The following is a 42,431-nucleotide window of genomic DNA, read 5'->3' on the forward strand; positions in this document are numbered from 1 at the left end:
TCGTGTTCATCAGATGGCTCCACAGCCACCAGAGTGTCGGTCATGATGCGACCTTCCTGCCCCCGACACACCGAGGGCGGTAAGGCCACTTACACCGTTCTCACGACAGTCCCTCCGCAAGCTCCGGCCGCTCCTCAGGGAGCAGGTGGTGAGGCGCTCGCTACACGCGTGAACGGTGGGTGGCGAGCCGGGGCGCGGCGGGCGAACTACAGTGAGTTGGTGCGATCGGCCGGACGAAGGGTAGTGGTGTGACGCGGGTGGCTTGTTGGCTCGGCGTCCTGGTCGCCGTCTTGGTCGTCGTGACCGGATGCGTGGACAACGAGGCGCGGGAGCGCGCCGGTCAGGTCGTGCCGATCGACGTCGACGTCGCGACGGTGCCGGAGATCGCCGCGCTGGTCCCACCGGAGATCGCGCGCACCGGACGCCTGATCGTCGGGGTCAACATCCCGTACCAGCCGAATGAGTTCAAGGACGCATCGGGAAAGATCATCGGCTACGACGTCGACCTGATGAACGCCGTCGGCAAGGTGCTCGGACTCGTTCCTGATTACAAGGAGTCCCAGTTCGACACCATCATCCCCTCGGTGCAGGCCGGGACCTACCAGCTGGGGATGTCGTCGTTCACCGACACCCTCGAGCGCGAGAAGCAGGTCGACTTCGTGACCTACTACAGCGCGGGCGTGCAGTGGGCGCAGGCAAGCGACAACGACGACGAGATCGACCCCGACAACGCCTGCGGCCTCCGGGTCGCGGTGCAGACCACCACCTACGAGGACACCGACGAGGTTCCCGCCAAGAGCGCGGCGTGCGTCGCTGCGGGCAAACCGGCGATCGACAAGGTCCGGTTCGACAGCCAGGACGAGGCCGTCAACGCACTGATCCTGGGTCGGGTGGACGCGATGTCGGCCGACTCGCCGGTCACGGCCTACGCGATCAAACGCACCGACGACCGTCTGAAGCCCGCCGGCGGGGTCTTCGACTCCGCGCCGTACGGGTGGCCGGTGCGGAAGGGCTCACCGCTCGCGCCCGCACTGCAGCGGGCCGTGCAGTACCTGATGGACAACGGACAGTACGAAGAGATCGCGGCCAACTGGGGCCTCGAGGAGGGCATGATCGATGTCTCCGTCATCAACGGCGCGGTGAGCTGACATGACGTCACCGCACAGCACCGCCGCGTCACCGCCGGGCGAACCCGAACCGATCGAGGCGGTTCCGCTCCGTCGTCCCGGACAGTGGGTCGCGGCGGTGACCATCATCGTGTTGGGCGCACTGTTCGTCTACGGTGCCGCCACCAACGAGGCCTACAGCTGGGGCACGTACGGCAACTATCTCTTCGACTCGCGAATCCTGTCGGGGGTCGGTTACACGCTCGCTTTGACCCTGCTGTCGATGACCATCGCCATCGTGCTCGGCGTCGTCCTCGCGATCATGCGGTTGAGCCCGAACCCGGTGTTGCGCGGCACATCTTGGGTGTATCTGTGGATCTTCCGCGGCACCCCCGTGTATGTGCAGCTGGTCTTCTGGGGCCTGTTCCCGGCGATCTACAAGCAGATCGACCTCGGCATACCGTTCGTGCACCAGTTCGTGTCGCTCGACATCCAGACGCTCAACGCCGCGTTCCTCTTCGCGGTCATCGGACTCGGCCTGAACGAGGCCGCGTACATGGCCGAGATCGTCCGCGCGGGTGTGTCCTCGGTCGGTGAGGGGCAGACCGAGGCGTCGGTGGCACTGGGTATGTCGTGGGCGCAGACCATGCGACGAACGGTGCTGCCCCAGGCCATGCGGGTGATCATCCCGCCCACCGGCAACGAGCTGATCAGCATGCTCAAGACCACGAGCCTGGTGGCGGCGGTGCCGCTCACCCTCGACCTCTACGGACGACAGCGGGACATCTCGGGCGTGATCTTCGAGCCGATCCCGCTGCTTCTCGTCGCGTCCACGTGGTACCTCGTCATCACCAGTGTCCTGATGGTGGGCCAGTACTACGTGGAGCGCTACTACGCGAAGGGCGCGACCCGGCAGCTCACGGCGCGGCAACTCAAGACGATGGCCGACGGCGCGGCCACGGCGCCCGGCGGCGCCGCCGGGCCGGCAGGGGGAGAGAAGGCATGAGTCCCGCAGAAGACACGGCCGCACCGGCCGCCGGCGGATCGCCGCCGCCGATGGTGGTGGCCGACCGGGTCTGCAAGAGCTTCGGTTCGGTCCAGGTCCTCAAGGGGATCTCGCTGGAGGTGGCGCGCGGCGAGGTGCTGTGTCTCATCGGTCCGTCGGGATCGGGGAAGTCCACGTTTCTCCGCTGTGTGAACCACCTCGAAGTCGTCAACGCCGGCCGGCTCTACGTCGACGGTGATCTGATCGGCTACCGGGAACGCAACGGCAAGCTCCACGAGATGAGTGCCAAGGACGCGGCGACCCAGCGACGCGACATCGGCATGGTGTTCCAGCATTTCAATCTGTTCCCGCACCGCACGGCCCTCGAGAACGTGATCGAGGCGCCGATGCAGGTGAAGCGTCAGTCGCGTTCGGAGGCGGTCGACAAAGCCCGCTACCTGCTGGACCGGGTCGGCCTGTCCGACCGGGCCGACGCCTATCCGGCCCAGCTGTCGGGTGGCCAGCAGCAGCGTGTCGCCATCGCGCGTGCGCTCGCGATGGACCCCAAACTCATGTTGTTCGACGAACCCACCTCGGCGCTCGACCCCGAACTCGTCGGCGATGTACTGAAGGTGATGCGTGAGCTGGCTGCGTCGGGCATGACCATGCTGGTCGTCACGCACGAGATGGGTTTTGCCCGGGAGGTCGCCGACCAGCTCGTGTTCATGGACGGCGGCGTCGTCGTGGAGAAGGGGAACCCTCGTCAGGTCCTCGCCGATCCGAGAGAACAGCGCACCCGGGAGTTCTTGTCGAAGCTGCTGTGAGCGCCGCTAGTCGGGCTTGTGGCTGCAGAAGATGGCTGTTCCCGGGAAGTAGCTGCCGCGCAACGGGCTCCATTGCCCCCAGGTGCGGTCGAAACCGTCCGGCCACTCGGGTTCGATGATGTCGTCGAGAACGAACCCGGCGGCCCGGAGTTCGCGAACACGGTCACCGATGGTGCGGTGGTGCTCGACGTAGGTCAACGTTCCGTCGGCATCGGTCTCGGTGTACGGCGTGCGGTTGAAATAGGGGATCCGTACGGTCAGGCCCTCCGGCCCGGGATCGTCGAGGAACATCCAGCGCATCGGGTGGTTGACGGCGAAAACCCAACGCCCCCCGGGTTTCAGGACCCGTGCGACCTCGCTCATCACGCCGGCCGAGTCGGCGACGAACGGTACAGCGCCGAAGGCCGAACACGCGGCGTCGAACGACGCGGACGCGAAGGGCAGGGTCTCGGCGGTCGCCTGGACGAGCGGGACACGCACGCCTTCCGCCGCCATCGCGTCGAGTCCGATGCCCAGCATCCGCCGCGACAGGTCGACGCCGACTGCGCGCGCGCCGTGCGCGGCCAGCCATCGGGCGCAGGGCGCCGAACCGCAGCCGATCTCGAGGATGTCCTGGTCCTCGATGTCCCCCAGGAGCCGAACATCGGCCTCGCGTAGACCCTCCGGACACCACACGAAATCTCCGCCCGCGGCATGGGCACCGAGGAAGTCGCCGTGCTCGACGTGATAGTTCTCCGCGTCGTGATCCCACCACCACCGGCTGGCACGGTCACTGGTCGCGGAGTCGACCTCGCCGAGGATCCTCGGGGGACGGCTCGACCCCGGGCCGTTCGATGTGGTTTGTTCGGATTCCGCCTGGTTGGGGGACATCCTGCGATGATAAGGCCATGGTCTGTCTCACTCTGCTGGGTCCGGTGGACACACCGGATGACGCGGGTGTGTCCCGACCGCAGTTCGGCACCCCTCGCCTCCGCTGTCTGCTCGCCGCCCTGGCATTGCGCGCGAATGCGGTGGCCGATGTGGACTGGCTGACCGACATCCTGTGGGCCGACGCGCCGCCGGCCACCCCGGAGTCGGCCCTGCACAACCTCGTCTTCCGACTACGAACCACCTTGCGGCGACGTCAGGTCGACGGCCGTCTGCGAGTCGTCACGACCGCGCCCGGGTACACGCTCCTCGTCGATCGGACCGATGTCGACGCACTGCTCTTCGACGACACCGTGGCACGGGCCGTCGCCGTCGTGGATGTGGAGCCCCAGCTGGCTGTCGATCTGCTCGACCAGGCCGAGAGTCTGTGGCATGGAACGCCATACGGCGAGTTCGCCGACTGTGCCTGGGCGCAGCCGGAGGTCGGGGCGCTCCTCGAACGGCGTGTCCTGGCCGCGGAGACAGCTGCCGATGCCCTGGTCACCCTCGGCCGTCCGGAAGACGCCTATGTCCGGTTGCTGCCCTTCGCCGATGATCATCCCTATCGCGAGGGGCTCCACCTCAGGGTCATGGCGGCGTTGTGGCGGACGGATCGCGCGGCCGAGGCGCTCGATGCCTACCAACGGTTGCATCGACGCCTCGCGGAGGACCTCGGCACGGACCCGGCCCCGTCGGTCCGCGAACTGCATGCCCGCATCCTCGACGGGGCCCCGCCGCCGCGCCGCGTCCGCGGGGATCGGCGGCCGGCCGGAACAGGCGCGGTACCACATACCGAAATCGGCGCGGCGAGCCATGATTCGGGCCAGCTGATAGGCCGGGATGCCGACCTGACGGGCCTGACGGCAACCGTGCGGGGACGCGGGGTCTTCACGGTCCTCGGCCCCGGTGGTGTCGGCAAGACGGCGCTTGTCCGGCACCATGTCCGGTCGGCGAGTGACCGTCCCGTCTGGTTCGCCGAACTGGCAGCGGTCGCGAGCCGCGACGCGGTGGTGCACCTGGTGGCTTCGGCGACGGGCCTGTCGATGCGTCGCGATGTCGCGGCCCTGGACGCACTCACCGGCGCGCTGACCGGTCGACGCGGACTGCTCGTGCTCGACAATTGTGAGCACGTCCTCGAGGCAGCGGTCGAACTCGTTGTCGCGCTGCAGGATCGGTGCCCAGATGTCACGGTGCTCGCGACCTCGCGGGTGCCGCTGGGAATTGCCGCCGAACAGATCATCTCCCTTGATCCACTTCCGGTGCCGGACGTGGATGCGGCGCCCGCCGCCATCGAGTCGTCGGATGCCGTCCGGCTGTTCTGTGTCCGTGCCCGGGCACGCGATCCACGCTTCGAGCTGAACGAAGCAACGGCGCCGGCGATCGCGGAGATCTGCCGACGGCTCGACGGCCTGCCGCTCGGCGTCGAGCTCGCGGCGACGAAGGCGCGCGCGATACCGCCGGCAGTGCTCGTCGACCGACTGCACTGGCGTTTCCGGGTCCTGCGCGGTCCGCGCGGGATCGCGCCCCGGCACCGGAGCCTGCACGCACTCGTCGACTGGTCCTATGGACTGCTGAGCGACTCGGCGCGTGGTCTGTTCGACGTCCTCAGCATCTTCCCCTCCCGGTTCGGACTCGACGATGCGGAGTTCCTGGCCGCGGCGACGGGAGTGCTGGACCGCGAAGACGTGGCCGATGCGATGGCCGAACTGGTCGACGCGTGCATGGTGTCGGTCGATCCGGGGGGCTACCTCCTCTTGGAGACGTTGCGTGCCTTCGGTATCGATGCACTGGCGAGTCGGGACGCCCTCGACGGTGCGCGGTGTGCGCACACCGCGTGGGTCGCGGATTGGCTCGGTCCGTTGGGGTGCGAGGTCTACGGTCGCGGACACCTCGACGCCGCGCGCCTGATCGATGAACGGCTCGATGACGTGCGGCAGGCGATCGACCATGCGAGTGTTCACGATCCCGCTCTCGCCGACACGATCCTGCAGGGGTCGATCCCCTTCCTCGAACTGACCATGAGTCCGGAGGTCACCGCATGGGCGCGGATGCTCATCGACCGTCACGACGACTCGTCGCTCGGGTCCGCGGTGTGGGCGGTGTCGGCCGGCGGTGCCCGCTTCGATGGCGACCTGCCGACCGCGCGGCGGTGCACGCGCCGGGGCCTCGACGCCGGCCCAGACCCGTCGGTCCGCGTCTACCTCCACATGATGCTCGTGGACATCGGCCTGTTTCAGGGGGATCTCGACACTGCGCTCGACGACGCGCGGACGTTCCGCGAACTCGCACTGGCGGCCGGGATGCCGGGGGCGGCGCACATGGCCGACATCAGTGCACTGCTCATCCGCGCCTACCGCGGCGAGGACGCGTACCCGGCTGCGCGGTCCCTCGAGATCGCCTGTGCCACAGCGGGTGAAGACGTTGTCGCGGCCTGGTGTCGCTACGTGTCCGGCGAGTGTCTGCTCGACGCCGATCCCGGGCGGGCGCGGCAACTCCTCGAGGGTGCCATCGAGTCCGCGCGCCGGCACGGTGACCGGTATCTGCTCGGGGTGGCGATGGCGTCGCGGGCGTCGATCGAGGCCCGTTCCGGCGCAACCGACGCCGCCGCCCGGTCGTACGTGGAGGTGCTCGAGCATTTTCGGCAAGCGGGAAACTGGACGAATCAGTGGGTGACCCTGCGCTCGGTGATCGACGTCCTGGTCGATCTCGGGCGGTGCGAACAGGCCGCTCTGATCCTCGGTGCCACCCGGCGAGCACACGAGGTGGCCGGGTCCGATCCGTTCGGGAACGACGTCGGGCGACTTGGTTCCGTCGAGAATCGAATCCGAGCCGCGCTGGGCGAGGCGGTGACGGACGATCTCGTCGCGACCGGTGCCGCCACGGCTCCGTCCGATGTCGTCGACGTCGCCGTCACCTCGTTGCGGGCCGGGCGCGCACCGGCGGGGTCAGGTCGTCAGCTCGTAGAAGCGGAAGAAGCTGAAGTCCTCGATGGGTAGGACCGTCACGCCCGCGTAACCCGCGTCGTGCGCGTACCGACGCAGCGTCGACGGTCGGAACACCGTGCCGGTGGCCGCGGACGGTGGTGAACTCATCGAGTCCGGCAGACACACCAGCAACGAGAACCCGTACATGATCTTGTCGAGATCGTCTGCGGGACCGTCGAACTCGTCGGATACGGCTTCGTCCATGACGATCAGCGAAGCTCCGGGCGCCAGTGCGCGCCGGACCGCGGCGAGGACCTCGACCGGCCGCGGCATGTCGTGTAGGCACTCGAACGCGAAGGCGGCGTCGAACGGGCCGTGCGCCGCGGCCTCGTCGCCGTCGGCGACGAGGAACGTCACGCGGTCGGTGACACCCGCCGCCTCGGCATGCGCACGGGCCATCCGTACCGACGCCTCGTCGACGTCGAGCCCGATGAAGGTGGCCTCCGGGTAGGCCCGCGCGAGTGCGATGGTCGAGTGGCCCGCTCCGAACCCGACGTCGGCGATCCGCGCCCCGGGCCGGGACAACCGCTCGTGCAGGGCTTCGACACCCGCCAGCGCGGGCGCGAGGCGTGCGTCGAACCAGGGCCGGTTGAGATCGGCCTGGCACTCTCGCGCGTCGGCGCCCAGGGTTTCCCAGCTCACGCCCCCACCGTTCCGGTAGGCATCGAGCAACTCCGGCAGATGGCGTGCCGACGCTGCGAACATGCGGGGGAGGGCGCCGAGGTACGACAGGCTGGTGGTGTCGGTGAGTACCTCGGCGACGCCCGGCGAGATCGCGAAGGTGTGCGGCCGGGTGGTCAGGTCCGCGTCGAGAATGCCGAAGGCGCTCTGCATCTCCAGCCATTCCCGGGCATAGCGTGCGTTGGTGTCGGTTCGTTCGGCCAACCCGTCGGCGGTGAGGGGTCCCGATTCGGCCAGGCATCGGTACCACCCGAGGCGCTCGCCGAGGTACACGCTCATGGTCTCGGCGGTGGCGAGCGTCGAACCGAAGAGTCGTTCGGCGAACTCGTCGGCGCTCGGTGCTGGTCGGTCGGTGGAGGATCTCAGTGTTTCGGTCATGCCCAGATCATCGGGCCGTGGGCTCTCAAGTCACTCTCATCGTGATCTCGGAGTTCTTCACCCGGTGCCGGTGGGACGCGCTCGTCGCCGTGGCGACGACGTGGGTCACAACCTTCGACGACCCCGGGTCCGAAGACCCTGCTTGGGTAACCTGAGCGCCGTGGGCGACCAGACTTGCCGATGCGGTCACGACCGATCGGCTCACGAGCACTACCGGACGGGTACGGATTGCGCGCTCTGCGGCGAGCGGTCCTGCCCGCGGTTCCGTCCGGACTCCCGGCTTCGTCGGCTACTCGGCGCGTTGCCGGGCCGACGGGGGAACGGCGGCTCCTCCGTCTGACTCCGCAGCGCGATCAGCAGGCCCGCCCCGCGAGCACGACGTCGGTTCCCGCATCTGGGTCCCAGCGTCGCAGTGCGGTGAACTCGCCGACGATCTCGGCGCGTATGTCGAGGATGTCGAAGGCGCGGACGAGCTGTTCGGCGTCCATCCGCCGCGCGAGGGTGACGTGCGGGGTCCACTGCCCGGGAGTGGTGTGCGCGAACGGCATTCGGCGACCATCGGTCGAGGCTGTCGCCGTGTCGGCCGGCTCGGGGTCGACGAACTCGGCGGACAGCCGCGAGACCTGGGCGTGGACCGACAGTAGTTCGCTCGACGGCACCACGAGCCGCGCGAGCGTGGATCGTCGGCCACCGCCGAAGACGATCGGAGCGCCGAGCCGCATGCCCACCGGCAGACGCATGGCGACCGCGGCCAGTGCCGCATCGGCGTTCCCGTCGATCCGGGACGCGGCCACCAGCGTCACGTGTGGCCGATTCGTCGGCGACGCGACGCGACCCTGATGGGGGAGTCCGGCTGCGGCGAGGGCGTCCCATTCGGCCCGAACCTGCTGGTCGGACGAGTCGTCGAGGAGGAGTTCGAGTGAGTGCGCCACGTGGGGATCGTCTCATTTTCCGCCGGGCCGCACGTCCTGGCGGCCTCGTGCGACGAGCCATTTGCCCAGCACAATGCCGCTGGAGTAGGCTTCTACACGCGCGTGTGCCCGATGACGCGCGGTTCGCACCTGCCCTGACCGGTGACAGGCCGGTCCAGGTGGTGTCGATCAACAGAGCTTTGCAGAATCGTACCTACTACACACCTGTCCGGAGCAACTCAACATATGTCGTCCCCCACGATCACCTCGCCGCAAGTAGCCGTCAATGACATCGGCACTGCCGAGGACTTTCTCGCCGCCATCGACTCCACGATCAAGTACTTCAACGATGGCGACATCGTGGAAGGCACCATCGTCAAGGTCGATCGGGACGAGGTTCTGCTCGACATCGGTTACAAGACCGAAGGCGTCATCCCTTCTCGCGAACTGTCGATCAAGCACGACGTCGACCCCAATGAGGTCGTCAACGTCGGTGACGAGGTCGAAGCCCTGGTCCTCACCAAGGAGGACAAAGAAGGCCGTCTGATCCTCTCCAAGAAGCGTGCGCAGTACGAGCGGGCTTGGGGCACCATCGAGGAGCTCAAGGAGAAGGACGAGGCCGTCAAGGGCACCGTCATCGAGGTCGTCAAGGGCGGCCTGATCCTGGACATCGGCCTGCGCGGCTTCCTCCCGGCATCGCTCGTGGAGATGCGCCGCGTCCGCGATCTGCAGCCGTACATCGGCAAGGAGATCGAGGCCAAGATCATCGAACTCGACAAGAACCGCAACAACGTGGTCCTGTCGCGTCGCGCATGGCTCGAGCAGACCCAGTCCGAGGTCCGCAGCGAGTTCCTGCACCAGCTGCAGAAGGGCCAGGTCCGCAAGGGCGTCGTGTCCTCGATCGTCAACTTCGGTGCGTTCGTCGATCTCGGCGGCGTCGACGGTCTGGTTCACGTCTCGGAGCTGTCCTGGAAGCACATCGATCACCCGTCCGAGGTCGTCGCCGTCGGCGACGAGGTCACCGTCGAGGTCCTCGACGTCGATCTGGACCGCGAGCGTGTGTCGCTGTCGCTCAAGGCAACTCAGGAAGATCCCTGGCGCCAGTTCGCCCGCACCCACGCCATCGGCCAGATCGTGCCGGGCAAGGTCACCAAGCTGGTGCCGTTCGGTGCGTTCGTCCGGGTCGACGAGGGCATCGAGGGTCTGGTCCACATCTCCGAGCTGGCCGAGCGCCACGTCGAGGTGCCGGATCAGGTCGTCGCCGTCGGTGACGACGCGATGGTCAAGGTCATCGACATCGACCTGGAGCGTCGTCGGATCTCGCTGAGCCTGAAGCAGGCCAACGAGGACTACACCGAGGAGTTCGACCCCTCGAAGTACGGCATGGCCGACAGCTACGACGAGCAGGGCAACTACATCTTCCCCGAGGGCTTCGACGCCGAGACCAACGAGTGGCTCGAAGGCTTCGAGAAGCAGCGTGAGGCATGGGAGGCCCGGTACGCCGAGGCCGAGCGTCGCCACAAGATGCACACCGCCCAGATGGAGAAGTTCGCCGCTGCTGCCGCAGAGGCCGCCAACGCCCCGACCGACTACTCGTCGGCGTCGGAGAGCCGCGGCGGATCGTCGTCGAGCAGCAGCTCGACCGGCGGATCGTCGGCCGGCGGTTCGCTGGCCAGCGACGAGCAGCTCGCCGCACTGCGTGAGAAGCTGTCGGGCAACGCCTGACACGCCTCGCTCACCGAGCACCATGAAGAAGCCCTCCCGGGAAAACCGGGAGGGCTTCTCTCGTTCTCACACTCGGCGGTCAGTCGGGCGGCCCGGTCCGACGCCCCGCACTCCAATAATCGCGGGCGTCGAAGGTCGTCAGAGCCGCCCACCGCAGCGGCATCCGGCTCGGTGGTCCATCCGGGTGTTCCGCGCCACCGGCAACTCCGCTGAGCCGTGCCTCGAAGTCGCGTAGGCGGAGGGCCAGCGAGGGCTCTCGATCGACGGCCGCGGCGAGGGCGTAAAGCGTGGCGAGGATGTGCAGGCACCGGTCGCCGCGGGCGCGGCAGGAGCAGTCGGCGACCTCGAGAACCGGTGACGACCACGACGCCGCTTCGATGAGGCGACGATGCATGTCGTCGGTCGGTTCGGTGGACTCGCCGAGCACCTCCCGCAGCGTCGTCGCGGTGGCCGGGGACATGGCATCGAACTCGAGGTGTGCCATCGACGCCTCGCCGCCACGCTGCACCAGACCGCTGACCGAACGTCCGTCGACGGTGAGCGTGACGCCGCCGTTGCGGGCGACACTGCGGGCTCGTGGCGCCGAGGCGTTGGGGCCACGCGCCGAGATCGGCTCGGCGAGCCGGACGATCTCGGCGCCCCAGCGGGTGAACCCGAATTCGGCAGGAGTGCTGGTCATCGCGCCTCCCGGTGACGCCGCAGGATGTCCATCAACCGCTCGTCGTCGAGGCCGGTCAGCTCGGTGAGAGCGGACGTGTCGTCCGCGTGCGCGCCGAGCGCGGACTTGCGCCGGTGCAGGCGATCGATGTGCTCTTCGAGGGATGTGGCCGAGGTGAGGGTGGTGATCGTGACGGGACGTTCCTGGCCGATTCGGTGCACGCGGTCGGACGCCTGGGCCTCGACCGCCGGGTTCCACCAGCGGTCGAAGTGGATGACGTCGCAGGCGCGCGTGAGGGTGAGTCCGACGCCGCCGGCTTTGAGGCTCATGACCATCAGCCCGGGGCCATCGCCCGACTGGAAGGCGGCGACGAGTTCGTCGCGACGGCTCGCCGAGAGACCGCCGTGGAAGAACGGTGCGTCGACCGCCAGTTGTTCGGCGAAGTGCCGGACGAGCAGTTCACCGGTTTCCCGGTACTGGGTGAAGACGAGCGTGGGGGAGCCGGTACGCAGGTTGTCACCGAGGATCTCTGTGCACACGTCGAGCTTGCCCGAGCGTCCCGCGAGCACCCGGGTGTCGCCGGTGACGAGGCCGGGATGGTTGCAGATCTGCTTGAGCCGGGTGAGTGTGGCGAGAATCCGTCCGTGTCGTTCGAATCCGTCGCCGAAGCCGGTGTCTTCCACGCGCGCGAGGTGAGCGTCGTAGAGCTGCGCCTGTTCGTCGGTCAGATCGACGAGCACCGGATTGGCGATCTTCGGCGGCAGCGCCGACGCCACGCGGGACTTGGTGCGCGCCAACATCACCGGCGCGACCGCCACCCGAAGTCGTCGCAGCGCGCCGGCGTCGCCGTCGTCGACGGCTTTGGTGAAGCGCCGCCGGAACACCGCCCGGTGAGGAAACAGTGCGGGCGCGACGACCCGGAGAATCGCCCAGAGGTCGTCGAGACTGTTCTCGATGGGAGTGCCGGTCAACGCGACGTGAGCCCGGGCGCCGACGGTGCGCGCCGCGCGCGACACCTGGGTGCGCGGGTTCTTCAGGGCCTGCGCCTCGTCGAACACGGCTGTGGCCCAGTCGAATCGACGGACATCGGCGATGCTCAGTCGCAATCTCGCGTAGGAGATCACGGTGATCGAAGCGGGCCCGTCCGGCGCATGCTCGAGGGGGCCGGTGTACACGTTCAGATCGGGCGCGAAGCGGGCCACCTCGTGACTCCAATTGGTCACGAGGCTGGTCGGGCAGACGACCAGCTGTGGTCCCTCGTTCGCCCGAAGCGTCAGCAGTCCGATCGCCTGGACGGTCTTGCCCAGTCCCATCTCGTCGGCCAGCACGGCACCGCCGGTGACCTCCGCGGTCCGGGCCAGCCAGGCGACACCGCGAATCTGATACGGCCGCAGATGGGCTCGCACAGTGTCTCGCAGTATGTCCTCGGCGGCGAGACACTCCAGCAGCGCTGTACGGGCGAAGTCCGCAGTCGTCATCGCCGTCCCGGTGGGATCGATCTCGGCGTGTGCGGCGAGCGGCAGCGGTGTCGCGGAGTCGCCGGCGAGTGTGCGTCGCCACGCTTCGACCGACTCCGCGACTCGGCTCGGATCACCCTGGTCGCACGCGGCCAGGAGCGCCGGGGGGTCGACGAGTTCGCATCGGACGTCGCGAACGACGAGGTCGCGGCCGTCAGGGACCGCGAGGCGGCAGCTGTCCGATAGGTTCCCGGCGTCGGACTGGTGGGAAGACCAGAGCGCGAACTGATGCAGGTCCGGCAGATACGTGGCCTGAGTGGGCAGCGGACACTCCTCTTGGTACGGTGTACGGAGTTGTTACTCGGTACACCGTACGGGAAAGGCGTCATAGTGTCGACCTCAGATGATGCACGCACGCTGGTCCGACTGCTCTGGCGAGCCGAGGCCGGAGACGTCGGCCCGCGGCGGGGGCCGCGGCAGCGGGTATCGGTCGACGACATCGTGACGGCGGCGATCGACCTCGCGGACGAGCGCGGGCTCGCTGCGGTCTCGATGCGCGCCCTGGCCGCCGAACTGGGCGTCGGGCCGATGAGTCTGTACACCTATGTGCCGACGCGTGATGTGCTGGTGGCGCTCATGATCGATCACGTGACGGCACGGACTCCGATGCCCGGGCCGGCGCCGACCGTCGTCGAGTCCCTGGCGGAAGTCGCGCGCGCACTGCGTGCCGAGTGTCTCGACCACCCATGGCTGCTGGCGGCCTCGCCGTGGCGCCAGGTGCTGGGCCCGCACCGTCTGGCCCGGTACGAGCGGCAGCTCGAATTGCTCGAGTCGACCGACATCTCGGATGTGCAGCGAGACCACATCATCGCACTGCTCGGTGCCTTCGTGGCCGGCAACGCCCGCGAGGCGGTCGGGGAGCGGACGGCCGCCGAGGAGTCCGGGATGAGCGACGCGCGATGGTGGGAGATCGTCGGTCCTGAACTCGCGGCGGTCATCCCCGATGGTGCGTACCCCCTGTCGGATCGGGTCGGCAGTGCGGTCGGAGAGATCCATCAGGCGCCCGGCGCCCCCGACGACGCCTTCGAATTCGGACTCGCCCGCGTGCTCGACGGGTTGCGGCCGTTGCTGTCCTGATGCCGGGGTGTTCGTGAGGAGCGGCTGTTGCGGGCCACCACCATCCCATGCGTTGTTGACAATGATTTTCATATCCATGTTCACTGTTCGGGTGTTTGCACAACGGACAAAACTGACCCGCTCTCTCGCGTTTCTCACCGCCGCGTCGTTCGCGCTCGTCGCCTGCGGGAGCGAGGATTCGAGCGAATCCGCGCCCGCCTCCAGCTCGGCCGCGGCCGTCGAGCAGCAGAGCGCCACGCCGCGCCTCGCGCTCAGCTACGACGGCGGCATCCTGGTCCTCGACGCAGAGTCGTTGGAACAGGTCGCCGACCTCCCGATCGACGGCTTCATCCGGCTCAACAGCGCCGACAACGGCCGCAACGTGTTCGTCTCGGAGTCGGACGGGTTCCGGGTTCTCGACATGGGTACCTGGACGCGTCAACACGGCGACCATGGTCACTACTACACGACGACACCGGCCCTCACCGACATGACGTTCGGCGGTGAAGAGCCGGGACACGTTGTGCCACACGACTCCCGGATCGCCCTGTTCACCGACGGCACGGGCCAGGTCGACATCGTCGAGCCCGCCGAGCTCCTGCGCGGGAACCCGGCGTCGACCTCGTTCACACTTCCCGAGCCGCACCACGGGGTCGCGGTGTTCCGTGAGGACGGCACGGTCGTCGTCACCGTCGGAAACGAGGACTCGCGCAGCGGGATTGCAATTCTCGACCCCGAGCGCAAGGAGATCGTGCGCAACGACCAGTGCCCGGGCGTGCACGGTGAGGCCGCCGGCGCCGACGGAGTCCTCGCTTTCGGTTGCGAGGACGGACTGCTCATCGTGAACGGGAACGACATCCGCAAGGTCGAGAGCCCCGACGAGTACGGCCGCATCGGCAACCAGGCCGGCAGCGAGGAGTCTCCGATCATCCTCGGCGACTACAAGTCCGATCCGGACGCCGAACTCGAACGGCCGACCCGGTTCTCGCTCACCGACACCCGCACCGGTCAGCTCCGGCTCGTCGACCTCGGCACCTCCTACAGCTTCCGGTCCATCGAGCGCGGTCCCGGCGGGTCCGCCGTGATCCTGGGAACCGACGGTGCCCTACACGTCTTCGACGCCGACACGGCGGCCAAGACCGCCACGATCCCCGCCATCGGCGCGTGGACCGAACCCGACGAGTGGCAGTCCCCGATGCCGAACGTCGTGGTGCAGGAGGGCATCGCCTACGTCAGCGACCCGGCGGCCAAGAAGATCGTCGCCGTCGATCTGAACAAGAACGAGAAGGTCGGCGAGGCGGACCTGCCGCACGAGACCATCGAACTGGCGGCCGTCACCGGCTGATCCATCAACCCGAGGAGACCTCGTCTCGACGTCGTGACCCGCTGAGGGTCATCGCGCGAGACGGGGTCTCTCGTGTTCGGCGGGGCCCTTCCTACGTGTCGCAGACGGAATTTGTCACACTGGTGGGCGTGATCAGGCTTGGGCTGACCGGTGGCATCGGGGCCGGCAAATCGACTGTGGCAAAGACGTTCGTCGAGCGGGGCGCGTACATCATCGACGCGGACAAGGTCGCCCGGGAGGTGGTCGAGCCGGGATCCGAGGGTCTGGCTGCGCTCGTCGAGGCGTTCGGTCCGGACATCCTGGCCGCCGACGGGAATCTCGATCGTCCGGCTCTCGCGGCGAAGGCCTTCGTCGACGACGAGTCGCGGCTGACGCTCAACGGCATCACCCACCCGCTCATCGGGGCGCGGACACAGGCCATGCTCGACGCCGCACCGGCCGACGCAATTGTGGTGCAGGACATCCCGCTGCTGGTCGAGAACCACACGGCGCCGTTCTTCCATCTGGTCGTGATCGTGTTCGCCGAGGCCGACGTGCGGTTGCACCGGCTGACGACCATGCGGGGTGTCGCCGAGGCCGATGCCCGTGCCCGCATCGCCGCACAGGCGACCGACGAGCAGCGTCGTGCCGTGGCCGACGTATGGCTGGACAACTCGGGCGCCCCCGAGGAACTGGCGGCATCGGCCGCCCGGGTCTGGGACGAGCGCCTCGTGCCGCTCGAGTTGAACGTCCGCGAGCGTCGCGTCGCCGAGTCGGTGCCCGGACTCGTGGCAGCAGAACCGAATCCCAATGGTCCGTCCGCGCGTCTGGTGAACCGATTGTGGGCGCTCGCCGGCGAACTGGCCACCGCGGTCGACATCGTCAACCCGGCGACGGTCGAGTTGCGGGTGACCGCACGTGACGCCGGCGCCGCGGAGGGCTTGGCGGATCGTCTCGCCGACGGTGGATTCGCACCGGCCGGACCGGATCAGTACGGGTCCTGTGACCCGGGGCGGCCGGCCACGGTGCGGGTCGTCACACGCTGACCGGCGGTTGGCCCAAAAACTGACTACAAACGTTACCAAAATCGGCACATGCTGCCCCGTCCGCTGCTAACTTGTGAGTCGCACGCCCCCGCGGTGGGGGTGGTCGCTGAGGACGAAGCCCAGGAGTGGAGCACAGCATGGTCGGTCGGGGAAGTCGGAGTCGCGCGCGGATTGCCAGTGGCGCAATAACTTTCGGTGCAGTTGCGTGCGCAAGCGTGGCGCTGGCCGCGCCGGCGGAGGCGGCGTTGCAGGGCATCGCGGTGGACACTCTTCCGGGTTACGGCTCGTCGGCCAACGGCTCGTTCAACTACGGAGTGTACGGCGCGGGATGTTCCTACACACTGTCGGTACTCGTCAGCGATCCGCGTTCGGCGAAGTCGAACCTGAAGGTCACGCTGGTGGGCGCCGGGCGCACGGTCACGATCTACGACCAGAAGCCCACGAGTGTCGAGATCCGGCCCAACTGGCGACCGTCGACCCCGGGCCGCTACCTGCTGAAGGCGACCCTCGACGGAGTCGAGAAGTCGAGGGCGGTCACGGTGGGCACCGGCGTCCAGCTCCCGGACTTCATCCGAAACGGATCCTGCTTCGTGCTGCCGACGTACTGATCTACCGGGCCTCGCCGTGGCGGCGGTGGTCGTGGTCGCGAAAGGCCACCGCACCACCCGCCGCGGCGTCGAGCCAGGCCTGTATGTCGTTGCCGTGTTCCGCCGCGCCGACTAGTGCACGCGTGGCGATCTCGACGGCTTCGACGCACTGCGCGGTGTCGAGAAGTCCCTCACGGTGGGCCTCGAGCAGCTCGTCGGTGTCGAGCAGCAGGGGAGGGGTGCCCGGCACGTCGACGAGATCGAGGTACCAGTCCTCGGCATGCCACCGGCCGTCGTCGTCGGGGCCGGCGAACCGGCCGACATCCAGGTACAGGCGCTGCCCTTCGCGGTAGCCGCCTTGGTAGTGGAAGATGTTGGCGCGCAACCCCAAAGCGGGTAGCAGCCATGACTCCAGGTGGTCGAATCTGGGGTGCCCGGGAGCGTGGCGCGACATGTACAGCCCGAAGTCGGTGACGCGATACTCCTCGACCTCCCGGACGAATCCCTTGTTGTCGGTGTTCGTCATCGCCGGGACGTCGAAGACCTCGCGTTTGGGCGGGTGTAGCGGGTGCGGTGCTGACCCGGGGTCGGCGGTGCGCCCGCCATCGCTCGTCATGCTTTGAATCTAGCCAGCCTCACCGACGATCTCAGGGTGAAAGCCCGAGTTCTCACCGATGCGTCCGACCGCCGGTCCGCGGGATGGTCGGAACATGAGGACTTTCGTCGCCGAACGGGGCCGTGCTGTGGCCCGCGAACGAATCACAGCGCGGCCGACCGTCAAGCGCGCACGGCACGTGCTGCTGTGGATACACGTGCTCTCGTCCGTCTGTTGGATGAGCCAGGCGCTCGCGATGGCGGTTCTGATGCTGAATCCCGGGGACGGGGGCGCGGTCGCCGCGCACGTCCTCGACACCACGGTCCTGGTGGTCTCGGCCAATGTGTCCGCGATGTCGGGATTCCTGTTGTCCGCCACGACGCCGTGGGGCTTCTTCCTCCACTGGTGGGTCCTCGTGAAGTTCGCGATCACGGTGAGCCAGCTCGTCGTCGGGATCGCGGTGCTCTCACCAGCTCTCGACTCGGCGGCGCGCGCCCGCGAAGTCGCGTCGGCCGGCCTGCTCGCGTCGACGGTCCTGATGGCCACGTTGATCGCGTTCCAGGGCTGGCTGTCGATCGCGAAACCGTGGTCGCGCGTGCCGCGCCGGACCCGCGGCAAGGCGCCGGTTCCGGGCCCGGTGGTCCGGGTCGCGGCGCCCGTCGCGCTCCTCGCCGACGTCGGAGTGTTCGTCGTCGTCGGCCAGCCGATCCCGCTGTGCTCGGCGGTCGTGCTCGTCGCCGCGCTCGTCGGACGCCGGTCCGCGGGAACATCGCTGTCATAGGTCGCGTTTACCCTGGCACTATGGCTTTTGCAGCAGAACGCCCCGTCATCGCGCACTCGGAGTTCCGGCCGGTCGGCGAGATCGAGCGGACCGATGCCCGCCTGCAGGTCGTCAGCGAGTACGAACCGGCCGGCGACCAGCCCGCCGCCATCGAAGACCTCACCCGCCGGATCAAGGCCGGGGAGAAGGACATCGTCCTCCTCGGCGCGACCGGCACCGGAAAGTCGGCGACCACGGCCTGGCTCATCGAGCAGGTCCAGCGCCCGACGCTCGTGATGGCGCCGAACAAGACGCTCGCGGCGCAGCTCGCGAACGAACTGCGCGAGATGCTGCCCAACAACGCCGTCGAGTACTTCGTCTCGTACTACGACTACTACCAACCAGAGGCGTACATCGCGCAGACCGACACCTACATCGAGAAGGACTCGTCGATCAACGACGACGTCGAGCGCCTACGTCACTCGGCGACGTCGAGCCTGCTGTCGCGACGCGACGTGGTCGTCGTCGCCTCGGTGTCCTGCATCTACGGCCTCGGTACGCCGCAGTCCTATCTCGACCGGTCCGTCGAGATCGAGGTCGGTCAGGAGATCGATCGCGACGCCCTGCTGCGTCTGCTCGTCGACGTCCAGTACACGCGCAACGACATGTCGTTCACCCGCGGCAGCTTCCGGGTACGCGGGGACACGGTCGAGATCATCCCGTCCTACGAGGAACTGGCTGTGCGCATCGAGTTCTTCGGCGACGAGGTCGAGTCGCTGTACTTCCTGCATCCGCTGACCGGTGACGTCGTGCGCCAGGTCGACTCGCTGCGCATCTTCCCGGCCACCCATTACGTCGCCGGGCCCGAGCGCATGGAGAAGGCGATGGCGAGCATCGAGCGCGAGCTCGAGGAGCGACTCGCCGAGCTGGAGGGCAAGGGCAAGCTGCTGGAGGCCCAGCGTCTGCGCATGCGCACCACCTATGACCTGGAGATGATGCGTCAGGTCGGGTTCTGCTCGGGCATCGAGAACTACTCGCGCCACATCGACGGGCGAGCCGCGGGGAGCGCGCCGGCCACGCTCATCGACTACTTCCCGGACGACTTCCTCCTCGTCATCGACGAGTCGCACGTGACGGTGCCCCAGATCGGCGGCATGTACGAGGGCGACATGTCGCGCAAGCGCAACCTCGTCGAGTACGGATTCCGGTTGCCTTCGGCGGTCGACAACCGACCGCTCACATGGGACGAGTTCGTCGACCGCATCGGACAGACCGTCTATCTGTCCGCGACTCCCGGGCCGTACGAACTGGGCCAGTCCAACGGCGAGTTCGTCGAACAGGTGATCCGTCCGACGGGACTCGTGGACCCGCAGGTCGTGGTGAAACCCACCAAGGGCCAGATCGACGATCTGGTCCATGAAATCCGTGAGCGAACCGATCGCGACGAGCGCGTCCTGGTGACCACCCTGACCAAGAAGATGGCCGAGGATCTCACCGATTACCTGCTCGAACTCGGTATCCGCGTCCGGTACCTGCACTCGGAGGTCGACACCCTGCGTCGTGTCGAACTGCTCCGCCAGCTGCGGTCCGGTGATTACGACGTTCTGGTCGGCATCAACCTGCTCCGCGAGGGTCTCGACCTGCCCGAGGTCTCGCTCGTCGCGATTCTCGACGCCGACAAGGAGGGCTTCCTGCGGAGCACCACGTCGCTCATCCAGACGATCGGTCGCGCGGCCCGCAACGTGTCCGGCGAGGTCCACATGTATGCGGACAAGATCACCGATTCGATGCGCAACGCCATCGACGAGACCGAGCGGCGTCGCGAGAAGCAGATCGCGTACAACAAGGCGAACGGCATCGATCCGAAGCCGCTGCGCAAGAAGATCGCCGACATCCTGGACCAGGTCTACAAGGAAGCCGAGGACGAGGCCGTGGCGGTCGGCGGTTCCGGACGCAACTCCAGCCGCGGACGCCGCGCACAGGGTGAGGTGTCGAAGGCCGGTAGTTCGGGGGTCATCGAGAAGCGTGACGTGTCGATGATGCCCCGCGCCGAGCTCGCCGACCTCGTGTCCCAACTCACCGACCAGATGATGAGTGCCGCTCGGGATCTGCAGTTCGAACTCGCCGGACGACTCCGCGACGAGATCGCCGACCTGAAGAAGGAGATGCGAGGGATGGACGCGGCCGGGATCAAGTGACGTCTGTTCGGGGTGGCAGCGTCGGGTTCACGATGTGCCGATCACCACGAACGGGGGACAGACGTGCCCGTGGCACACTAATGTCCCCGTGCAGGACCCCTGCATTGTGGGTACACGCGATGACGCCTCGCTGATGGGCAGCGAGGCGAATTCATGTCGAGAGGTTGGGATGAGCTCTTACGAAACCGTCGTCGTCGGAACGGACGGCTCCGAGTCGTCGATGAAGGCTGTGGAGCGTGCGGGTGCACTCGCGGGCGACGCTCAGTTGGTGATCGCGTGCGCGTACTTCCCGAACGAGCGCGGAGCCGGCGACGCCGCGGATGTCCTGAAAGACGAGGCGTACCAGGTCACCGGATCGACGCCGACCGAGGAGATCCTGCGAACCGCGAAGGAACGGGCCACCAAGGCCGGTGCGTCGAACGTGGTGCAGCGCCCGGTCAAGGGTGCTCCGGTCGACGCGCTCCTGCAGTTGGTGAGCGACGTCAAGGCCGATCTTCTCGTCGTGGGCAATCGCGGCCTGAATTCGATCGCCGGGCGGCTCCTCGGATCGGTCCCCGCCGATGTGGCCCGCAAGTCGGCGTGCGACGTGCTGATCGTCCACACCACCGGATAGTCGGCGAAGGGTTTCCCACCGGTGCGTTCGCACCGATGGGGTCCCGCTCAGATGTCCCCGTCTCCGCGGACGGCCGGAAATGCTCCGGCACGTCCGAGGAGTGCGGGGACATTCTTGTCGAGGGCCCGGCCCAGCCACGCGGCGGCGTCGATCAGCCCCTGCATGTCGACACCCGTGCTGACCTCGGACCGATCGAGTGCGTAGACGAGATCCTCGGACGCGATGTTGCCGGTCGCCGCGGGAGCGAACGGACACCCACCGAATCCGCCGACACTGGCGTCGATGGCGCCGGCCCCCGAATCGAGCGCGGTGAGAGCATTCGCGTAACCGGTGTTCCGCGTGTTGTGGAAATGCCAGCGCTGTGGAATACCGGGCGCACGCTCCGCCGTGCGGGCGGCGAGATCGCGGACCTGCGCCGGAACCCCGACGCCGATCGTGTCGGCGAGAGCGATCTCGTCCGGGGCGGCCTGATCGGTCAACCGCGCCACGATGTCGGAGATCCGGCGAGGGTCGACCTCGCCCGTGAACGGGCAGCCGAACGCGACCGCGATGGTCACCGTCGTCGCGAGGCCGGCCGCGCGCGCGTCGCGCACCACATCGACGGCCGCCGAAATGGTGTCCTCGACGCTGCAGCCCTGATTACGGTGGCTGAACGCCTCGGTGGCCACGACGACCGCGTTCACCTCGTCGACCGCGGAGGCGAGAGCGCGGTCGAGACCACGACGATTCAGGACGAGACCGATATAGGAGACACCGTCCACGCGGGGCACCCCGGCCATGACCTCCTCGGCGCCGGCCATCTGCGGTACGCGTTTGGGGTTCACGAAACTCACCGCCTCGATCCGGCGCACGCCGGCGTCGACGGCCCGGGCTATGAACTCGATCTTCTCCTCGACGGAGAGCAGGGTCTGCTCGTTCTGCAACCCGTCCCGCGGGCCCACCTCGATCAACTGCACGTCTGACACCAGTCCGATCTTGCCTTGTCCGGCGCTGCGACTCCATCGATCGAGGCCCGCTCGCTTCGCTCCCGGCGCCGGTGTCTATTCGGCCCGCTCGCTTCGCTCCCGGCGCCGGTGTCCATTCGACCCGCTCGCTTCGCTCCCGGCGCCGGGCAATGCCATGTCCGAGATGTCGTTCTGCCCCGGTGTCGGTCGAACGACCGAATCCTACGGACCCGGAACCCCGCCATACGGTACGAGAGTGACCAGTGTGGCTCCAACGCACTCGGGTGATCCCATCTGTCACACCAGTTTTCGAACTCGTCTGATCGTCGGGAACGGCCGGTCGTGCGGGATGTATCACTTTCCGAAGCGGATGCGATGTACCGCGTATGATTCGTTGCTGTTCGACGATCGCTGCGGGGGGACGCGGGGGCGTCATCGTCGAGCGACCCAATCGCCGAAACCGACGTCGGACGACGCATGGATGACACTGTGTCCCACCGAGATGGGACTGGGGGAGACTGGCGCCCGGGGGCACCCCGCGCGCCTCGAGGGGCGGATCTACTGGATCTGACCGCGGCCCAACGCGCCATGTGGTTTGCCGAGAACCTGGTCGACGACCACTCGGTCACCGTCGCGCACTACCTCGACATCGTCGACGACGGACGCCCGTTCGATCGGGAGTTGTTCCGTCGGGGAGTACTGGAGGCGGCACGCGACCTGCAGACGGCGTACACGCGCGTGGTCGAGGTCGACGGCACGCCTCGGCAATACATCGACTTCTCCGTTCCGTTCGACGTGATCGACGTCGATCTGCGGACGCACCCGGATCCCGAAGCGGCAGCCGCCGACTGGATGCGCGCCGACCATCAGCGGTCCGTGGACCTGCTCGCCGATCCGGTCGCCGTCGCGGCCTTCATCCGGATCGCCGACGACCGGACGTACTGGTACATGCGCGGGCACCACATCGCGTTCGACGGATACGGCGCGCTGATGTGCCTGCACGAAGCGGTGGCGCGCTACAACGAGCACCGCGCACCGAATACTGCGGCGGAGGTCGCTGCCACGGTGCCGCCGCGAACCGGGCGCCGACCGGTCCGCCGCGCCAGCATCGCCGAGGTGGTCGCCAACGACGCCGCCTACCGGCAGAGCACGCGGTTCGAGAAAGACCGCGAATTCTGGCAGGAACGCGCCGCCGGGCTCCCCGAGCGGGTCAGCCTCGCTGCACACCCGGCCACCGCCGGCGTCCGCAACGAGACCGTCGTCTCCGCCGGGCTGCTCGGTCCCGAACTGGATGAGGCACTGCGTCGGTGCGCCCGGGACCTCGACGCCTCGGTTGCCGCCATCCTCACCGCCGCGTTCGCCGCGTTCCTCGCGCGCATGTCCGGCAGCGACGACATCGTCCTCAGTCTGCCGGTCACCGCACGGACGACAGCGCGCGTCCGGCACTCGGCCGGGATGGTCTCCAACATGTTGCCCCTGCGTGTGGACGGAATCTCCTCCGCGACGTGCGCCGACGTCGTCGCGGCGGTCAGCGCGGAGATCACCGCGGGTCTGCGCCATCAACGGTATCGATCCGAGGACATCAGGGCGGCAGCCGGTTTCGGTGATGCCCGCGGTACGTCGTTCGGACCGCTGGTCAACCTGTTGCTGTTCGACAAGCCGATCGTCATCGACGGCGCCCGCGTGCGCTATCACATGCTGTCCGCCGGTCTGGTCGAAGACCTGGTGATGAACGTCTTCGCGGCCGGCCCGGAGGCCCCGCTGGAAGTGGGTCTGCACGCGAACCCCACGCTGTACGGGTCGGCGGAACTCGAGGCGCACCGCGATCGCCTGCTCAACGTGCTCACACAGTTCGTCGCGCACCCGAACCGGCCGGTCACCGACCTCGACCTGCTGATGGCCGGGGAGTCGGCAACCCTGGAAGACCTCGGTTCCGGCGGGCCGGCCGTCGGCGTGGTCGGTGAGCACGTGCTGGCCGCCTTCGATCGCCAGGTCGAGTCGACGCCGGACGCGCCCGCGGTGACGTTCGGCGACACCACCCTCACCTACCGCGACTTCGCGCGTGCCTGCGACACATTCGCGGACCGGTTCACGAGTCTGGGCGCCCGGCGCGGCGATCGCATCGTCGTGGCACTGGACCGCTCGATCGAGCAGGTGTGCGCCGTGTATGCCGCGATCGGGCTGGGTGCGGCCTACGTGCCGGTCGATCCGGCCGAACCGGACGAGCGGCGACAGGCGATCATCGCCGCGGTCGAACCCGCACTGGTCGTCGACGCACACTTCGTCGCCGGTCTCGACTCCCCGCGTCGAGGTCCGACGGCATGGCCGCATCGGGAGACCCGGGTTCCGACTGATCTGGCCGCCTACGTCATCTTCACTTCGGGATCGACCGGGACGCCCAAAGGTGTCGAGATCGGTCATCGGGCGATCGAGCAACGCCTCGGGTGGATGCAGCACGATCACCCGATCGCCGCGGGCGACGTCGTGCTGTACAAGACGCCGGCGACCTTCGACGTGTCGGTCTGGGAGTTGCTGTGGCCGTTGCGCGTCGGGGCGCGGATGGTGATCGCGATGCCCGGCGGACACCGCGATCCCGCGTACCTCCGCGACCTCATCGCGCGCTCCGGCGTCACCGTCCTGCATTTCGTGCCGTCGATGCTCGATGCCTATCTCGACGTGGTGCTCGGACCGGACCCCGGTGGTTCGACGACTCAGTCCGTCGACGACTTCGGCGGAACCGACACAATGGCGCACGAACGGCTCTCCCTACCCGACCACGTGCGCTGGGTGTTCACGTCGGGCGAGGCGCTGCCGGCCCGGCTCGCCCGGCGCGTACGGTCGACCACCCGTGCCGGACTGGTGAATCTGTACGGGCCGACCGAGGCGGCGATCGACGTGACCGCCCAGCGGGTCACGACGGATGGTCCGGTCGTTCCGATCGGACACCCGGTACCGGGGACCGAGGTGCGGGTCCTCGACGGCCGACTACGTCCGGTTCCGGTCGGGGTCGCCGGCGAGTTGTATCTGGTGGGGCCGCAGCTGGCATCGTGCTACGTCGGTGCTCCGGGACTGACATCGGGCAGGTTCACGGCCGATCCGCGGGGGGACGTGGGTGCCCGGATGTACCGCACCGGGGATCTGGTCCGATGGACTGCCGACGGTGAACTGGAGTATCTGGGACGAACCGATCAGCAGATCAAGATCCGGGGTCAGCGCGTGGAACCCGGCGAGGTGGAGGCGGTGATCGCCGCGATCCCGGGCGTCGACGCGGTAGCGGTCGTCGCCCGCCGCGATCTCGGGCCCGCACCGGTTCTCGTCGCCTATCTCCGTGCTCGCCGGGATGGGTCCGTGCCCGAATCCCCCGCCGATCATGATGCCGGTGACACCCGGCAACTGCTCGATGCCGACGCTGTGCGCGCGCACTGCCGACGGCGACTCCCCGGACACATGGTTCCGCCGGGGATCGTCTTCCTCGACGCGTTTCCCACCACCCGATCGGGCAAGCTGGACACGCGCGCGCTGCCGGTTCCCGTACTCGGCTCCGCCGCAACGAGTTTCCGGACGCCGCAGACCCCGGTCGAGCGGGCGATCGTGTCGCTGGTGGAGGAGGCGTTGGACCGTGAGGGGGTCAGCGTCTCGGACAATCTCTTCGCTTTGGGTGCGGATTCGTTGCTCGCCGCCCGGATGGTGGCCCGCGCACGTGTCGACCACGGGCTGGGGATCGCCCTGACCGACGTCTTCGACGCGGTCGACCTCGCCGATCTCGCGTCACGCGCCGTGGTCGTCCCGCAGTCCGACCGGTCCGCCGCGACCCGGTCGCAACCACCCCGTCCGGCGCGAATCCCGCTGTCGCAGGCGCAGACCCGGTTGTGGTTCATCAACCGGATGTCGCCGGCCGAGTCGACCTATAACATGTCGGGCGCGCTGCGCCTGGCGCACGCGCTGGACGCCGATGCCATGCACCGGGCGGTCCGGGACGTCGTGGACCGGCACGAGATCCTGCGCACGGTGTTCCCGGTCGTCGACGGCGAACCCGAGCAGCGAATCCTGGACTCGCGCACGGCTGCCGATCTTCTGGCCGGCGGGACACATGTTGAACTCGTCGCCGGGAGCGCAGCGAGCGGGACACATGTCACTGTCGCCGGGAGCGCAGCGAGCGGGACACATGTGACCGACGCCGGAGACGATGTGGACAAGGCGATCTCCGCCATCACCGACGTCGGCTTCGACCTGGCCGAGGAGATCCCGTTCCGGTACCGCCTGCTGACCGGTCATCCGGATGGCGACATCGTCGTGCTGGTCCTTCATCACATCGCGGCCGACGGGCACTCGCTCCGGCCGCTGCTGCGAGATCTGATGACCGCGTACGACAGTCGGCGCGCGGGTGCGGAGCCGGATCTCGCGCCGTTGCCGATGCAGTACGCCGATGTCGCCGTCGAGCGCGCCGAGACGCTCGGAACGCCGGATGCGCCGTCGTCGGTTCTGGTCGAGGGCCTGGAGTTCTGGCGGGGGGAGTTGCGTGGCGCGCCGGATCTGCTGCAGTTGCCCACCGATCGGCCGCGTCCGCGGGTGATGTCGAGCAGCGGAGCGCATGTGGACACCGTGCTCGGGACGGGCCTGACCGCGGGGATCCGGCAGCTCGCGATATCGTTGGCGGTCACCCCGTTCGCGGTGTTCCAGTCCGCCCTGGCGATCACCTTGGGTCGGCTGGCCGCCACCGACGACGTGAGTATCGGGACCGCGGTCGCCGGCCGCGACGATCCGGCGCTCGCCGACCTCGTCGGCATGTTCGTCAACACCGTCGTGCTGCGAACGACCCTGCAACCCGGGGACACCGTCGTCGACTTCGTCACCGCCGCGCATCGCCGCTGCGCGCGTGCGATGAGCCGCGCCGACGTCCCGTTCGAACGGGTCGTGGACGCTGTCGCGCCACACCGGTCGCCGTCGCACTCGCCGCTGTTCCAGGTCGCGCTGACGGTTCAACCCGATCAGTTGGCCGAGCTCGCCCGATGGGCCGGGTCCGCGGAGGTCCTCGATGCCCGGGTACCGTCCGCGAAGTACGACGTGACCGTGTCGGTCACCGACCGCACCGACCGTTACGACGTCGAATTCGCCTATGCAACCGACCTTTTCGACGACGCTACGGTGCACGACATGGCGCGGCGGCTGGAGTTCGTCCTGGAGCAGATGGTGCACGAGCCGTCGCGGAGCATCGGTGCGATCGACCTGCTCCGCCCGGACGAGATGCGTACCCTGGCGGCGCCGGCCTGGGGATCGCGTCCCGAGCAGACCCTCGCAACCCTGCTGACGCGCGGTCTCGCGAGCGCCGACCCCGGCGCCCCTGCCCTGCTCGGGGAGAGCGCGGTCCGCTGGTCCGAGGTGACGACCACGACCAATCAGATCGCCCGCGTCCTGATCGAACGCGGCATCGGCCCAGGCGACGTCGTCGCGGTGAGCATCCCGCGCTCGCCCCGGTCGGTCCTGGCCGTACTGGGCGTGGCCATGAGCGGCGCCGCCTTCGTGATGATCGACTCCCGTCTGCCCGCCGCCCGCCGTTCGGCGATGCTCGCCGACAGCGGTGCGGTTCTGGTCATCACGGCGGATCCCGTCACCACGGACGGCGCCGGGTCCTCGGTGACCCGATCCACGGTCGCGGAGCTGGTTCTCGATGACCTCGAGGTGGATCTGGGCATCGCCGGACGGCCGACGCACCGGGTGGCCGACGCCGAGCGGGTACGGCCGATCGCCCTCGACGACGCGGCCTATCTCCAATTCACCTCCGGGTCCACCGGCCGGCCCAAGGCCGTCACGGTGACCAACGCCGGGTTCGCCGAACTGGTCGGCGAGCAGCAGCATCGCTTGGGCGCGGGCCCGGACTCGCGCATACTCCACGTCGCCGCACCGGGATTCGATGTTGCGGTCTGGGAGATCGTGTTCGCGGTGTGTTCGGGCGCCCAGCTGGCGATCAGCCCACCCGAGGTGTTCGCCGGTCCCGAGCTGGCGACCATCATCGCCCGTCACCGGGTCACCCACACGATCATGACGCCCACCGCGCTCGCCACTCTCGATCCTGCGGCGGTGCCCGAACTCTCGGTCGTGATGGTGGCGGGCGAGGCCTGCCCTCCGGAGTTGGTCGCGAGGTGGCACGCGGCGGGCCGCCCGCTGCTCAATCTCTACGGTCCCAGCGAGACCACGATCTGGGCCACCGCCTCCGCGCCCCTCCGGCCCGCGGAACCGGTCACTATCGGTGGGCCGATCGCCGGAGTCGGCGTCCGGGTCCTCGACGCCTGCCTGCGTCCGGTGCCGGACGGTGTCCTGGGTGAGCTGTACCTGTCGGGACGGGCACTCGGGCGCGGCTACCACGGTCGTCCCGGACTGACGGCGGGCCGGTTCGTCGCCGATCCGTTCGAGACCGGGGGGCGGATGTACCGCACCGGTGACCTCGTCACGCGCACACCGTCCGGCGACATCGTCTACCACGGGCGCAACGACTTCCAGATCAAGATCCGCGGCATGCGGGTCGAACCCGGCGAGGTCGACGGCGTGCTCGCAAGCCATCCCGATGTGGACATCGCGGTCACCGTCGGGACGTCGACACCGGCTGGGGACACGGTGCTGGTGTCGTATGTGACCGCCCCTGCCGACCGGGTCCCCGCACCCGAGCACATCCTCGACCACGCCGCCGCCCGTCTCCCGTCGCACCTCGTGCCGCACACCGTGGTGGTGCTCGACGAGTTGCCGATGACCCGGACCGGCAAGGTCGACCGCCGCGCCCTGCCCGCGGTGGAGATCTCGCCCGCACGTGAATATGTCGGCCCCCGCAGCCGGCTCGAGGGCGTCGTGGCCCAGATCTTCGCCGACGTGCTCGGTCTGCGGGAGGTCAGCGTGTACGACGGGTTCTTCGAACTCGGCGGGAGCTCGCTGTCGGCGACCAAGGTCGCCTATCGCGTCGAACAGCACGTCGGACGCCGCGTGCCGATGTCGCTGCTCTTCGAGAACCCGACCGTCGCGGACTTCGTGGCGGCGGTGGCGACGGCCGACCGGGCGGTCTCGGGACGCATGCTGACGCCGCGCGAACGCACTCATCTCGTCGACCTCACGGGGGTGCAGCGCGGCCTGTGGTCGATCAACCAGACCGATCCGGCCTCGCCCGCCTACAACGTCGGCCTGACCCTGGAACTCGACGGCCGGCTCGACGTCCCGGCCCTCACGGGCGCGGTGGGTGACCTCGTCGCGCGGCACGAGTCGCTGCGCACCCGTTACCCGCTGCACGACGGCACACCGGTGCAACTCATCATCCCCGCTGCGGATGCGGTGCACGCGTTGCGGATTCCGCTCGTCGATCTCGCCGGTGACCGGCCCGACATGCCCGCCGAGGACCGGTTGGGCGCCGAGGTCGCGGCTGTCGTCGGAGCTGGTTTCGACCTGACCGGCCCCCCGGCGGTACGCGCGACGATCCTGCGCGTGAGCCCGGACCGGCACTTGCTGGTGTTCGTCGTCCACCACATCAACGCCGACGGTGGGTCGCTCGGCCCGCTGGCCCGCGACCTCGCCGAGTTCTACTCCGCCCGCATCTCGGGGCGAGCCGGATCGAGAAGTGCGGTGGGGCAGCGCGTGCAGTTCGCCGACTATGCGATCTGGCACGCCGAGCGCCTGCAGACCACGCGGCCCGACGGGGAGACGGAACGGCAGCGTCAACTGCGGTACTGGGGGCAGCGTCTGGATCGGGCGGGGGAGCCGGCGACGATCCCGACCGACCGGCCCCGGCCCGTGGAGCCCCGCCATGTGGGCGGAGTGGTCGATCTCGACATCCCGTCGTCGACCGCGACGATGCTCCGTCAGATGGCGCGGGTGGGCAACACGACGCAGTTCGCCGTCCTGCACGCGGCGCTCGCGGTCCTGATCAGGCGGTTGTCGGGAAGCGACGACATCGTCATCGGCACACCGTTCGCCGGTCGTGATGATCCCGCCCTGACCGACATGGTGGGGATGCTCGCGACCACGGTGCCCCTGCGTACGCGGCTTCGCCTCGACGAGCCGTTCGCGGAGCTCTTGCGACGGGTGCACAGCGATGATTTCGCCGACCTGGGTCACACCGACGTGTCCTTCGACGAGATCGTCGATCATCTCGCCCGGACCGACCGTGCGTCGGTCCGCCGCGGACGCCGCAACCCGTTGTTCTCGGTGATGCTCTCGTACCAGAATCTCGAGTTCCCGGACATCGAACTCGACGGGCTGCATGTCCGGCCGCGTCTGCCCGAGTCCTTTCCCGCCAAGGTGGACCTCGAGGTCATGCTCTACCCGGGAGACCCCGACGGCGTCGACCGGAACGGCGCGTTGGGCGGGCAGATCGCCTTCGACACCGATCTCTTCGACCCCGGCACGGTGGCCCTGTTCGCCGAGAGGTTCCGAAATCTGTTGGCCGACATCGTGTCACGGCCGGACACTGCGATCGGGGATCTCGCCGTCTGGGCGGAGCAGAACGCGCCGGATGTGCGCGGAACCGATGCCGTTCGGCCGCTGCACGAGCTGGTGTCGGAGGTCGCGGCCGTCGCGCCCGACACGGTCATCGGCGTCGCGGGGGCGCCACAGGTGACCTTCGCCGATCTCGAGGCAACCGCGGTCGCCATGTCGATGTCGATTCCCGACGAAGACCCGGCGGAGGCGTTGACGATCGCCGTGGCGACGCTCCTCGCCGACGCCGACCGGTCCATCGACGAGGTCTTCGACAGCGTGCGCACCGCCGCCGATGCCGTCGTGCACGGCCACACGGGCGCCGGATCGGGCGCGGTCCAGCGAAATCGAGTGGAACCCGCGTGACGTCGGACACCTCGATTCCCCGCACCTCGACGGGGCATGCCCAGCCGTCGCTGCGCCGCCCGTCCGCGCTTCGGCTGCTGGCGCTCGCCGCCGCCCATGCGGGCGACGACGAGGCCATGTCCGGGACGGCCGGCCCGGTGACCTTCCGTGCTCTGCACCGCCGGGTCTCGGCCTCGGCGATCACCCTGGCGGAGCGGGGCGTCGCGTCCGACGCCGCCCTCCGCGCAACGGTGACGGCGCTGATGCCGCGCGCGGGGCTGAGCGGATCGCAACTCGCTACCGCCGCGGCCGGAATCGTCGATGAACTCGACCGGCGGATCACCGAGATCCTGGGCCTCGGTGACCGCGAGTCGCTGCCGGGGCTTTTCCGGATCGCCGCACGACGACGTGCCGACGCCGTCGCTCTCGCCGACCTCGACGGGGCGTCGCTCACCTACCGGGAACTCGACGAGCGCTCCGAACGGATGGCGCACGCCCTTGTCGATCGTGGTGCGGGTCCCGAAACACTCGTGGGGGTCGCGCTTCCGCGCTCGGTGGACCTCATCGTGGCGTTGCTCGCGGTTCTCAAGACCGGTGCCGCCTATCTACCCCTCGACCGGACACACCCGGTTGCGCGCCTGCGCGGGATCGTCGAGGACGCGTCGCCGGTCGCCGTCGTGGCCGACGCCGAGACGGTCGGGGCCTGGGCTGCGATGCCCGCGCCGCTGTGCACGCCGCAGGACCTGTTGGCGCAGTACGACATCGATGCCCGGTCGGTCTCGACCCCACCGCTGCCGGAGCACGTGACCGCCCAGTCGAGCGCCTACGTGATGTACACCTCCGGATCCACCGGGCGCCCCAAAGGCGTTGTCGTCACCCACGACAACGTGGTGTCGCTGCTCGATGCGCTCGACGCCGTCGTGGAGAGTTCGCCCGACGACGTGTGGTCGATGTTCCACTCCTACGCGTTCGACGTCTCGGTCGGCGAGATCTGGGCCGCACTGCGCGCCGGCGGTCGTCTCCTCGTGCTCGACCACGCGACGACCCGCGCCCCGGACGACGTGGTCGAGGCGTTCGACCGACACGGGGTCACGATCGTCAACTTCACCCCGTCGTCGTTCTATCAGTTCGCGGCGGTCGTCCGCCCACCCCTCGGCCGTCGATTGCCCGACTCCGTTCGGCGCCTGCACTTCTCGGGCGAACTCCTCGACTACGAGCATGTCCGGACATGGCAGACGGACCGGGCGGCCGACGGGTCGGCGACCCGTCCCGGCGCCGATGTCGCGGGCCCGCAACTGAACAACATGTACGGTCCCACCGAGACGACCGTCTACATGACCCGTCGGGATCTGACGCGCGCATTCGTCGACCGGGCAACCGCCTCCGACATCGGGACCCCGCTGCTCGGTTCGCGGGTGTACGTCCTCGACGGTCGGCTCGCCCCCGTGCCCGACGGCGTGCCCGGTGAACTGTACGTCGCGGGCGCCCAGGTCACCCGCGGGTTCCTGAACCGGCACGGTCAGACGTCCACACGGTACGTCGCCGACCCGTTCGGACCGCCGGGCGGTCGGATGTACCGGACCGGCGACGTCGGGATGTCCCGCAACGGGTCCATCGAATTCGTGGGACGACGCGATGGCCAGGTGAAACTCCGCGGCTTCCGGATCGAGCTGGGAGAGGTCGAGTCGGCGATGTCGGCGCTCGACGGCGTCGACGCGGCGGGGGCGGACATCCGTACGCTCGGCGACACCGAGCATCTCGTCGGCTACCTCGTCGCCGCGGGCGGCGCCGCTTCGTCGGCCGTTGACGCAGTCGGGCTGTCGGACAGCGAGATCCGTACGCGCCTGGCGACCGCGGTGCCCGAGTACATGGTGCCCACCCGGTTCGTCCGGCTACCCCGACTGCCGCTCACCGTGAACGGCAAGCTCGATCGCGGCGCGCTGCCCGATCCGGGGTCCGGCGATGGCCCGGAGGTCGCCGAGCCGCCCGCCGGCGCGACCGAGGCGGCCCTGGCCGCACTGGTCGCCGAGATCTTGGGCGTGAGCGACGTCGGGGTCACCACGTCGTTGTTCGATCTCGGTGGCAACTCGCTCACCGCTACCCGGGTGGCCGCCCGGGCAGCCGAGCATTTCGGCACGACGGTCTCCGCGCGAGATGTGTTCGCCGATCCGACGGTCCGGGGTCTGGCAGCGGTCATCGATGGACGCGACCCCGGAGACCACGACGGACGCGGGGGAGCTGATCGCCGGGTGCCCCTGCGCCGAGTGGGCCGCGACGGGGTGCTCCCGTTGTCGCCCGCACAGCGTCGAATCTGGTTTCTGGAGACGCTGGATCCGGGCGGGGCCGGGTATCTCATCCCGGCCGTGCTCCGCCTCGATGCCGCATCGGGTTCGGGTCCGGAGGCGGCGGATGACCGGTCCCCGGACCCTGCGGTCGTCGCCGCGGCTCTCGCGGATCTGCTTGCGCGACATGAGGTGCTGCGCACGCGATTCGTATCGGTGGACGGCGCTCCCGAGCAGGTCATCGCGCCCGCGGGAGACCCTCGACACGACGTCCGGGTGACACCCCCGATCGACATGCGCGGCGCCGACGAGGGCGACGTCACGGCCACCATCGCCGAGATCACCAGTCGTGGATTCGACCTCGAAGCCGGTGCGCCCGTTCGGGCCCGCCTGATCCGCGTCGCCGACGACGCCGTGATCCTGGTCCTGGTGGTGCACCACATCATCAGCGACGGCGGCTCCGTCGCGCCGATGGTCACCGACTTCGTCACCGCATACGAGGCGCGCGCGGCCGGCCGCGAACCCAGCTGGGCGCCCCTGCCGATCCAGTACGTCGACTACTCGGTGTGGCAGCACCATCGGCTCGGGGACGCTGCCGACCCCACGTCTCTCGCAGCACGTCAGCTCGACCACTGGCGAACCCGTCTCGCCGGGGTGCCGGCACTCATCGAGTTGCCGGTGGACCGGCCGCGCACCCCGGTCCGGGACGACACGGGTGCCGAGCTGTCGGCGGCGTTCGACGCAGCCACCTGGAACGCTCTGGGAGACCTCGCCGGTCGGCACGGCGCGACGATGTTCATGGCCGTCCACGCCCTGCTCGCGGTCACTCTCGTGCGGTCCGGCGCCGACGAGGACGTCGTCATCGGGACCCCGGTCGCCGGTCGGGGCGAGCGCGATCTGGACCCACTGATCGGGATGTTCGTCAACACGCTGGCGCTGCGCAGCCGGGTGCGGCGAGCGGCCTCGTTCACCGACCTGCTGGCCGACATCCGCGAGATCGACGTGACCGCACTCGATCACGCCGATCTACCGTTCGAGACCGTGGTCGACGAGGTCGTCGCGGTACGCGACACCGCGCATCCGCCGCTGGTCCAGGTCGCCCTGGCATTCCAGAACGCCGCAAGGCCGACCGTCGAACTGCCGGGGCTCATCGTCTCCGAGATCGAGGCCCCGGTCACCACCGCCAAGGTCGACCTGCAGATCACCGTCCTCGACGAGCCGGGCCGCAACCCGGCCGACGACACGCGCGTGATCGTCACCTACGCCACCGCCCTCTTCGACGCCGGCACGGTGGACGCGTTCGTCCGTCGGATGACCGCCATCGCGCGAGCGGTGGTGAGCGAGCCGCACGCGCCGGTCGGCGACCTGCCCGCCGGAGACGAGCACGCGGATGCGGTGATCGCGGCACCGGGTCTCGCGTCGGCGAGGTCGACGCTCGCCGACCTGCTGGACGCCGCGATCGCCGTGAACCCCGACGGCATCGCGGTCACCGAGAACGGGCAGCACCTGACGTACACCGAGCTCGACCTCCGTACGCGCCGGCTGGCCGGCGTGCTCCGTGCGCGTGGCGCCGGGCCGGACGCCGTCATCGCCCTCGCCACACCGAGATCTCTCGAAGGCACGGTCGGGTTCTGGGCCATCGCGCGCACGGGCGCGGCGGTGGCGCCCGTCGACCCCGGCCTGCCCGGGGAGCGCCTGCGCTACATGCTGGACACCGTCGACGCACGTCTCGGGGTCACCTCGTCCGAGGTCGTCGCCGGGCTGCGACCGGCGGCTGCCGCGGTGGACTGGGTCGTTGCCGAACAGCCCGGCGGTCCGGACGAGACCGGAGTCGTCGCGTTCGCCCGACGTCCGCGACCCGACGAGACGGCCTATGTCATCTTCACGTCGGGCTCGACCGGCCGGCCGAAAGGCGTCGCGGTCACCCACCGCGGACTGGCCGACCTGGTCGCCGATGCCCGTGCGAGATTCGGACTCACGCCGGCGGCCCGCGTACTCCGCTTCGCGGCACCGGGTTTCGACGCCGCGGTGTTCGAGACGCTGGTCGCGATGGCGGCGGCGTCGACCATGGTCGTCGCGCCCGGCGGGGTCACGGGCGGCACCGAACTCGCGGCGATCCTGCGGCGGGAGCGCATCACCCACGCGACGATCACCCCGACCGCCCTCGCCACGGTGTCCGAGGCGGTCACCGAATCGGGCGCGGCGACCGGCACCGGGTTCCCCGATCTCGAGGTCATCTCCGTCGCCGGTGACGTCTGTTCGCCGGAACTGGTCCGGGCCTGGTCCGCCGGTCGCTCGATGCACAATCTCTACGGTCCCACCGAGACCACCATCTGGGCGACATCGTCGGCACCGATGCGGCCCGACTCCGCGGTCACCATCGGCGGTCCGATCGCCGGTGTCACCGCCGCAGTTCTCGATCCCCGCCTACATCCCGTTCCCGCCGGCGTGGCCGGTGAACTGTATCTGGCGGGTTCCGCCCTCGCCGCCGGCTACGTCGGCCAGCCCGCGCTGACCGCCGAGCGCTTCGTCGCGGCACCGTTCGGCGCGCCGGGCGAGCGGATGTACCGGACCGGTGATCTCGTACGATGGCGCCGACGGAGCGGCCGCTGGACGCTGGACTTCCTGGGCCGCAGCGACTTCCAGGTCAAGATCCGGGGTTTCCGGATCGAGCTCGGTGAGATCGACGCGGTTCTCGGCGAGCACCCCGGGGTGGACTTCTCGACGACCGCCGGAATCGAGCACCCGACCTCGGGTGAGACGGTCCTCGTGTCCTGGGTCCATGGTGTCGCCGGCGCTGCGCCCGACACCGCAGACGTCGCGACCCACGCGGCTCGACGGCTCCCCGCCCACATGGTGCCCACCGTGATCGTGCCGATCGACGACATCCCGCTGACGGCCACCGGAAAGCTCGACAGCAGGGCGTTGCCCACACCGCGTTTCGGTGGACATGTCCACGTCCGTCCGTCGACGGCAACCGAGCAGGCGATCGCCGCGGTCTACGCCGAGGTCCTCGGACTCGATGCCGTGGAGGAGGTGTCGGCCGAGGCGTCATTCTTCGATCTCGGCGGCACCTCGCTGTCGGCGACCCGGGTGGTGGCCCGCCTGGGTGGCTCGCTCGGTGTGGAGATCGGAGTCCGTGCGCTGTTCGAGACGCCGACGGTACGGGCGCTGGCCGCCGCCGTCGATGCGGGGGAACACGGTCGCGGTGCCGATCTGCCCGCGCTCGAGGGGATCCGCCGGCCGGATCCGGTACCCCTCTCGTACGCCCAGCGCCGGATGTGGTTCCTCAACCAGTTCGATCCGCACTCCGCCGCCTACGTGATCCCCATCGTGGTCCGTCTGCGCGGCGACCTCGACGTGTCCGCGATGCGGGCGGCGATCCTCGACGTCGTCGACCGCCACGAGGTGCTGCGCACGATCTACCCGACGACGACGCCCGACGGCGACACCGGCGCGGAATCCATCGCGACCGGGTCCGCGTCGGCCGAAACGGGCGCTCGCGCCGTCGGTGTCGAACCCGTGGCGCATGCACCTGACGACTGGGCCGGGCGCATCACGATCGGGCACACCGTGGTCCCGCCGCGGGCCGCCGCATCCTCCGACGAGGTCGTCGACCAGGAGATCCACGAACTCATCACGACCACGTTCGACGTGACGACGGACCTACCGGTGCGGGTGCGCGTCATCACCGCGTCGGCGGATCAACACGTACTCGTCATCGCGCTGCACCACATCGCCGCCGACGGTGAGTCGGCGCCGGTGCTGGCGGCCGAGATCGCGCGGGCGTACGCGGCCAGGCGGTCGGGCCGCGCGCCGGACTGGCCGGCCCTGCGCTTCCAGTACGCGGATTACGCGGTGTGGCAACGACATCGGCTCGGTGACCCCGCGGACGCCGACTCCCTGATCGCGCGCCAGTTGCGGTTCTGGGTCGAGCGGTTGACCGGTCTGCCCGACATCCTCCCGCTGCCGATCGATCGCCCGCGCCCCGCCGAAACCGACGGACGCGCGGCCACCGTGCGGTGGTCGTTGCCCGCGGCCGTCGTGTCGCGACTGCGCCGCCGTGCCGCCGCCCGCCGTGCCACCCTGTTCATGGTCGCGCACACGGCCACCGCCGCGGTCCTCGCGCGCCTGACGTCGACGAACCGGATCGCCGTGGCCACGCCCGTCGCAGGACGAGGCCGACGCGAGATCGACCAGCTGATCGGCATGTTCGTCAACACCGTCATCCTGTCGGTCGACGTCGAGCCGCACCTCACCGTCGGCGCGTTGCTCGAGCAGGTCAAGAACGCCGACCTCGCGGCGTTCGACAACGCCGACGTGCCGTTCGAGCGGGTGATCGACGCGGTGAACCCGCAGCGCATCGAGAACGTGGAGCCGCTCGCCCAGGTGCTGCTCGTCCACTCCACAAGCGGCGGACCGGTGCTCGGCACACTGGCCGATCTCGACACCGAGTTCGTCGAGATCGAGGACACCGCCGCGAAATTCGACCTCACCATCGGTTTCCGCGAGACCGCCGACGGTGGGCTGACCGGCTCGATCGCCTATGCCACTGCGCTGTTCGACCCGGCGACCGCGGAGATGATCTCCGCGGCGTTGTCCGCGGCGCTCAGCTCGCTCGCCGACGACGCCGACCTACCGGTCGCCGACCTCCCAATCCTCACCGCAGCCGAAGCTGATGCGCAACAGCAGCTCTCGGTCGGACCCGCGGTCGTCCTGCCCGACCTCACGATCCCGGCGGCGATCGCGGCCGCCGACCATCTGCGAGCGTCGGAGGCGGTCGCGGTGCGTTTCGGGGGCCGCACTCTCACCCACCGCGAGTTCGCCGCGCGGGTGGCCACCCTCGCGCGGGAACTCATCGCGCTCGGGATCGGCCCGGAGGACTGCGTCGCGGTGTGCATGCCGCGGTCGATCGAACTGGTCATCGCGGTCCACGCGGTACTCGCCGCCGGCGGTCAGTACATGCCGGTGGCACCCGACGCTCCCTCCGACCGCGTTCGCCACATGGTCGACACCGCGCACGCGAGGATCGCGCTGATCTGCGACGACCGGGCGCCCGCGGCGCACGTTGTCCCCCGCGCGATCGTGGTGGACGCCGCGAACCCGGTCGACCTCGACACCGTCCCGGTCGCCGCCGACGAACTTTTGTCGATACTGCGCCCCGACCACGCGGCGTACACCATCTTCACGTCGGGGTCCACCGGCCGACCCAAGGGCGTCACGGTGTCCCATCGCGCCGTACTCAACCGATTGCGATGGGGAGTCGACGAATTCGGGATCGGACCGCACGACTCGATCCTCCTGAAGACGCCCTTCACCTTCGACGTGTCGGTGCCCGAACTGCTGACCCCGGCGCTGACCGGCGCCCGGTTGGTCATCGCGCCCGACGACGCCCATCTCGATCCGCATTCGATGGCTCGGCTGATCGACGCCGAGCAGATCACCACGGTGCACTTCGTACCGTCACTGCTCGCCGTGTTCATCGACGAGATTCCCGGCGCCGGTGACATTCGGCCCGCTCGCTCCGCTCCCGGCGCCGGTGAGATCCGCGACGATGCTGCTTCGCCCCTGCCGAGCCTGCGACACCTCTACTGTTCCGGTGAAGCCCTGCCACCGGCGACGCTGCTGGCGACGCGCGTGGCGCTCCCACACGTACGCGTCTCCAACCTGTTCGGTCCCACCGAAGCCGCCGTCGAGGTCGCCGTCGCGACTCCGGACCCCGGCGCGGACGTGGTGCCCATCGGGCGGCCGGTGTGGAACACCCAGACGTTCGTCTTCGACGCACGGTTGCGTCCCGTGCCGGCGGGCGTCACCGGCGAGTTGTATCTGGGAGGCGTCCAGCTCGCCCGCGGGTATGCGGCGCGGCCGGACCTCACCGCCGAACGGTTCGTCGCCGATCCCGCAGGCGGCGGCCGACGCCTGTACCGCACCGGCGACCTCGTCCGGCGTAACCGTGCGGGCGACCTGGAGTACCTGGGACGCAGCGACTTCCAGGTCAAACTCCGCGGACAGCGGATCGAACTCGGTGAGATCGAGGCGATCCTGTCCGGCATCGACGGTGTACGCCAGGCCGTGGTCACCGTCGCGCGCGCCCCGGGCGGTTCGGACCACTTGGTGGGATATCTCATCGGACCCGGCGGCGGCGGACCGGACGGGGACGGGTTCATCGCACGCGCGCGGGAGGCGGTGGCCGCGTCGTTGCCGGCGTACATGCGGCCGACACTGTGGGTGCCGCTGACCGAAGCGCCGCTCGGCAGCACCGGCAAACTGGACCGGAAATCGCTCCCGGCGCCTCGCTTCGACCCGTTGTCGGAAGCCGTCCACGCCGACGCCGCACCCGCCGACGACGCGGAACGGACCGTCGCAGCAGTCGTTGCATCACTGCTCGGGGTCGAGGACGTCGCGGTGACCCGGTCGTTCTTCGAACTCGGCGGGGACTCCATCGCATCCATCCGCCTCACGTCGATGCTGCGCGCCGCGGGGCTCCATCTGACCCCGCGCGATGTGTTCGCGGCGTCGACCATCCGTGAGCTGGCCCGTCGTGCACAGACGGAGGCGATCCAAGGACTCGACGAAATGCCGGGCGGGGCAATCGGTCCGGTCGGGATGACCCCGGGCCTGGCGTGGATGCTCGACCTCGCCGACGACCCGGACGACCTCGCGGACTTCTCGCAGAGCACGGTGCTTGCGCTCCCGGTCGAGGCGGACGAGGCCGCGGTACGTGCGGTGGTGACCGCGGTCGTCGCGGCCCATCCGATGCTGACCGCATCGCTGCGCACCGACTCCGTCGGTTCGCTGCGGTCCGACTCCGTCGGTTCGCTGTGGTCCGACTCCGTCGGGGAGCCGACTGTCGTGGCGGGCGACGGCGACCCGGGTGACATCACGGTCGAGATCCTCGACCGATCGGACATCTCGACATCGAGCCGGCCATCGACGCCGGCGCGCTCCTTCGACGGCGCCATCCGGGCCGCCCACGCGCGCGCCCTCGCGACCTTGTCGCCGGCGGAGGGACGACTGGTCGCGGCGATCGGCGTCCGCTTCGCCGACGGCACCGGGCGACTCGTCGTCGCCGCCCATCATGTCGGCGTCGACGCCGTGTCGTGGCCGACCATCGTGGCCGGTCTGGGGCGCGCGTGGTGGCAGTACCGCAACGGGGAGACACCGGGACTTTCGGCCTCGGGCACCTCGTTCCGGCGCTGGTCGGGTGTGCTGGCCGGACTCGCCGACCGCGCGGAGGAGATCGAGTGGTGGTCGCGCCAGCTGCCGCCGACCCCGGCGGAGTGGGAGATCGACCGGACCCGGGACCGTCTCGCGACCACGATCTCGGTGTCCCGCACCATCGGCGCCGGTCTGGCCGAGCGTGTCTTGAGCACGGTCACCGAGACGTTCGGTGCGCGCCCGGACACCGTGGTGGCCGCGGCCGTGGCATTCGCGCTGCGGGATCCGGTCACGGCGTCCGGTCCGGTGTCGATGGTGATCGAGAACCACGGCCGCGAAGAGGGCATCGCACCCGGCGCCGACCTGACCGAGACGGTCGGATGGTTCACCTCGTTCGTACCCGTGAGCGTCGACGTCCCCGGGCCGGTGGAGGCGACCAGCACAGCCGCTCGGGGTGAGACCGTCGCGGACGTCACCCCCGGTCATCGTCTGGCGACGATGGTCAAGGCGCTCAAAGACACTCAGTCCCGAATGCCGGACAACGGCATCGCGTTCGGGCCCCTGCGATGGTTGCGTCCCGGCTCGCCGCTGCGACACCGGCCCCTCCCGCCGATCACGGTCAATTACCTGGGTCTGCTCGGGGGCGGAGACATCGACGACACCGATTCGACGGCAACGGATTTCGTGCCGATCGGGGACGCGCCGCCGCTTCCGCCGTCGGTTCGGGGAGACATGATCGCATTGGCGGCGCTGACCGTGACGGCCGCCTCGGTGGCGACCGCGGGGGGTCGGGAGTTGCGAGTGGACCTCACCGCACCCGAGGGGTTGTTCGACGAGTCCGCGCTGGGCGGGATCGCCGATCGCTGGGAATCTGCACTGTCCTCGCTCGCCGCGTATGTGGATGCCGTGGGCGACCCGGGTCCGAGCGAGACCGACGTGATCGGCGGGCTCGACCAGACGGACATCGACCACGTGCTCGCCACCCGGACACGCGCAGCACGGACGCGCGGCCGCTACGCGATCTGGCCGCCGACGCCGCTCCAACAGGGGCTCTTCTACGAGGCCCAGCGGCTGGTCGGCGTCGATCCCTATGTGACCCAGTCGGTCATCGAGTTCGACGGAGCTCACCCCGCCGACATGATCCTGCCGGCAGTCCGCGAACTACTGACCAGGCAACGGGTACTGCGCTCGGGGTTCACCCGCACACCGTCGGGTCGGCTGGTCGTGGTGGTACCCCCGGCCGATCATCCCGCGGTGACCGAACCCGACTTCCGCGGCGTGGACCTCACCGGTCTGAGCATGGCCGACGCGGCCTCGCGGATCGTGCAGATCGCCGACGAGGACCTACGACGCCCGTTTGTCCTGGACGACCCGCCGCTCATCCGGTTCTCCGCGGTGTCCCACGACACGGTGACGGGCCCGGCGTACACACTGGTCATCACCGCACACCACATCATCCTGGACGGATGGTCGGGGCCGATTCTCGTCGCCGACCTCCTCGCGGCCCACCTCGGCCGCCCGGCGATCACGCCGGCACGTGACTTCGAGTCCTACCTCGATTGGCTCGACCGACGCGACGCCGCGACCGCGATCACCGCCTGGCGCGAGCATCTCGCCGACATCGTTCCGACGCTGGTCCGTCCACAGGTGCACCCCGGTGCCGACCGCGAGCCCCGGCGGCACGAGGTGACGGCGCGGGTGTCCGCGACCACCCGGGGCGCCCTCGAACGGACGGTGCGGACGCTGGGCACGACGACGAGCACCGTGCTGAATGCGGCGTGGTCGATCGTGTTGTCCCGCTTCACCGGCGAGCAACGAGTCGTCTTCGGTGAGACGGTGTCGGGGCGGCCCGCCGACCTCGACGGTGCCGACGGCATGATCGGCCTGTTCATCAACACCGTGCCGGTCGTTGCCGACGTCGCACCGGGTCGATCGCTGGCCGCTCTCATCGGTGAACTGCACCACGCCCGCGCCCGCATGCTCGACCACCAGTTCGTCGGACTCGGCGACATCACCGCGGCGACCGGGCATGCGCGCCTGTTCGACACCCTCGTGGTCTTCGAGTCGTATCCGGTCGACGTGGACACGGTCGTGGCGGGGTCGCGGACCTCGGGCCTCGAGATCCGCGACGTGAGCACGTCCGACGCCACGCACTATCCGCTCGCGCTCATCGCCGCACCGGAGGGCGACGACCTCTGCCTCACGGTCAAGACGGATCTGTCCGTCGTCGGCGAGGGTGTCGCCGAGACGGTCGCCGCCATGCTGACCGACCTCCTCGACGCGGTGATCGACGACCCGTCCCTGCCGGTGGCCGCGCTCGACCCGATGCCGACTGCCCTGCGCCCGACGGTCGAGGGTTGGTCGCGTGGTGTGGAGGTGGGGTTCTGTCTCTTA

At 69.2% G+C, this 42,431-nt stretch carries 21 protein-coding genes; 14 read left to right on the top strand and 7 right to left on the bottom strand.

The window, feature by feature from the left end:
- Positions 1-248 precede the first annotated feature (248 nt).
- From FFS52_RS19750 to FFS52_RS19760, 3 genes are read left to right on the top strand one after another with little or no spacing between them, the layout of a single operon-like run.
- Positions 249-1,148, top strand: coding sequence for an ABC transporter substrate-binding protein (locus FFS52_RS19750; protein WP_137810686.1), 900 nt, complete (start codon positions 249-251; stop codon positions 1,146-1,148).
- A gap of 1 nt (position 1,149) precedes the next feature.
- The gene (locus tag FFS52_RS19755; protein ID WP_137810687.1) at positions 1,150-2,112 is read left to right on the top strand and encodes an amino acid ABC transporter permease; all 963 of its coding nucleotides are present in this window, start codon (positions 1,150-1,152) and stop codon (positions 2,110-2,112) included.
- A complete protein-coding gene (locus FFS52_RS19760) occupies positions 2,109-2,915 on the top strand; it encodes an amino acid ABC transporter ATP-binding protein (RefSeq protein ID WP_272498183.1) in 807 nt (268 codons plus the stop codon). Before FFS52_RS19755 ends, FFS52_RS19760 begins: the two co-directional genes overlap by 4 nt.
- A 6-nt stretch (positions 2,916-2,921) precedes the next feature.
- Here FFS52_RS19760 and FFS52_RS19765 read toward each other — a convergent pair whose 3' ends face one another.
- The gene (locus tag FFS52_RS19765) at positions 2,922-3,785 is read right to left on the bottom strand and encodes a class I SAM-dependent methyltransferase (protein ID WP_068971358.1); all 864 of its coding nucleotides are present in this window, start codon (positions 3,783-3,785) and stop codon (positions 2,922-2,924) included.
- A gap of 17 nt (positions 3,786-3,802) precedes the next feature.
- Here FFS52_RS19765 and FFS52_RS19770 point away from each other — a divergent pair, with 17 nt between their 5' ends.
- The gene (locus FFS52_RS19770) at positions 3,803-6,817 is read left to right on the top strand and encodes a BTAD domain-containing putative transcriptional regulator (protein ID WP_238994901.1); all 3,015 of its coding nucleotides are present in this window, start codon (positions 3,803-3,805) and stop codon (positions 6,815-6,817) included.
- Here FFS52_RS19770 and FFS52_RS19775 read toward each other — a convergent pair.
- Entirely contained in the window at positions 6,767-7,864 is a 1,098-nt protein-coding gene (locus tag FFS52_RS19775; protein WP_065632389.1) for a class I SAM-dependent methyltransferase, read from the bottom strand. The genes FFS52_RS19770 and FFS52_RS19775 overlap by 51 nt on opposite strands.
- A 353-nt stretch (positions 7,865-8,217) precedes the next feature.
- Positions 8,218-8,796, bottom strand: a complete 579-nt coding sequence (locus FFS52_RS19780) for a 2'-5' RNA ligase family protein (protein WP_137810688.1) — start codon at positions 8,794-8,796, stop codon at positions 8,218-8,220.
- A gap of 225 nt (positions 8,797-9,021) precedes the next feature.
- Here FFS52_RS19780 and rpsA point away from each other — a divergent pair, with 225 nt between their 5' ends.
- Positions 9,022-10,500, top strand: coding sequence for a 30S ribosomal protein S1 (gene rpsA, locus FFS52_RS19785; RefSeq protein ID WP_058251851.1), 1,479 nt, complete (start codon positions 9,022-9,024; stop codon positions 10,498-10,500).
- 79 nt (positions 10,501-10,579) lie between these two features.
- On the opposite strand, the gene FFS52_RS19790 is transcribed toward rpsA, so the two are convergent.
- Entirely contained in the window at positions 10,580-11,179 is a 600-nt protein-coding gene (locus FFS52_RS19790; RefSeq protein ID WP_137810689.1) for an SWIM zinc finger family protein, read from the bottom strand.
- A complete protein-coding gene (locus FFS52_RS19795) occupies positions 11,176-12,636 on the bottom strand; it encodes a DEAD/DEAH box helicase (RefSeq protein WP_343212998.1) in 1,461 nt (486 codons plus the stop codon). The genes FFS52_RS19790 and FFS52_RS19795 overlap by 4 nt, the downstream gene beginning before the upstream one ends.
- A 369-nt stretch (positions 12,637-13,005) precedes the next feature.
- Here FFS52_RS19795 and FFS52_RS19800 point away from each other — a divergent pair, with 369 nt between their 5' ends.
- The 4 genes from FFS52_RS19800 to FFS52_RS19815 all read left to right on the top strand — a co-directional run bounded on the left by FFS52_RS19800 (position 13,006) and on the right by FFS52_RS19815 (position 16,709).
- Positions 13,006-13,752, top strand: a complete 747-nt coding sequence (locus FFS52_RS19800) for a TetR/AcrR family transcriptional regulator (protein WP_171011684.1) — start codon at positions 13,006-13,008, stop codon at positions 13,750-13,752.
- Positions 13,753-13,843: 91 nt separating this feature from the next.
- Positions 13,844-15,076, top strand: a complete 1,233-nt coding sequence (gene aztD, locus FFS52_RS19805) for a zinc metallochaperone AztD (protein WP_068972475.1) — start codon at positions 13,844-13,846, stop codon at positions 15,074-15,076.
- 128 nt (positions 15,077-15,204) lie between these two features.
- Entirely contained in the window at positions 15,205-16,101 is an 897-nt protein-coding gene (coaE, locus tag FFS52_RS19810; protein ID WP_137810691.1) for a dephospho-CoA kinase, read from the top strand.
- A 137-nt stretch (positions 16,102-16,238) separates the two neighbouring features.
- Positions 16,239-16,709: a hypothetical protein gene (locus tag FFS52_RS19815; RefSeq protein ID WP_137810692.1), complete on the top strand. Its 471-nt coding sequence runs from the start codon at positions 16,239-16,241 to the stop codon at positions 16,707-16,709.
- Position 16,710: 1 nt separating this feature from the next.
- Here FFS52_RS19815 and FFS52_RS19820 read toward each other — a convergent pair whose 3' ends face one another.
- Positions 16,711-17,304 (bottom strand): DUF402 domain-containing protein, encoded by a 594-nt coding sequence (locus tag FFS52_RS19820; protein WP_137810693.1) that lies wholly within the window; start codon positions 17,302-17,304, stop codon positions 16,711-16,713.
- 94 nt (positions 17,305-17,398) lie between these two features.
- Between FFS52_RS19820 and FFS52_RS19825 the strand changes: the two genes are divergently transcribed.
- From FFS52_RS19825 to FFS52_RS19835, 3 genes are all read left to right on the top strand, one after another.
- A complete protein-coding gene (locus FFS52_RS19825; protein ID WP_137810694.1) occupies positions 17,399-18,064 on the top strand; it encodes a hypothetical protein in 666 nt (221 codons plus the stop codon).
- A gap of 20 nt (positions 18,065-18,084) precedes the next feature.
- Positions 18,085-20,241, top strand: coding sequence for an excinuclease ABC subunit UvrB (uvrB, locus tag FFS52_RS19830; RefSeq protein ID WP_058251857.1), 2,157 nt, complete (start codon positions 18,085-18,087; stop codon positions 20,239-20,241).
- 169 nt (positions 20,242-20,410) lie between these two features.
- Positions 20,411-20,854 (top strand): universal stress protein, encoded by a 444-nt coding sequence (locus FFS52_RS19835; protein ID WP_058251858.1) that lies wholly within the window; start codon positions 20,411-20,413, stop codon positions 20,852-20,854.
- A gap of 47 nt (positions 20,855-20,901) precedes the next feature.
- Here the strand turns inward: FFS52_RS19835 and FFS52_RS19840 are convergent, their stop codons facing one another.
- Positions 20,902-21,819 carry a hydroxymethylglutaryl-CoA lyase gene (locus tag FFS52_RS19840; protein ID WP_065632418.1) on the bottom strand — a complete coding sequence of 306 codons (918 nt, stop codon included), beginning with the start codon at positions 21,817-21,819 and terminating at the stop codon, positions 20,902-20,904.
- Between the two features lie 456 nt (positions 21,820-22,275).
- Here FFS52_RS19840 and FFS52_RS19845 point away from each other — a divergent pair, with 456 nt between their 5' ends.
- Positions 22,276-30,618: a non-ribosomal peptide synthetase gene (locus FFS52_RS19845; protein WP_137810695.1), complete on the top strand. Its 8,343-nt coding sequence runs from the start codon at positions 22,276-22,278 to the stop codon at positions 30,616-30,618.
- Positions 30,615-42,431, top strand: an 11,817-nt coding sequence (locus FFS52_RS19850) for a non-ribosomal peptide synthetase (RefSeq protein ID WP_137810696.1), incomplete at its 3' end; no start/stop codon positions are given. The genes FFS52_RS19845 and FFS52_RS19850, both read left to right, overlap by 4 nt.

Origin of the sequence: Gordonia sp. ALPHA1B1 (assembly GCF_005502615.1) — a bacterium.
GTDB classification, from domain to species: domain Bacteria; phylum Actinomycetota; class Actinomycetes; order Mycobacteriales; family Mycobacteriaceae; genus Gordonia; species Gordonia hongkongensis.

Coding starts and splice junctions, on each gene's coding strand:
- FFS52_RS19755 (WP_137810687.1), top strand. CDS start 1,150: ATGACGTCACCGCACAGCACCGCCGCGTCACCGCCGGGCGAACCCGAA.
- FFS52_RS19760 (WP_272498183.1), top strand. CDS start 2,109: ATGAGTCCCGCAGAAGACACGGCCGCACCGGCCGCCGGCGGATCGCCG.
- FFS52_RS19765 (WP_068971358.1), bottom strand. CDS start 3,785: ATGTCCCCCAACCAGGCGGAATCCGAACAAACCACATCGAACGGCCCG.
- FFS52_RS19770 (WP_238994901.1), top strand. CDS start 3,803: ATGGTCTGTCTCACTCTGCTGGGTCCGGTGGACACACCGGATGACGCG.
- FFS52_RS19775 (WP_065632389.1), bottom strand. CDS start 7,864: ATGACCGAAACACTGAGATCCTCCACCGACCGACCAGCACCGAGCGCC.
- rpsA (WP_058251851.1), top strand. CDS start 9,022: ATGTCGTCCCCCACGATCACCTCGCCGCAAGTAGCCGTCAATGACATC.
- FFS52_RS19790 (WP_137810689.1), bottom strand. CDS start 11,179: ATGACCAGCACTCCTGCCGAATTCGGGTTCACCCGCTGGGGCGCCGAG.
- FFS52_RS19795 (WP_343212998.1), bottom strand. CDS start 12,636: ATGACGACTGCGGACTTCGCCCGTACAGCGCTGCTGGAGTGTCTCGCC.
- FFS52_RS19815 (WP_137810692.1), top strand. CDS start 16,239: ATGGTCGGTCGGGGAAGTCGGAGTCGCGCGCGGATTGCCAGTGGCGCA.
- FFS52_RS19820 (WP_137810693.1), bottom strand. CDS start 17,304: ATGACGAGCGATGGCGGGCGCACCGCCGACCCCGGGTCAGCACCGCAC.
- FFS52_RS19825 (WP_137810694.1), top strand. CDS start 17,399: ATGAGGACTTTCGTCGCCGAACGGGGCCGTGCTGTGGCCCGCGAACGA.
- uvrB (WP_058251857.1), top strand. CDS start 18,085: ATGGCTTTTGCAGCAGAACGCCCCGTCATCGCGCACTCGGAGTTCCGG.
- FFS52_RS19835 (WP_058251858.1), top strand. CDS start 20,411: ATGAGCTCTTACGAAACCGTCGTCGTCGGAACGGACGGCTCCGAGTCG.
- FFS52_RS19845 (WP_137810695.1), top strand. CDS start 22,276: ATGGATGACACTGTGTCCCACCGAGATGGGACTGGGGGAGACTGGCGC.